Genomic DNA, 57,671 nt, shown 5'->3' with positions numbered 1-57,671 from the left:
TTCGGGAAGGGACATGCATTAAGGTGAGGCTAAAAAACAAAACCACCGACGTTGCGCCGGTGGTTTACAGATAATCAGGAGAACAGTTTACCTTTCAGCAGGCCTGTCGCCATGCTAAGCAGATCGCTGCCGCTGTCTGCTTTCACTTCGCCATTGGGGGACAGCTTGTCAACAATAGTTGGCAGATACTGCGCCAGCATGGAGCTGGCGGTGCCGGTATCCAGGCCAAGTTTGCCCGCCAGTTCGCTAATGGCCGGAGAACCCAACGCCGATACGATCTGCGCCGGGCTAATGCTCTGGTTAGCCATGCTGCTGCTAATCCAGGACGCCACAATGGCGCCGAGCCCTCCCTGCTGGAATTTTTCCAGAATAGCCTGGATGCCGCCCTGCTGGTTAACCCAGGTCAAAATAGCCTGAAATTTGCCCAGATCGCTGTTCTGCCCACCGCCCAACATGCCGGTTACCTGATCTAAAAGACCCATCATTTCCTCCTTTAAGAATGCCGTAATTCCCTTAATGTTATGTCAGGGAACGCGTTACATCACGCCTGTGACATACAGATAAATACGCCGCGCGATAAAACCACGCGGCGCCGTACAACAATGTGTTATTAAATATCGATATTTGCAGCCTTAAGGGCATTTTCCTCAATGAATGCGCGGCGCGGCTCTACCGCATCGCCCATCAGAGTGGTAAAAAGCTGATCGGCGGCGATAGCATCTTTCACCGTAACGCGCAGCATACGGCGGCTATCCGGATCCATTGTGGTTTCCCATAGCTGATCCGGGTTCATCTCACCCAGCCCTTTATAACGCTGAATGGACAAGCCGCGACGTGATTCCTTCACCAGCCATTCCAGCGCCTGCTCGAAAGTGGCAACCGGCTGGCGGCGTTCGCCGCGCTCAATAAAGGCGTCTTCTTCAATCAGGCCACGCAGCTTTTCACCAAGGGAGCACAGGCGATGGTATTCATTGCTCGCCACAAATTCATGATCCAGAAGATAATCTGTATCCACGCCGTGAGTACGCACGCGTACTACGGGTTCATGGATATTCTTCTCGCTGTTTTCACGAATATCATATTTCCACTGGCTGCCGTGCTGCTCTTTTTCGTTAAGCGTCGTTATCAGCGTGGAGATCCAGCACGTCACTTTCGCCTCATCAGACAGCTCGGCGTCGGTCAGGGTCGGATGATATACCAACTCGTTCAGCAGCGCGCGCGGGTAGCGGCGCTCCATCCGGTTAATCATCTTACGTACGCTATTGTGCTCAGACACCAGCTTTTCCAGCGCGTCGCCCGCAAGCGCCGGCGCGCTTGCGTTAGCGTGCAGGGTCGCGCCATCGAGAGCAATAGCGATTTGGTACTGATCCATCGCCTCGTCGTCTTTAATATACTGTTCCTGTTTGCCTTTTTTAACCTTGTACAGCGGCGGCTGCGCGATATACACATGGCCGCGCTCGACAATTTCCGGCATCTGACGGTAGAAGAAGGTCAGGAGCAGCGTACGGATGTGCGAACCATCGACGTCCGCATCGGTCATAATGATGATGCTGTGATAGCGCAGTTTGTCCGGATTATACTCATCGCGGCCAATGCCGCAGCCGAGCGCGGTAATAAGCGTCGCCACTTCCTGCGAAGAGAGCATTTTATCGAAACGCGCTTTCTCAACGTTAAGGATTTTACCCTTCAACGGCAAAATCGCCTGGTTCTTGCGATTGCGTCCCTGTTTTGCAGAGCCGCCCGCGGAGTCCCCTTCCACCAGGTACAGTTCAGAGAAGGCCGGGTCGCGCTCCTGGCAGTCCGCCAGTTTGCCCGGCAGGCCCGCCAGATCCAGCGCGCCTTTACGGCGCGTCATTTCACGCGCGCGGCGCGCGGCTTCGCGAGCGCGGGCGGCATCAATAATCTTGGTCACAACAATTTTGGCATCACCCGGGTTTTCCAACAGATACTCGGCCAGACGCTCGTTCATCTGTGATTCCACCGCTGATTTCACCTCAGAGGAAACCAGCTTATCTTTGGTCTGGGAGGAGAATTTCGGATCCGGCACTTTTACCGATACCACGGCAATAAGCCCTTCGCGGGCGTCATCGCCGGTGGCGCTAATTTTCGCTTTTTTGCTGTAGCCTTCCGCGTCCATATAGGTATTCAGGGTGCGGGTCATTGCCGCACGGAAGCCTGCAAGGTGCGTCCCGCCATCGCGCTGTGGAATATTGTTGGTAAAGCAGTAGATATTTTCCTGGAAACCATCGTTCCATTGCAGCGCTACTTCCACACCGATACCGTCTTTTTCGGTAGAAAAGTAAAAAACGCTGGGGTGAATCGGGTTCTTGTTTTTGTTGAGGTATTCAACAAATGCCTTAATGCCGCCTTCGTAATGAAAATGATCCTGCCTGTCATCACGCTTATCAATAAGGCGGATAGAAACGCCGGAATTCAGAAACGAAAGTTCGCGCAGGCGTTTAGCCAGGATGTCATATTCAAATTCAATAACATTGGTGAAGGTTTCGTGGCTCGGCCAGAAGCGCACCATTGTCCCGGTCTGCTCGGTTTCACCGGTCACGCTTAACGGCGCCTGCGGCACGCCGTGCTGGTACTCCTGCTGGTGCACTTTGCCATCGCGGCGAATCACCAGCTCAAGTTTTTGCGACAGGGCGTTAACCACAGAGACGCCCACGCCGTGCAGGCCGCCGGAAACTTTGTAGGAATTATCGTCAAACTTACCGCCCGCATGCAGTACGGTCATAATCACTTCAGCAGCAGACACGCCTTCTTCCGGATGAATGCCGGTCGGGATACCACGGCCATCGTCCTGCACCGAGACAGAATTATCGGCGTGAATCGTCACCACAATGTCTTTACAGTGGCCAGCGAGCGCTTCGTCGATAGCGTTATCCACAACCTCAAATACCATGTGGTGCAGACCGGTCCCGTCATCCGTGTCGCCGATATACATACCCGGGCGCTTACGCACCGCATCCAGCCCCTTAAGGACTTTGATACTGGAGGAGTCATAAGAATTCGACATCAACGTTTCTCGCTCATTTAGTCAAAATTAATCGGTTATTTTACCCTTTTCCACGGCGAACATCTTCGAATTTTTATCCGTCATATCCATCACGTGTTCGGCGCTAATCGCGCTAACAAAAACCTGTGACTGCGTTGCTTTTAGCCGGCTGGCCAACAGCCCGCGACGGGCATCGTCAAGTTCCGAGGCAAAATCATCAATAAGGTAAAGACAACGCCGCCCGCTCTGGCGGGTAAGGAATTCCCCCTGGGCCAGGCGCAGCGCGCACATCAGCAGTTTCAACTGCCCGCGCGACAGCGTATCCTCCACAGGCGCGCCGTCGGCGCGGATGCGAAAGTCGGCCTTATGCGGGCCATGTGCGGTATAAGTCAACATGCGGTCACGCTCAAAGCCGCGCGCCAGCACGTCAGCATAGTCGGTCTCTTTCTCCCAGCCACGCAGAAAGGAAAACGACAGCGCGAATTCCGGTAAAAACTGGGCGCAGGTGTCGGCCATATCAGCGGCAATGGCCTCACTGTATTGCGCGCGCCAGCGGCTGATTTGCTCGGCCAGCGGTACCAGTTCACGATCCCAGGCCAACAGTTGGGAGTAGCGCGAGACCTGGCGCAACGCCGCGTTGCGCTGTTTAATCAGGCGCTTAAGGTTGCTCCAGGCTACAAAGAAGCCGGGTTCGTTATGAAAGCAGCCCCAGTCGATAAACGCGCGGCGAAATTTCGGGCCGCCGTTAAGCAGCGTAAAGCCTTCCGGCGTAATAAGCTGCATTGGCATCAGCAGCGCCAGCCCGGCAATTTTATGCCCGTCGCTGCCATCGATACGCACTTTGCTGTCGCCGTGGCGGTCTTTGCTCAGACCAACCGCCGTTTCGCGCTCCTCGCCTTTAAGCCTGCCATGCAGCACAAACTCCGCCTGTTCATGGCGAATCACACGTCCAGTCTGCAGGCTTCGAAACGCGCGACCGTGGCCAAGCGTATAGATAGCCTCAAGCACGCTGGTTTTACCGCTGCCGTTAGCGCCGACAAGAAAGTTAAAGCCAGGAGAAAGCGTGAGATCCGCGTTTTCGATATTGCGAAAGTCTTTGATAATAAGACGCGTCAGAGACATGGTTATTTCCCGGGCCGTGGCATGAAAGGCGCGGCCAGCCTACGCATAACAAACCGATACAGCAAGCACAGTCCTTGTTTGAAGTGAAACACGCGCCAGACGCAACGGAGACGATCGGATGTAAAGCTAACCGGCCTTTCAACCAATCACTAAAACCCAGCCAGGCCGCTTATCGCCCGCAACCAGGCCGTCGGCGTCGCAGTTAGTCTGGTCACGGCCTGCGCGCAGCCACCGCAGCGTACTGAAGTACGTGAGGATGGCGAGCACAGCCCGGGGCCAGAATAACAAGTAAGCCAGGCCGCTTATCGCCCACAACCAGGCCGCTTAACCTATAACCTCATAGGCATGACAACATAGGCCGCAGCCTGGCTGGCCGCATCTTCTATCTGCACGCTCGACACGGAATCCGTCAGTAGAATACGCACGTTTTCGCACTTAAGCGTATTCAGCACATCCAGCACATAGCTGACGTTAAAGCCAATTTCCAGATCGGCGCCGCCATAATTCACGTCGAGGATTTCTTCCGCCTCTTCCTGCTCCGGGTTATTGGCCGTGATTTTTAGCTGATTCTCGCTTATATACAGGCGCACGCCACGAAACTTCTCGTTAGAGAGAATGGCCGCGCGGGCAAAAGCCTGCTTAAGCAGGTCGCAGCCCGCTTCCAGCGTTTTATCCGGGCTTTTCGGCAACACGCGGCGATAATCCGGAAAGCGACCGTCCACCAGCTTGGAGGTAAAGATAAAATCGCCAACGTGGGCGCGAATATTATTGCTGCCAATTTGTATGCGCAGCGGCGTATCGCCGCCGTCAAGCATACGCATAAGTTCAATAACGCCTTTACGCGGTACGATCACCGAATGGTCCGGCAAAGACTGTCCTACCGGCATAGCGCATACCGCAAGACGATGACCGTCTGTCGCAACAGTACGCAACTCTTCACCTGCGGTTTCAAAGAGCATGCCGTTGAGATAGTAACGCACGTCCTGATGCGCCATTGAGAATTGCGTGGCCTCAATCAGGCGCTTCATGGTGGCCTGAGGCAAAGTGAATTCAACCTCACTTTGCCAGTCGTCCAGGTTTGGAAAGTCTGTAGCAGGCAACGTGGAAAGCGAGAAACGGCTGCGCCCGGAACGCACCAGCATCCGGTCGCCTTCAAGCTGTAACGCGATTTCTGCGCCTTCAGGCAGGCCGCGACAAATATCAAAAAATTTGCGCGCCGGTACCGTAGTCGCACCGGGTTCATGCGGCTGCGTCAGCGTCACACGGGCAACCATTTCCATTTCAAGATCGGTTCCGGTCAGCAACAACGCGCCTTCACTTACCTGTAACAACAGATTGCCAAGTATCGGAAGCGTCGGGCGCCCACCGAGCGGGCCGCTTACCTGTTGCAGCGGCTTTAATAACTGTTCACGTTCAACGGTAAATTTCATAGCTTCACGAAGATAATGTTCTGATTAAATTGGAAAAATCTTCTTTAATGTCGTGACTTTCCTCACGCAATTGTTCAATTTTGCGACAGGCGTGCAGCACCGTAGTATGGTCGCGGCCGCCAAACGCATCGCCAATTTCCGGCAGGCTGTGGTTGGTGAGTTCTTTCGCCAGCGCCATCGCCATCTGGCGCGGGCGCGCCACCGAACGAGAGCGCCGCTTGGACAACAGATCGGCCACCTTAATCTTGTAATATTCGGCTACTGTTTTTTGAATATTGTCGATAGTAACCAGTTTTTCCTGTAGCGCCAGCAGGTCACGCAGCGCTTCACGCACAAAATCAATGGTGATGGCGCGACCGGTAAAATTGGCGTTAGCGATAACGCGATTGAGCGCCCCTTCCAGTTCACGCACGTTGGAACGCAGGCGTTTGGCGATAAAGAACGCCACTTCGCCCGGCAGACGAATATCGTTCTCATCTGCTTTTTTCATCAGGATCGCCACACGTGTTTCCAGCTCTGGCGGCTCAATCGCGACGGTTAGGCCCCAGCCAAAGCGGGATTTAAGCCTGTCTTCCACGCCGTTTATCTCTTTAGGATAACGATCTGAGGTCAAAATAATTTGCTGGTTGCCCTCAAGCAGGGCATTAAACGTGTGGAAAAACTCCTCCTGCGAACGCTCTTTATTGGCGAAGAACTGGATATCGTCAATAAGCAGCGCATCCACAGAACGGTAATAGCGCTTAAATTCTTCAATAGCATTGTTTTGCAGCGCCTTAACCATGTCCTGCACAAAGCGTTCTGAGTGCATGTAAACCACTTTAGCATTGGGCTTACGCGCCATAATGCCGTTGCCCACGGCGTGCAGCAGGTGAGTTTTACCCAGGCCCGTACCGCCGTAAAGAAATAGCGGATTGTAAGCGCCGCCGGGGTTGTCAGCCACCTGGCGCGCCGCCGCGCGCGCTAACTGGTTAGATTTACCTTCAACAAAGTTATCAAAGGTATGCTTCAGGTTAACATTGGAACGATAGGCCGGTTCCGCCGGGGCCGGAGAAGGTACGTTATCCCAGCTTAGCCGTGCGGGAATGGCGGCCGCGCGCATCACCGCCTGCGCAGGCGCCATGCTGATAGTCTCAGGCTGCCTTACCGCCTGGCTGGCTGGACGGCTGCCGACTTCAAAACGCAGCAGCGGCGCGTCGCTTCCGCAAAAATCGTTAAGCAGCCCGTTGATATTATTAAGGTATTTATCCCTGACCCAGTCGAGGACAAAACGGTTTGGCGCATACAGGGCCAGCGTGTTATCGCTCAATTCCGCCTGCAGAGGGCGTATCCACATGCTGAATTCAGTGGCGGGTAACTCATCCTGCAATCGGGCAAGGCACTGTTGCCATAGCGAAAGTGACACGGCGGACTCCACTCGACAAAGTCGATCAAAAAATGAAAATGGGTACATTCATCATGATTGTTGACACACGCCGACATAAACCCGGTTCGGGTAGCGTGCGAACCGCTATTTGCGATTTCCCCAAATCCTTCCAGTGATGGAGGATCGCGATCGGGACCGCGGATCATAGCCGAAAGCGCGCCTGAGATCTTCTGTTTCTCACAGATTATTGCCAATTTATCCACAGGGACTGCCAGCCGGGTTAAGTGTAATCGATCCTGGCCCGGCTGCGGCAGGATTTCAAACTGTATTCGCGTTTACAACAGCACGCCCGGATCGTAGTAACGCGATCTTACAGAAGATCCACAACGATCCTTGCGCCTGACGCGCTTCTCCGTATAATTCTTCACCCGGTGCGTTATGCCTTGTTTTTTACGTGCCTGCTGAACATGAAAGCATGCTAAAAGGCACCGTTATAAGGAAAGTGAATTGACTCCGGAGTGTACAATTATTACAATCCGGCCTCTTTTATCAGCCACGACTTCCGCGTGGGTTGCTCACTAACCAGCCGGGCATACGCAAAAGTCTGTGTAATTCAATAGTTTAGGTAGAAATCGCCATGAAACGCACTTTTCAACCGTCCGTACTGAAGCGCAACCGTTCTCACGGCTTCCGTGCTCGTATGGCTACAAAAAATGGTCGCCAGGTTCTGGCACGTCGTCGTGCTAAAGGCCGCGCTCGTCTGACCGTTTCTTCTAAGTAATAGCTAACCCTCTGTGGTTAAGCTCGCTTTTCCCAGGGAGTTACGTTTGTTAACTCCCGGTCATTTCACTTTTGTATTCCAGCAGCCACAACGGGCTGGCTCGCCGCAAATCACCATTCTCGGCCGCCTGAATTCGCTGGGGCATCCCCGTATCGGTCTCACCGTCGCTAAGAAAAACGTCAAACGCGCCCATGAACGCAACAGGATTAAACGCCTGGCGCGTGAAAGCTTCCGTTTACGACAGCATATGCTGCCGTCGATGGATTTTGTCGTGGTAGCGAAAAAAGGCGTGGCCGATCTCGATAACCGTGCGCTATCTGAAATACTGGAAAAGTTATGGCGTCGCCATTGTCGCCTGGCTCGCGAATCCTGATAGCCCTCATTCGGGTCTATCAGCGCCTGATTAGTCCGCTTCTCGGGCCGCACTGCCGTTTTCATCCCACCTGCTCGCAATACGGAGTTGAGGCATTGCGCAGGTTCGGTATGTTAAAAGGCAGTTGGTTGACGATAAAACGCGTATTAAAATGCCACCCTTTGAACCCTGGTGGTGACGATCCCGTCCCGCCTGGACCCATAGATACCAGAGAACACTAACGATGGATTCGCAACGCAATCTCCTTATCATCGCTTTGTTGTTCGTGTCTTTTCTGATCTGGCAAGCCTGGGAGCAGGATAAAGCCCCGCAACCACAGGCGCAGCAGACCACACAGACAACGAACAGCCAGGGTAGCGCCGCAAATCAGGGCGTGCCAGCCAGTGGCCAGGGAAAGCTAATTACGGTTAAAACAGACGTTCTGGAACTGACAATCAACACCCGCGGCGGTGACGTTGAGCAGGCGCTGCTGTTGACCTATCCGAAAACGCTTGGCAGCACAGAGCCGTTCCAGTTGCTGGAAACGACTCCGGAGTTTGTTTATCAGGCGCAAAGCGGCCTGACCGGCCGCGATGGCCCGGATAACCCGGCTAACGGCCCGCGTCCGCTGTATGACGTGGATAAAGACCGTTTCACCCTGGCCGATGGTCAGGATGCGCTGGTTATCCCGATGACCTACACCGACGCCGCAGGCAACACCTTCACAAAAACATTCACCCTTAAACGCGGTGAGTATTCAGTGAACGTGGGTTATAACGTGAAAAACGCTGGCCAGAAGCCGCTGGAGTTAAACGCATTTGGTCAGCTTAAGCAGACGATTAATCTGCCGAAACACCGCGACACCGGCAGCAACAACTTTGCGCTGCATACTTTCCGCGGCGCGGCGTATTCCACAACTGACGAAAAATACTCCAAGTATAAATTCGATAATATTGCCGATAACGATAATCTGAACGTTAATTCGCAAAACGGCTGGGTGGCGATGCTACAACAGTACTTCGCCACCGCGTGGATACCGAATGCCAGCGGCACTAATAACTTTTATACGGCAAATCTGGGCAACGGCATTGCGGCTGCGGGCTATAAATCAGCGCCGACGCTGGTTCAGCCAGGCCAGACCGGCGCGCTTTCCAGCACGCTGTGGGTCGGCCCGGAAATTCAGGACAAAATGGCGGCGGTAGCGCCGCATCTTGACCTGACCGTTGACTACGGCTGGCTGTGGTTCATCTCTCAGCCGCTGTTCAAACTGCTCAAGTGGATACACGGTTTTGTAGGCAACTGGGGTTTCGCTATCATTATCATCACCTTTATCGTGCGTGGCATTATGTACCCGCTAACCAAAGCGCAGTACACTTCCATGGCGAAAATGCGAATGCTGCAGCCGAAAATTCAGGCCATGCGTGAACGCCTGGGCGATGACAAACAGCGTATCAGCCAGGAAATGATGGCGTTGTACAAGTCTGAGAAGGTCAACCCGCTGGGCGGCTGCTTTCCGCTAATAATCCAGATGCCTATCTTCCTGGCGCTGTATTATATGCTGATGGGCTCCGTTGAGCTGCGCCACGCGCCATTCGCGCTGTGGATCCACGACCTGTCCGCACAGGACCCATATTATATTCTGCCGATACTGATGGGCGTGACAATGTACTTCATTCAGAAGATGTCGCCGACCACGGTAACCGACCCGATGCAGCAGAAGATAATGACTTTTATGCCGGTAATCTTCACGGTGTTCTTCCTGTGGTTCCCGTCAGGTCTGGTGCTGTATTATATCGTCAGTAACCTGGTGACCATTTTGCAGCAGCAGCTCATTTATCGCGGCCTGGAAAAACGCGGCCTGCATAGCCGTGAGAAAAAATCCTGACGGCGACGGCTGAGCAACAGGCGGCCATATGACCGCCTGCGGCTGTTGATAAAAGCCGGACCGACGATTGAGATCCGAATTAACGGAAAAATCAACGGGTTGGTTTTTCTGTTAAACACAAAGAGGGTAACCCCCGGTTTTCCCCTCCTTGTCATTAAACTGAGGCGGTCGCTTGACCGCCTTTTTTATTGCCAGGAATGCGCGCTACAGTTAGCCGATACACGCCGTTGTCAGGCTGGCATAACCGGTATGGTTAGAAGCTCTGAGCGCCTTTTTTACAAAACACAACCGAGAATAGTTATGAGCCATAGCGAGACTATCATCGCCCAGGCCACGCCCCCCGGGCGCGGCGGTGTGGGCATCCTGCGTATTTCCGGCAGCCGGGCGCGTGAGGTCGCGCAGGCGGTGCTTGGTAAACTCCCCAAACCGCGCTACGCCGAATATCTCACCTTCTGCGACGCCAGCGGCAGTACGCTTGATCGGGGCATCGCGCTCTGGTTTCCCGGCCCTAACTCTTTTACCGGCGAAGACGTGCTGGAACTCCAGGGTCACGGCGGGCCGGTTATCCTTGATATGCTGCTAAGAAGTATTCTGACTCTACCTGACGTGCGTATCGCTCGCCCTGGCGAGTTTTCTGAACGTGCTTTCCTTAACGACAAGCTGGACCTCACGCAGGCAGAAGCCGTTGCCGACCTGATTGACGCCAGTTCAGAACAGGCGGCGCGCTCGGCTATGAATTCGCTCCAGGGCGTATTTTCTGACCGCGTAAATACGCTTGTGGAAGCGCTTACTCACCTGCGCATCTTTGTGGAAGCGGCCATCGACTTCCCGGATGAAGAAATTGATTTTCTGTCTGACGGAAAAATTGAAGCCCAGCTCAACGCTGTCATTGGCGAACTTGATACTGTACGCGCCGAAGCACGCCAGGGCAGTTTGCTGCGCGAGGGGATGAAAGTGGTTATCGCCGGGCGCCCCAACGCCGGTAAATCCAGCCTGCTTAACGCGCTGGCCGGGCGCGACGCCGCTATTGTCACGGATATTGCAGGCACCACGCGCGATGTGCTGCGCGAACAGGTACATATTGACGGGATGCCGCTGCATATTATTGATACCGCAGGGCTGCGTGCAGCCAGCGATGAAGTTGAGCGCATCGGTATCGAGCGCGCCTGGCAGGAGATCGAACAGGCCGATCGCGTACTGTTTATGGTTGATGGCACCACCACAGACGCCACCGATCCGGCGCAGATTTGGCCCGATTTTATAGCGCGCCTGCCTGCGCGTCTGCCGGTCACCATTGTACGCAACAAAACCGATATTACCGGCGAAACACCGGGCCTTAGCAAAGTGAACGCTCACACACTTATTCGCCTTTCAGCACGCAGCGGGGAAGGCATTAATGCGCTGCGCGAGCATCTGAAAAGCTGTATGGGTTTTGATACCAGTATGGAAGGCGGCTTCCTCGCCCGCCGCCGCCATTTACAGGCGCTGGAGCAGGCTGCTCTGCATCTTCAGCAGGGTAAAGAACAACTGCTTGGCGCCCGCGCCGGCGAACTACTGGCCGAAGAGTTACGCCTGGCGCAACAGTACTTAAGTGAAATTACCGGCGCATTTACTTCAGACGACCTTCTGGGCCGTATTTTCTCCAGCTTCTGTATTGGAAAGTAATGCGTCTGGAAAAGCGCTGGCGTCAAAAAAAAGTAACAAAAACAATTTGTAAGTGAGATAACGTGGCTGTGTTATGCCCAGGCAGATGCTGGCGTTCCTGGCGGCTGAACTAAGAAATGCCGGCGGGCGGGTAGGTCTAATATTTATCGCGTTGTTAACCAGGGCTGCTGGCGAGCAGGATAAATGACAGCGCCTGCCCCGGCCGGGCTGGGCTGGGCGTCATACTGCCGACACGATCCCCGTTGATGATGTCTGCTGTCAATCCGCTTTCCGGATAATGGACTTCGCGCCGAAGGGGCAAAAAAAGCGATCCAGAATTTGGCCGCTGAAGCAGAACGCGAAGGCACACCGGAACAAACTGGCGGCTCTCTTTGCGCAAAGGCGTGGGTAGCCGTAGCTGAGCTTTTTCGTCAACCTCAGCAAAGTGATGTTATTTAACAAGCCGTCCAGCCGCTTCCAGATTAAATTCCGAAGTAAATGAGCGCGTAAGCCCGCTTACTATGGATATTAATTTGTTTACCTCACTATTCTGTTAAAGCGATAACAGGATAATAGGCCGCCGACATTACTGAAAAACAGCGATATATAACATACACATAAAACGCTTCATGCTGATAACTTTAATCTATTCCAGGAATTATCTCGCACCCGGCCGATTTAGAGCATCCAACTGCGGCCTGAAATTTCGAAACCAGGAATGAGGTAAACAGCCTGTCGGTTTTTTTGTAATATTTTGCTTATATATCTCATCCCGTTACCCGCCTTTCTCTCACCGCCCTATTTGCAGACAGGAACGTTAAACATACCCTGCCAGGCCCGGCCTCAAAGCAGGCATCTGGACAATAACAAACCTTTAACGGCTGTCTACTACACAATAAAAAAACGCCTTCAGAAATCTGTCTTAGCTGACTTTTAGTTTTTTGTATAAATCGGGTAAGTACATTCCGGGAAAAAAATTTTTAATTTTTCGGAATTTCCCAATTTTATAAGTTTAAAACTTATAGATTTCCTTTTTATGTAGTGACACACTAACTTGCGCCAGAAGGAGTCTGGCGCCTGTGTCGTTACTTCACTTGTAAAAGGTCAGTTCCCTGCTTGCAAAACAGGTAACAGCAACTAAACAGTATTTATCACCGTCTGGTTAGGCTGCCTCTGGGGCGTTATACAGAGGAGATGTTTACCGCGCTGACCATTATCACGGAGCGAAAAATGGCAATCCATTTTGCAAGAGGGATCGTTACCCCTCAAAACCAGTTATCCAGCAGAATTTCGGCTGAATGCCACGCATGGGCGAAGGAGCTTCCCCGCCATCATCGCGAACGGTATCTGGCGTCTCATGCTCTGCTGGCCGAAATGCTTTTTATGCTTTACGGCATTACCCGTTTGCCGCCGATTACCCTGCGCGACGGAAAGCCGGCCTTTGCGGACAGTACGCTTCCCGCCTTTTCTCAGGCCTGGGCTGGCAACATCGCCGGCATTGCGCTCACAACAGAAGGTCTGTGCGGCCTGGATATGGCGCTTCACCCTACTTCAGGCTGTTTGCGGCCCTATACGCCAAACTGCAAAGATAATTTTACCCGTAGCGAAACAACATGGATTAATAACCAAAACGATCCGCAGGAAGCCCGTATCCAGCTTGCCGTGCTGCACCAGAGCATCAAAAAGCTTTCAGACAACCATTGCAACGAGGTTCGAATATCGCCCTGCGCGGGCAGGCTGCGTGTTAACAGCAATCAGCGGGTGGAAGCATTGTGTGACGCTGAAGATATTTTAATCTGGGCGCTTTGCGCTTCTCCTGGCATCGAAACGTTGCGATTATGGGAATTCAACCACCACAGCGGCTGGCAGGCTTTGCCCGATCCCGGTAACAGGAACAGTTATACCGGTAACCGTATGATGCGCTTCGCCACCCACCCCGCAGAGCAGAGCCTGCTGTTTTGTTAGTTTTTCCGGCCTGTAGCAACGAAATATGATATCCGATCGCTTCACTGAAAAGGGTTACCCTGCCTGGCAGCTCCCCTTCATCAGTGAACGCAGGCCAGGGGGGTTAACAACGGCGGCGTTAGCAATAAAGGTAAACTTAGCCTGTATGTATCTCAACGCTAAAATGTCTAAATCTAATCCGTTGAATTTAATTTTTATATTGATGTCATTTCGGGCCGAAATCGTTCGGCCCGGCGTTTACGTGGAAAATACCTCAATCAACAAACGCAATTTTCAGGATAAACAGCAGCGCCACGATCGCCACGCACAGGCTAAGGTCGCGCCAGCGGCCGGTAAATATTTTCATAATGCAGTAAGTGATAAAACCCAGCGCAATACCTTCGGTAATGGAGAAGCTGAACGGCATCATAACCGCAGTAATAAAGGCCGGTACGGCTTCAGTCAAATCATCCCATTTCACGCGCGCAAGGCTTGAGGTCATTAATACGCCGACGTAAATCAGCGCGCCTGCGGCCGCATAGGTCGGCACCATGCTCGCCAGCGGCGACAGGAAAATAACCAACACAAACAACAGCCCGACAACCACCGCCATCATACCGGTGCGCCCGCCGACAGATACCCCGGAAGTCGATTCGATATACGCCGTAATGGAAGAAGTACCAATAAAAGAACCGGCAACGGAAGAGATACTGTCCACCAGCAGCGCCTGCTTCATACGCGGAAATTGACCTTTAGCATCGGTAAGACCGGCTTTATCGGTTACGCCAATCAGCGTGCCGGAGGAATCGAACAGGTTAACCAACATAAAGGAGAAAATGATACCCGCCAGACCCATGTTCAGCGAACCCGCCAGATCGACCTGACCGACAACCGACGTCACGCTCGGCGGCGCAGAAACAATACCGTTGTAATGCACATCGCCCAACAGCAACCCCAGCACCGTCGTTACCACAATAGAGACCAGCACGGCGGCATGAAAGTTACGCGAAGCAAGAATGACGATAATAAAGAAACCAAGTATGCCGAGCAGTACGCTGTGCGACGTCAGATCGCCGATAGAGACCAGCGTATCAGTGTTAGCAACAATCACGCCTGCGTTTTTCAGCCCCATCATGCCGATAAACAGGCCAATACCGCTGGTGATGCCGACACGCAGGCTGAGCGGAATGTTGGCTATTATCCAGTAGCGCACACGCAGCAGCGTGAGGATGAGTAAGCCAACCGCGCCCCAGAAGATGGCGCCCATACCCACCTGCCAGGAAACCCCCATCGCCCCAACCACCACAAATGCAAAAAAAGCATTAAGGCCCATCGCCGGCGCCAGCGCTACCGGCAGGTTAGCAAACAGGCCCATCAGAATACTGCCAACGGCGGCGATCAGACAGGTTGTGACGAATACGGCTTGCGTATCCATCCCCGCAGCCCCCAGTATCTGAGGGTTCACAAAGACGATATACACCATCGTCAAAAAAGTGGTGAAACCGGCGATAACTTCGGTACGCGCGTTGGTTCCATGTTCACGGAGTTTAAACACGCGTTCAAGCAGCCCCTGTTTCTCTGCAAGCGGCGTCTGTTGTTGACTCATTATCATTTAACCTGGATAAGCAAGAAAATTCGCCGCTCATCCTATACTAAAATGCCTGGATGATAACGGCGATTTACCGTTTTTTTTCGTCAAAATGGTTTTACGGCATCGTTTGCATGTTTAAAGTAAACGTTTAACTTTTCTAACAGGAAACGGTATGTCCCGGATAGAAGCGGTATTTTTTGACTGTGACGGAACGCTGGTCGACAGTGAGGTTATTTGTTCCCGCGCCTATGTACATATGTTTGCTCAACATGGAATCCAACTTGACCTGGAAACGGTTTTTAAGCGTTTTAAAGGCGTAAAGCTTTACGAGATCATCGACACTATCAGCGCTGAACACAGGGTATCGCTGGAACAAAGCGCGCTGGAGCCTGTTTATCGCGCTGAAGTCGCACGCCTCTTTGAAACCGAACTTCAACCCATCCGCGGCGCCAGGGCGCTGCTCGCCGATATCACAGCGCCAATGTGCGTGGTATCCAATGGGCCGGTCAGTAAAATGCAACATTCCCTGGGCAATACCGATATGTTGCGCTATTTTCCCGACAGGCTGTACAGCGGCTACGATATTCAGCGCTGGAAACCCGATCCCGCGCTGATGTTCCATGCCGCAAAAGCTATGCAGGTGAATGTTGAGAACTGCATTCTGGTGGATGATTCGGCGGCGGGCGCGCAATCGGGTATAGATGCCGGTATGCATGTGTTCTATTTCTGTGCCGACCCACACAATCAGCCAATCGTACATCCAAAAGTCACGACGTTTACCGATCTGGCGCAGCTACCGGCGCTGTGGCGGGAAAAAGGCTGGAGCGTGAGTCGTTAAACAGAAACGAGGCTGTCGGCAAACGCCGGTTCGCAGGGTTCGCGCCGCGAAGCAATGATGTCTTTACGGGGCCGCAGGCGTTTGCAAAGCGGGCCTGGCGGCCCGCTCACCTGAAGTTCCATTTATAATCGCGCATTAAGTGAACGGAACACCCGCTTAAACTTATCCGACTGGCAACAGGCATAACGCCAGGCTTTAATCCAGCGTTTTACGGTAGCCGCGCAGCCCAATAAAGATAACCAACAACATTAGCCCGCACAGCGCCATCACATCCGGCAGCAGTTCTGTAAGCGTATAGCCTTTTAGCATCACGCCCTTTATCAAACGGATAAAGTAAGTCAGCGGCAGGCACGAGCCAATGGCCTGCGCCCAGAATGGCATACTGATAAACGGGCTAATAAATCCCGACAACATTATTGACGGAATAAAGTAAAACGATGACATTTGCAGCGCCTGCAACTGGCTTTGCGCTGCGCCTGAAATCGCAATGCCGATAGAAAGGCACAGAAAAATATACATCATCAATACAAACAGCAGCAGAAAAAAACTGCCGTATAGCGGGATGTTAAACAGGAACACCGCACAGGCAAGTATCAAAAGCGACTGAAACAGCCCGATAATAACAAACGGCGTAATTTTCCCAAGGATAACTTCAAAGCCCGTAACGGGTGAAATAAGCAAATTCTCTATCGCCCCATTTTCTCGCTCCCGGGTAATGGCCAGCGCGGTCATCAGAATAAGCGTCGTACTGAGTATGGAGCCAATAATACCCGGCACGGTGTTGTACTGCGTGATGCCCTCTGGGTTAAACATGCGGTGAATAACCAGATCAAAGGCGCTATTTTCTTCTCCTTTATCAGGCTGCACCGCATCCGGCAGGTCACGTTGGAACATCGTTTTCGACGCCTGTACGATCGCGCTTAACGCATTGCCGGTAGCCAGCGGGTCAACGGCATCGGCCTCAATCAGTAGTTGTGGTTTTTCGCCGCGTAATAATTTCCGGGTGAATCCTTCAGGGATTGTAATGATAAAAACGGCATCGCCACGCACAAATGCTTTTTTTGCCTCCCGCTCTGAGGCAACGGGGATCATCGAAAAATAATCCGTATTTTGTGCCGCAGCAACAAAAACCTTGCTCATATATTCGGTATCGTAGTTCAACAATACCGCTGGAATGCGGTGCGGATCCATATTTACGGCATAACCGATAATGACCAGTTGCAGCAAAGGCGTGATAAAAACCATCGCAACGCTAACCTTGTCACGCCGCAACTCATGCAGCTCTTTAAGCACCACGCCAAGCCAGCGTCTCAGCGAAAAATTAACTATCTTTTTCATTGTTATTCTTCATTAACCAGGTAAAGGCGTCTTCCAGGTTAGTCTCGACCTGGTTGATTTCATAATCAGATGAAGCGAGATTTTTCAGCACATCGGATAACTGCCCGGCATCTTTTGAGGTGACATATAGCGCATTACCAAAAAAGACCGTTTGTTCAACCACGGGAAACGCCCGCAGTTGCCTTTCCAGGTCGCTCAATCTCCTGCCGCGAATCTGCATTGTTGTCAGGTTTTGCGCGCGGATGATGTCCTGGATAGTGCCATTAGCCAGTAAATTACCGTATGAGAGATAGGCAATTTTATGACAGCGTTCCGCCTCATCCATATAATGCGTACTCACCAGAATAGAAATGCCTTCATCAGAAAGCTGATGCAGCGTTTGCCAGAATTCGCGTCGCGCTTTGGGATCCACGCCTGCCGTTGGCTCGTCCAGCAATAATAACGCGGGCTGATGCAGCAGGCAGGCCGCCAGCGCCATACGTTGCTTCCAGCCCCCTGACAGCACGCCCGCTAGCTGATGCTGGCGCGACGCCAGGCCAAGGCTATCGAGCGTTTTATCTACCTGATGTTTCGCATTATCTATTTCGTAGAGGCGAGAGATAAACATCAGGTTTTCACGTATCGTCAGATTACGCCACATAGAGAAGTGCTGCGTCATATATCCGATATGCCTTTTTATCTCGTCACTCTGAGTAAAGATATTCATATCAAGGCATTTACCGCTGCCGGAATCGGGCGTCAACAGACCGCACATCATACGGATAGAGGTAGTTTTTCCGCTGCCGTTTGGGCCAAGGAAGCCATAAATATCGCCTTTAGCCACCTGCAAAGAAAAATCTTTAACCGCATGGTGAGCGCCGAAATATTTATTTAAGTTATGGACATCGATAGCCAACTCACTCATGCGCAGCAAGCCTCACGTCAACAGGCTGACCGGGCTTGAGCAAAGATATGCTGGCCTGTTCAGGCACAGCTTCAACCAAAAACAGAAGCTTTTCCCGACGCGAAGTGCTGTAAATCACCGGCGGCGCATATTCTGCCTGTGGGCTGATATAGTTGATGCTGCCGGTAATGGCGTTCTGGCAACCATCACACGTAAAGGAGACTTTCTGGCCGACAGACACCTCTCCCAGACGTTTTTCCGGTACGAAAAAACGAACCTTTATATTTTCCGGGGGAAGCAAGCTGATAATCGGGCGCCCTGCGCCAGGCCGCTCGCCGCGCCGATAGATAATGTCGTACACCAGCGCATCCTGCGGCGCCACAATCGTATTTTGCTGGGAGTCCCAGCGCGCTTTATCAAGCTGTAATTTTGCCTGCTCTACGCGTGATTGCTGGTTTTTAAGCTGCTGGCTACGTGCCGGCAATTTCTGTGCTTTTAACTGAGAAGTCAGTTCTTTTACCTGCGCCTGCTTTTGCGCATAATCCTGTTTAACATTGTCCCACTCAGCGCCTGAAATCACCTGTGTAGCGTAGAGTTTCTGGTAACGCTCCATTTGGTTTTTTGCCAAACGGGCAGCGGCCGTAGCACGTTCAAGCTGAGATCGGGTTATGGCCAGCTCTTCCGGTCTTTCCCCTGACTGAAGATTTCGCAGCGTAGCAAGTTCCGCTTCGTAGTTTTTCCTGGCGACGTCGCGGGAGTTTTCCACCGTAAAGCTTTCCATTACAACCAGTTCCTGACCTCTGGATACCCTGCTTCCCCTGGTAACCAGGATGTCTTCCACGCGCTCGGTTGCGCTATGCGATAAATAAATAAACTCACCGTTAACGTAACCGGAAAAATCAGGCGCATCAGGCCCGTAACATCCTGCTAAAACCCCACTTAACGCAACTAATGTTAACTTCTTTTTTAATAATTTCATTAACAGCATATCCAGTGTAGTACTTATAAAAAACCCAAATACTTCTCTTATTCAGGAACAAGCCATAAAGATATTCAGTAAAGAAATCATCACGCTAGTTAACAGTCTCTGCGTCGCGCCTGGTGATATATCGCGTAAAATAGACATTTTTCAGGCTGGCGATTTCGCAGAAATTTAAGCCTGCTATTGAATTAAAATGATTATCCTCAATAAAACAAAACAGCTTTGACCCGCTGGGTTGATACCATTTTGCAGCCTGCTTATAGGGCCACGGCAGCTCATAACCTAATTCGCGAAGCTTGTTGCTAAGCGTCTTTCTGTCTTCTTCAAAGTTATCTCCACAGAAACAACGCATCACGCTGGCATCGCTAATGACATATTTTTTCAGGGGATGGCAATCAACCGTATCATCCGAAAAATAACGCTGAAAGAAACCGACTATCAAATCACGCGCTTCGTGCGTAAATGACTGGGGGATAGTAAGTACGCCTAAAAGATATTTACACTCAGGGTAATCGGCAACAAAACTGAAAATACCTTTCCACAGTACATCAAGCGCATTAGTGCGCTGGTAACGATTTTGAATAAAACCGCGCCCCACTTCGATACTTTCTCTAACTTTGGGCGTAAAGCTCTGAGCATATTTAAACAGACTATGGCTGTAAAGCCCCTCAATACCCCGCTTTTCAATCTGCTGGCAGGCGGGAAGCACACGATAAGCGCCAACAATTTCCAGGTCGTGCGGCTCCCATAGAATGATATGATAATACTCTCTGTCATAAATATCGTTATCACGGCGCCCTCCCGTGCCTGCGCCAATGGCCCGGTAGGTTATTTCACGCAGCCTCCCCAGCTCATTAAGTATCGGTGACGCCCCTTCGCCCTGATATCGATAAAGATAGAGCACTTTGCCATCTTTCAGCGTCTTAAGCGCTTTGCACTGATAGAGCGCCTTAATGAGCGCCATACGGTCTTCGGGAAGCGCAACAGGCCGCAATACCGGTAATACCCCCTGGCTGGCGTTACTTTTTTTCGTTAATAAAAGGTGACGACGAATATCCTCAGATATTTTCTCATAATCCGGTTTATCGCCTTTTAGTAAGGCAGGCACATCAAGCTGATGACAAATTTTCATCCGAACACGCCGCCCCTTATGACGCAACCCTTCACGCAGCACCATCATGTTGGAAAGCGGACGCCAGATATTAGCAGCCATATAATACAGCAGGCTGTTCCTGCCTGTGATATGTACAGGTACAATAGCAGCCTGCGTTCTGGCTGCAAACTGAATAAAACCTGCCTGCCACTTTGCTTCTTTCAGCCCGCTTAAAGAGGTGCTGGCAAGCCTACCAGCAGGACACATCACCAACACACCGCCTTTTTTCAGGTGGCTATTTATTTCCTTAAAGGTTTGCCTTGAAAACTCACCCTGCATATTTTTTATACCGATAGTGATGCTTTCAATCGACGGAAAAATGACCTGAAGCAGATGATTTGCCACAATTTTTATATCTTTACGCACCCTCGCTACCGTGCTGATAAGCGAGAGGCCATCAAGCACAGTAGGGTGGTTAGCGATAACTATCGCCGGGCCGCTTGCCGGAATGTTATCGTAATCCGCATTATGCACTTCAACGCGAAAGTTCAATTTTTCTATAAGCGCGTCAATCCATTCAACGCCATGCTTATCGCTAATGCTTTGATAAAAATCAACAGTGCCTTTCTCATTGAACAACCATCTTATATAGCGTCGCTGGAAAGGCGTGATATCTCTTTCAGGGAAGAATTCTTTAATAATCTTATCGATATTATCCATACGTACCCTCCATAAATAACTACAACCACCAATGCAAAAAACAATCTAAACTTCACAGTTATTCCAGCTAGTTTTATTAATGTACATCAGCAATAAAATTTTTCTGGCGCTGGTGTACAGACCACCTCCCCAGATTTCCATTAACCGAGATGTTGATAGCATCACTTTAATCCCATCTCGGCATTAGCAATTTTTCTTATTGATTTAAACTTAAGGAACAAAACACTTGCGATGGTTTGTAGAAAATTACAGGCTACACTATACTCACTAACTTTTTTATTTTAGGTAAATTTATTATTACTATTCGGGCGCCATAGCTTCAAATATTTTCTGGTAATTCAAACCAATTTCATTAAAATTAATACTAATAATTAATCCAATAATCCTCGTAATACTATCTATTCTTTCCCTTATTAATTAAATTACATTTAGCTTTACTTCAACGCGATCCTGGCTAGTAATTCTTATAATTTAACAAGTAAAAACCAGGGAAATTTATTATTCACAACATGGCTTCAGGTTTAAATCAGAAAAGTAAACCCTGAAATTAATGTTAAAATAAAAATATCAGGGAAAAATACTAAAATCAAATAATTAGTTCAAGATCCAGATAAAATACTATTTATGGAAACAATTCCTGATATAAATTCCAAAAACACATTTTTTATTTTCAGTAAATTCACATCATAATTTGTGTTAATTTCTCAGATGATAATAATTAACTTAAGGTGCAACATATAACAAAGTTATATTAAAATAAAAAAACAGGGTTAAAAATGATTCAACCCTGTTGTATTTATATTTAATTGTTAAATATAACAAACTATTCTTTTGGATCTTTACCCGCAAGCAGTTTATCCAGCTCATCGCCTCCCACGTGGCGAAAATCCTGACCTTTGACAAAATAGAAAATAAATTCGCATATGTTCTGGCAACGGTCGCCAATACGCTCAATAGAACGGGCGCAAAACAGGGCGGTCAGTACGCTGGGAATGGTACGCGAATCCTCCATCATGTACGTCATTAACTGACGTACAATGCCCTCATACTTCTGATCGACTTTCTTGTCTTCGCGATAAATACGTACAGCCTCATCCAAATCCATACGCGCAAAAGCATCCAGTACGTCATGCAGCATCTGTACCGTATGGCGGCCAAGTGATTCCAGGCTTACCAGCAGCGGCTGGTGCTGATGGGAAAATTTTTCCAGCGCAGTGCGGCAGATTTTATCCGCGACGTCGCCAATACGCTCCAGCTCAGAAATGGTTTTAATAATCGCCATAACAAGGCGCAGGTCGCTGGCGGCTGGCTGACGTCTGGCGATAATGCGTACGCATGCTTCGTCAATCTCCACCTCCATCATATTGACCTTCCGATCGCCGTCAATCACGCGCTTTGCCAGTTCTGTGTCCTGGCTATGCATGGCGGTTATAGCATCGGAAAGCTGCTGCTCCACCAGCCCGCCCATAATCATGACCTGGGTGCGAATATGCTCCAGCTCAGCGTTAAACTGCCCGGAGATATGCTTATTAAGATTCAGGTTATCCATTTAACGCTCCATAAATCCGATAATCATCAGGTTGTCGCAAAGCCATCAGCCGTAGCGGCCGGTGATATAGTCTTCAGTCTGCTTTTTCTTTGGCCGGGTAAATAATTCATCCGTCTCGCTAAATTCCACCAACTCCCCCAAATACATAAAGGCCGTATGATCAGAACAGCGCGCCGCCTGTTGCATGTTATGGGTGACGATGACCACGGTGTAATCCTGCTTAAGTTCGGTTATTAACTCTTCAATGCGACCTGTTGAAATCGGATCCAACGCAGAACAGGGCTCGTCAAGCAATAAGACTTGCGGGCGAATAGCGATACCACGCGCAATACACAGGCGCTGCTGCTGGCCGCCAGACAGCGAATAACCGCTCTGATGCAGTTTATCTTTAGTTTCATTCCACAACGCAGCTTTAGTGAGCGCCCACTGCACACGCTCGTCCATATCGGCACGCGTTAGCTTTTCAAACAGGCGTACGCCAAAGGCGATATTATCGTAAATCGACATCGGAAATGGCGTCGGTTTCTGGAATACCATACCAACTTTGGCACGCAGCAGGGCAATATCCTGGCTATGGGTGAGGATATTTTCACCATCAAGCAAAATTTCTCCTTCGGCGCGCTGCTCTGGATAAAGCGCAAACATCTTATTAAAGGTGCGCAACAGAGTTGACTTACCGCAGCCGGACGGGCCGATAAACGCCGTCACCTGGTTTTTAGCAATATCCAGGCTGATATTTTTCAGAGCATGATATTTCCCGTAATAGAAGTTGAGATTACGGACCTGAATTTTCCCTGGGGCGATTTTTGCCATACTCATTGCTTGTGTTTCCTTATCCGGCGCAGCCTGAACCACGCCGTAAAAAATTAACCGTGTTTACGATTGGCGAACAACACGCGCGCCACAATGTTCAGTAGCAGTACGCACAGAGTGATAATCAGCACTCCGGCCCACGCCAACTGCTGCCATTGCGCAAACGGACTCATGGCGAATTTGAAAATCGTCACCGGCAGGTTTGCCAGCGGCTGCATCATGTCGGTACTCCAGAACTGGTTAGAGAGCGAGGTAAACAGCAGCGGCGCGGTTTCGCCGGCAATGCGCGCAATTGCCAGCAGCACGCCGGTAATAATCCCGGAGACAGATGCCTTAAGCGTAATGGCTGATATCATTTTCCATTTCGGTGTACCCAGCGCATAGGCGGCTTCACGCAGGCTATCGGGCACCAGTTTGAGCATGTTTTCTGTGGTACGAATCACAATAGGTACCTGCAACAGCGCCAGCGCAATTACGCCCGCCCAGCCGGAAAAATGCTGCATTTTCGTCACTACAATGGTGTAAACAAACAAACCCACCACAATTGACGGCGCAGACAGCAGAATATCGTTAATGAAGCGAATAATTTCCGCCAGCCACGACCCGCGTCCATACTCCGCCAGGTAAACACCTGCCAGAATACCAAGCGGCGTACCAAACACCGTTGCCCACAGAATCAGCAAACCGCTGCCCGCCAGCGCGTTCGCCAACCCTCCGCCATCAGTATTAGGCGGCGGCGTCATTTCGGTGAACAAGGCAACAGACATGCCATCAACGCCGCGCGTTACCGTGGCAAACAGAATCCAGATAAGCCAGAACAGACCAAACGCCATTGTTATTATTGAAAGGGCAAGCGCAATACGATTTTTTAACCGGCGTTTAGCCTGCATTTTGTGACGTGACTGTACCAACTTTTCACGACTTTGCCGCTCTGACATTATCATTAGCGTCCTCCTTCCTTTTTAGCCAGACGCGCAATCATCAGCCTGGATATCGCCAGCACAATGAAGGTAATGACAAATAAGATCAGGCCCAGCTCCATTAACGCCGCGGTATGCAGCCCGGATTCCGCTTCAGCGAATTCGTTCGCCAGCGCGGAAGTAATACTGTTTCCCGGCATATATAGCGAAACGCTGTCAAGTTGGTAGGTGTTGCCGATAATAAAGGTCACCGCCATCGTTTCTCCAAGCGCACGGCCAAGGCCCAGCATTACGCCGCCAATGACGCCATTTTTGGTGAACGGCAGCACGATACGCCAGACAACTTCCCATGTCGTACAGCCAATACCGTAAGCCGATTCTTTCATCATGACCGGCGTTTGTTCGAAAACATCCCGCATTACAGAGGCAATATAGGGAATAATCATAATGGCCAGCACAACGCCCGCAGCAAGAATGCCGATGCCAAACGCCGGGCCGGAAAACAGCGCGCCGACAACCGGCACGGAGGAAAGCACATTGCCCACCGGCTCCTGAAACCAGGTGGCAAACAGCGGAGCGAAAATAAACAACCCCCACATGCCGTAAACAATACTCGGGATAGCCGCCAGCAGCTCAATAGCAATACCCAGCGGGCGCTTAAGCCAGCCCGGCGCCAGTTCTGTCAGAAAGAGCGCGATACCAAAACTCACCGGAACGGCGATTAACAATGCAATAAACGATGTGACTAACGTGCCGTAGATGGGCACCAGCGCGCCGTAAATATCGCTGGGCGCGTCCCAGTCTTTGGTCCACAGGAACGCCAGGCCGAATTTTTCAATGCTCGGCCAGGAAGAAATAATCAGGGAGACAATTATGCCGCCCAGAAGTAACAGCACAATCAGCGCAGCCAGTTTTACCAGCGCGCTGAACAGGATGTCGCCCTTTTTCCCAGGGGGGGTAAATACAGGCCTTGTCGCCGCCATAGTACACTCTTTAATCTGTATCAGGCCGGCGCAACACCGACCCGCTATTCAATTAGTACAGCGCTTTACCGCTGCTGTCCTTGAGGTTGGTTTTCCATGCTGCGCGGACTTGCTCAATGACGGCTGCCGGCAACAAAGCATAATCCAGCGCATTTGCCTGCAGCGCGCCTTCTTTATAGGCCCAGTCAAAAAACTTCAGGACTTCCACAGCCTGCTGCGGCCTTTTCGGTGTTTTATGAAGCAAAATGAAAGTGGTGGATGTGACTGGCCATACATTATCTCCCTTCTGGTTGGTCAAATCCTGGGCAAACGTTTTACTCCAGTCCGCGCCTTTCGCCGCGTTAGAAAAACTCTCTTCCGTTGGGCTTACCGGTTTGCCATCAGCAGACACCAGACGGGTATAGGCAAGACTATTTTGTTTAGCATAGGCGTATTCCACATAACCAATGGCGCCTGGCAGGCGCTGCACAAAAGCGGCAACGCCATCATTACCTTTTCCGCCCAGCCCCGTCGGCCACTTAACCGTACTGCCCACGCCCACGTTTGTTTTCCAGTCGTTATTCACTTTCGCCAGATAACTGGTAAATACAAAAGAGGTTCCGGAACCATCGGCACGGCGCACAACGGCAATATTGCGGGACGGCAGAGCGAGGTTCGGGTTTAGCTTCGCAATCGCCGGATCGTCCCATTTTTTGATCTTCCCAAGGTAAATATCGCCCAGCGTAGCCCCATCAAGCACCAGTTCGCCAGATTTTACGCCGGGGATATTCACCGCGAGCACCACGCCGCCAATCACTGTCGGAAACTGAAACAGGCCGTCCTGAGCAAGTTTTTCATCAGAAAGCGGTGCATCAGATGCGCCAAAATCAACAGTATGGGCAATGATTTGTTTAACGCCGCCGGAAGAACCAATGCTCTGGTAATTTACCTTATTTCCCGTAGCCTTCAGGTAAGTATCCGCCCATTTGGCATACACCGGCGCCGGGAACGTTGCGCCTGCGCCTGTCAGGCTTGCTGCCGCAAAGGCAGAGAAAGCGCTCAGTGAAAAGGCCGTGGCGATAACGGTAGCAACGGTGTTACGCATAGCTTTCATAATCTCTCCTGCTGCTGTGGGCATAATAGATTGTTAAATGAATGCATTAAGAAAAATAGGACAGTTTAGTGACAGCGACATGTACGTAATATGACAGTTTTATGACAATTACGCTGAAACAGGCTGGCAGGCGCAAACATGACGAGCTTGCAGACGAGATTTAATTTCATTTACCCGGTCAAACAGCACCAGGCAAGGGTGTCGGCAGTTTATTACACAACTGCATCGTTACCGGATCAATAATAGCGAAAATAAACACTATTATCTTTTTTTACGCTTATACATATTAAGTCAACACGGAAATACATATTTTCTTATTCGTTTACACGACCGGCCATTGACGCGCTGTTCAGCATTATTCATTATCAATTCATGGACAGCAGATAAAAGGAGTTAACGTAAATAGCCAGCCTGCTTTGCTATAAAAAACATTGTAGCCACGTTACCCGTGTCATATGGAAATTAATTATAAAAACCAATCCAACTGAAAGCAGGAGGCTTACAAAGCAAATAAAACCTATAATTCAGAACTCAACTCAAACATTGCGACGCAAAGCCCCTGAGTGCTCCAGGGGCTTTTATCATTGTCCTGTTACTTACGTTACGCTTATTGCCTTATCGCTTCGATAATCCCCTGACTGCGTATGGCGAGTAACGTTATGCCGGCCCGGCTAACGAGCCCAGAAAAAGCCAGCCTGAAAAGGGCTGTCGCAGCGTACTTTTAGCTTCACAAAAATAAAGGCGTCAATTTAATAATTGCCTCCTGAAAAAGTGCGAATATAGCCTCAACAACCGGAAAATTTTTATTTCACAACAGACTATCCGTTTACAAACCCAATATTAAATTTACAGCCGATGGCGAAAAATCGTTTTACCCACTTTATTAAAAAATAAGGCCCCACATAGTGGGACCCTTCATAGAAATAAACTTATTCTACCGTAACTGATTTTGCCAGATTACGCGGCTGATCCACATCAGTACCTTTAATTAACGCAACATGATAAGACAGGAGTTGAAGCGGCACAGTATAAAAAATAGGTGCAATAAGATCTTCGACGTGCGGCATAGAAATAATATGCATAGTTTCGCTATTATTAAAACCGGCATTTTCATCAGCAAACACATAAAGGTGTCCGCCCCGCGCGCGCACTTCTTCAATATTCGACTTCAGTTTCTCCAGCAGATCATTGTTAGGCGCAACGACAATAACCGGCATATCCGCATCAATCAACGCCAGTGGGCCGTGCTTTAGCTCGCCTGCTGCGTAGGCTTCAGCATGGATGTAGGAAATTTCTTTAAGTTTAAGCGCGCCTTCCAGTGCGATGGGGTACTGATCGCCACGGCCAAGGAACAACGCATGGTGCTTATCAGAAAAATCTTCGGCAAGCATCTCGATACGCTTATCCTGCGATAACATCTGCTCAATACGGCTTGGCAATGCCTGGAGCGCATGAACGATGTCGTATTCCACTTCAGCAGGCATGCCCTTCAGTCGCCCAATTTTTGCCACCAGCATCAGCAGTACGGTCAACTGAGTGGTAAACGCTTTGGTAGACGCCACGCCAATTTCGGTGCCTGCTTTGGTCATCAGCGACAGATCGGATTCACGCACCAGTGACGAGCCAGGCACGTTACAAATCGCCAGCGAACCAGGATAACCCAGCGCTTTGGCAAGACGCAACGCAGCCAGCGTATCAGCCGTTTCACCAGACTGCGACAGCGTAATAATCAGGCTGTTGCGGCGCACCGCCGATTTGCGATAACGGAACTCAGAGGCAATTTCCACATCGCATGGCACCCCCGCCAGCGCTTCAAACCAGTAACGCGATACCATACCGGAGTTGTAAGACGTTCCGCAGGCGACAATCTGGATATGCTCTATATTCGAAAGCAGCGCATCGGCATTCGGCCCCAGTTCACTGAGATCGATAGCGCCGTGATTAATGCGGCCCATCAGCGTGTTTTTAATCGCGTTCGGCTGCTCGTAGATTTCTTTCTGCATATAGTGGCGATAAATCCCCTTATCGCCCGCATCATATTGCAGATTAGATTCAATATCCGGGCGCGTCACCCGCTCACCCGTCTGGTCGAAAATAGTGACGCAGCGGCGCGTTACTTCCGCGATATCTCCCTCTTCAAGGAAAATAAAGCGCCGTGTGACCGGCAGCAACGCTAGCTGGTCAGAGGCGATAAAGTTCTCACCCATGCCAAGGCCGATAACCAGCGGGCTGCCGGAGCGCGCAGCCAGCAGCACATCAGGCTTACGAGTATCCATAATCACCGTGCCGTAGGCGCCGCGCAATTGTGGAATAGCACGCATGACGGCATCACGCAGGCTACCGCCCCGTTCCATTTCATAATGCACAAGGTGAGCAATGACTTCAGTATCGGTTTCAGAGGCGAAGACGTAACCGCAGCCTTTCAGTTTTTCACGCAGCGGCTCGTAATTTTCGATAATGCCGTTATGCACAACGACAATATGGCCGGAAACATGCGGATGCGCGTTAGTTTCCGAAGGTTCGCCGTGCGTGGCCCAACGTGTATGCGCAATGCCGGTACCGCCGTGCAGCGGGTGTTCTTCCGCCGCTTGCGACAGCGTCTGCACTTTACCCACGCGGCGCAGGCGCGCCATATTTCCCTGCGTATCCACAACCGCCAGCCCTGCGGAGTCATAGCCCCGATATTCCAGACGACGTAAACCTTCAAGAAGAATTTCAGCAATATCACGTTGCGCTACCGCGCCAACAATTCCACACATAATGTTATGTTCCTGAATATGGCGTTTCCGCCCGCGTTGTCGCTGACCTGTTGTATCCGTATTACGGAGCCCCGAGCCTTGTAGAGAGTGGGGTTATTATTAAAATCTACGGAATATCCGCAGTGCGGGACGGCAGCGATTATTATTTTGCCGCTCACCCCAACCCTGCTGTTTTTTACAGTCAGGGGAATAGCAGGCGGGGCCGAAGCCCCGCTCAAACCGGGTGACAAACGCCGAACCAGGCAATAGCGCATCGAAATGTCGGGTAAACAAACCCGGGAAAACAACGCGTTGATTTTTGGCGGTTATCCACAAAAAGGTAAAAGCCATCTTTACCTTTTTGCCGTTAATTTATGGCAGAGCCGGCACCCCTGCCCGTTACGCCTTCTTCACTGGCCGCTGCCAGCCCTGAACATGAGTCTGCTCAATACGGCTAATGACCAGCGCGTTTTCTTCAATGTCGCGGGTTACCGTGGTGCCTGCGCCAATCGTCACGCCGCGCGCAACGGTGACCGGCGCCACCAGTTGGGTATCCGATCCAACAAACACATCATCCCCGATAATTGTTTTATGTTTGTTTGCGCCATCGTAGTTACAGGTAATGGTACCTGCGCCAATATTCACATTGTCGCCAATGTCGGCATCGCCAAGATAGCTGAGGTGGCCGGCTTTCGAACCTTTGCCCAAACGCGCTTTTTTCATTTCAACGAAATTGCCGACGTGCGCGCCTTCTTCCAGCTCAGCGCCTGGGCGCAGACGGGCGAAAGGCCCTATGGTGCAGGCAGCGTCCAGACGCGCATCTTCCAGCACGCTGTACGGGCTAATCACGCAATCATCTCCAATAACGCTGTTTTTAATGACGCAGCCCGCACCAATTTTGACGCGATTACCGAGCGTTACCAGGCCTTCAATAATGACGTTCGGGTCGATTTCCACATCGCGGCCATGTTGCAACGTACCGCGCAGGTCAAAGCGCGCCGGGTCACGCAGCATCACACCTGCCAACAGTAATCGTTCGGCTTGCTCGGCCTGGTAAACACGCTCCAGGCTTGCCAACTGCTGGCGGTTATTTACGCCTTCCACTTCGCTTAAGCGCCCAGGATGCACGGCGGCAATTTCACGCCCGTCCTGATATGCCATAGCGATTACATCGGTGATGTAAAATTCGCCCTGGGCGTTGTTGTTATCAATCTTTGACAACCAGCGTTTGAGATCCGCCCCATTCGCCAACAGGATACCGGTATTAATTTCGTTAATCCGGCGCTGCGCATCGGTTGCGTCTTTATGCTCCACAATGCCGGTCACTTTGCCATTTTCACGCGTGATGCGGCCATATCCGGTGGGATCGTCAAGCTGCACCGTCAGCAGCGCAATACCGCCCTGGGGTTTGGCCGCCCGCAGACGAGAAAGCGTCTCCACGGAAATCAGCGGTACATCGCCGTACAGCATCATAATGTCTTCATCATCGGCGAAATAGGGCGCCGCCTGCTGCATAGCGTGACCCGTTCCCAGTTGTTCAGCCTGCAATACCCAGTTCAGCGCGCTGTTTTTCAGCATTTGCTTTAGCAAATCGCCGCCGTGGCCATAAACCAGGTGAATCTGACGCGCGCCGAGTTCGCCTGCGGCATCGATGACGTGTTGCACCATTGGCTTACCAGCAAGCGAGTGCAGCACTTTAGGAAGTTCGGAATACATGCGGGTGCCTTTGCCTGCGGCAAGGATCACCACGCTCATAGCGCTGTTTGACATACGTGTCCTGACTTTGAAGAGAGTGAAAAGTAAACCGGTTTCCCCGGGAAACTTCTACATATTTTGTTCACGAAAACGCGATGCCTAAAAAAACGGCACCTTTACGGATCCCCGGTGAATTTCCTTTCCGTTACCGCCTCAATTTTAGGGCTATCTTTCGCAAAAAAGTATCGTTACCGCAGTAATCTGGCTGTTTTCTGACACTTTAGCGCTTTTTTTTACGCCTGAATAAAGCCCCTGCATCCCGCAATAATAACGCGGGCAAAAAAAATGCCAGCCGGGTCGCCCTGGCTGGCATTTTGACTTTTCAAGCCTGTTACATCGCTTTTTTAGTTAACTCGATTACGCGAAGCTTAGCGATAGCCTTCGACAGTTCGGCAGAGGCCTGCGCATAATCCACGTCGCCGTGGGAATTACGAATATGCTCTTCTGCTTTACGCTTCGACTCCTGCGCCCGCGCTTCATCGAGATCCTGACCGCGAATCGCGGTATCAGCCAGCACCGTAACGCTACTGGTCTGCACTTCCAGGATGCCGCCGGACAGGTAAATAAACTCTTCCTGGCCGTGCTGTTTCACGATGCGGATCATACCAGGCTTAATGGCGGTAAGCAGCGGCGCGTGGCCCGGGTAAATACCCAGTTCACCTTCGCTGCCCGTAACCTGGATTTTTTCGACCAGGCCGGAGAACATTTGTTCTTCTGCGCTGACGACATCCAGGTGGTAAGTCATTGCCATGTCACCCTCCTCTCAAGGCGTTACAGTTTTTTGGCTTTTTCCACTGCTTCTTCAATGGTGCCAACCATGTAGAACGCCTGCTCCGGCAGGTGATCGTATTCGCCGTCCATGATGCCTTTAAAGCCACGGATGGTGTCTTTTAGCGATACGAATTTCCCCGGAGAACCGGTGAAGACTTCTGCCACAAAGAACGGCTGGGACAGGAAGCGCTGAATTTTACGCGCGCGTGCTACCACCAGTTTGTCTTCTTCAGACAATTCGTCCATACCCAGGATGGCGATAATGTCTTTCAGTTCCTGATAACGCTGCAGGATAGACTGCACGCCACGGGCAACGTCGTAGTGCTCCTGGCCGACGACCAGCGGATCCAACTGACGGCTGGTGGAGTCCAGCGGGTCAACGGCCGGGTAAATGCCCAGAGAGGCAATCTGACGGCTCAGTACCACGGTTGCGTCAAGGTGAGCAAAGGTGGTTGCCGGAGACGGGTCAGTCAGGTCGTCCGCGGGAACATATACCGCCTGTACAGAGGTAATGGAGCCGGTCTTTGTGGAGGTAATACGCTCCTGCAACACGCCCATTTCTTCCGCCAGTGTAGGCTGGTAGCCTACCGCTGAAGGCATACGGCCCAGCAGTGCGGAAACTTCCGTACCGGCAAGGGTGTAACGGTAGATGTTGTCAACAAACAACAGAACGTCACGACCTTCGTCACGGAACTTCTCAGCCATCGTCAGGCCGGTCAGCGCGACACGCAGACGGTTGCCCGGCGGCTCATTCATCTGGCCATAAACCAGGGATACTTTGTCCAGTACGTTGGAGTCGGTCATTTCATGGTAAAAGTCGTTACCCTCACGGGTACGCTCACCCACACCGGCAAATACCGAGTAACCGGAGTGCTCAATTGCAATGTTACGAATGAGCTCCATCATGTTTACGGTTTTACCCACACCCGCACCGCCGAACAGACCCACTTTACCGCCCTTCGCAAACGGGCAAATCAGATCCATAACTTTGATGCCGGTTTCCAACAATTCCTGGGAGTTGGACAGCTCTTCATAGCTCGGCGCCGCGCGGTGAATAGCCCAACGCTCTTCTTCACCAATGTCGCCCTTCATATCGACCGGTTCACCCAGCACGTTCATGATACGGCCGAGCGTCGCTTTACCTACCGGTACTTCGATTGGGTGCTCAAGGTCTTTCACCTCCAGCCCACGACGCAGTCCGTCGGAAGACCCCATCGCGATAGTACGCACCACGCCGCCGCCCAACTGCTGCTGAACTTCCAGCACCAGACGATCGTTACCATTCATGACCTCAAGAGCATCGTACACCTTCGGTACGGCATCCTGAGGAAACTCGACGTCCACCACGGCGCCGATTACCTGGATAATCTTTCCAGTTGCCATCTTGAATCCTCTACGTAAACCCTGGTTAAACCGCGGCGGCCCCCGAGACAATCTCGGTGAGTTCCTGAGTAATGCTGGCCTGACGAGCCTTGTTGTACACCAACTGCAGCTCTTTAATCAGGTTCCCGCCGTTATCGGTCGCGGCTTTCATCGCCACCATACGCGCGGCCTGCTCGCTGGCCAGGTTTTCCACCACCCCCTGATAAACCTGAGACTCAACATAGCGACGCAGGAGCGTATCCAGCAGCACCTTCGGATCAGGTTCATACAGATAATCCCAGGTTTTACGTTTCAGTTCCTCATCTTCTGACGCGGGCAGCGGCAGCAGTTGAGTAATGGTCGGAACCTGAGACATGGTGTTGATAAATTTGTTGCTGACAATATAAAGCTTGTCCAGACGGCCTTCATCGTAGGCCTGCAGCATCACTTTTACCGGGCCAATCAGTTCAGACAGTGAAGGATTATCCCCCATGCCTGTGACCTGCGTAACCACATTGCCGCCGACCGAGCTAAAAAATGAAACCCCCTTGGAGCCAATCAGGGCCAGATCGCTCTGAACGCTTTTTTCGGACCAGGCTTTCATCTCTGTAAGCAGCTTTTTGAACAGGTTAATGTTCAGGCCGCCGCACAGTCCGCGGTCGGTCGATACTACCAGGAAGCCGACGCGCTTCACGTCGCGCTCTTCCAGATAGGGATGCTTATATTCCAGATTCCCGTTAGCAAGGTGACCAATTACCTTGCGCATGGTCTCTGCGTAAGGACGGCTGGACGCCATGCGCTCCTGCGATTTACGCATTTTGGAAGCGGCGACCATTTCCATCGCTTTAGTGATCTTCTGCGTGTTCTGGACGCTTGCGATCTTACTACGTATCTCTTTTGCGCCGGCCATGAGCTTCTCCTCAAAGCCTGACGGCCCGCGTCATGCGAGCCGCCAGGCCGTTACCAGGACTGAGTTGCTTTGAAGGAATCGAGGATGCCTTTCAGCTTGCCTTCAATTTCATCGTTGTAACCGCCAGTCTTGTTGATTTCCTGCATCAGGGCTGCGTGCTCGCGCTCGACGTAGGCCAGCAGCGCTTCTTCGAAGCTGCCGATTTTGGCAAGTTCAACGTCTTCCAGATAGCCACGTTCTGCGGCGAACAGCACCAGAGACTGCTGCGCAACGGACTGCGGCGCATACTGCTTCTGTTTAAGCAGTTCGGTCACTTTCTGGCCGTGGTTGAGCTGCTTGCGGGTTGCATCATCAAGGTCGGAAGCGAACTGAGAGAACGCAGCCAGTTCACGATACTGCGCAAGCGCAGTACGGATGCCGCCAGACAGTTTTTTCATGATCTTAGTCTGAGCCGCGCCGCCTACGCGGGATACGGAGATCCCCGGGTTAACCGCAGGACGAATACCGGCGTTGAACAGGCTGGATTCCAGGAAGATCTGACCGTCGGTAATGGAGATAACGTTGGTCGGTACAAATGCGGAAACGTCGCCAGCCTGAGTTTCGATGATCGGCAGCGCGGTCAGAGAACCAGTCTGGCTTTTCACTTCACCCTTAGTGAAGTTTTCTACATAGTTCGCGCTTACGCGAGCCGCGCGCTCCAGCAGACGAGAGTGGAGGTAGAAAACGTCGCCCGGGAATGCTTCGCGGCCAGGCGGGCGGCGCAACAACAGCGAAATTTGACGATAAGCCACGGCCTGTTTCGACAGATCGTCATAGATGATAAGCGCATCTTCGCCGCGATCGCGGAAGTATTCGCCCATTGCACAACCGGCGTATGGCGCCAGGTACTGCAAAGCGGCAGATTCCGAGGCAGTCGCGACAACCACAATGGTATTTGCCAACGCGCCGTGTTCTTCCAGCTTACGCACTACGTTAGAAATAGTGGATGCTTTCTGGCCGATAGCAACATAAATACACTTAATGCCGGAATCGCGCTGGTTGATGATAGCGTCAACGGCTAATGCGGTTTTACCGGTCTGACGGTCGCCGATGATAAGCTCACGCTGGCCGCGGCCGATAGGAATCATGGCATCGACAGACTTATAGCCAGTCTGCACCGGCTGGTCAACGGACTGACGATCGATAACGCCCGGCGCGATAGCTTCTACAGCCGAGAAGCCATCGTGCTCTACCGCGCCTTTACCGTCGATCGGCGCGCCCAGGGTGTTTACTACACGCCCCAGCAGGCCACGACCAACCGGCACTTCCAGAATACGGCCAGTACATTTTACTTTCATGCCTTCGGCAAGGTCCGCATACGGACCCATCACAACCGCACCGACGGAGTCGCGCTCCAGGTTCAGTGCGATAGCGTAGCGGTTGCCCGGCAGAGAAATCATTTCACCCTGCATCACATCGGCCAGGCCGTGTACGCGAATGATACCGTCACTGACGGATACGATAGTACCTTCGTTGTGAGCTTCGCTCACCACATTGAACTGCTCAATTCGCTGTTTGATCAGTTCGCTGATTTCGGTGGAATTCAGTTGCATGCTCCAGTCCCCTTAAGACTGCAAGACGTCTGCCAGGCGCTCAAGACGACCGCGTACGCTGCCGTCAATCACCAGATCACCCGCGCGGATGATGACACCTGCCATTACAGACTTATCAATTTTGCAATTCAGCTTTACTTTGCGTGACAGACGTTTTTCCATCGCGGCGCCGATTTTCGCAAGCTGTGCTTCACTCAATTCGCCGGCGGAGATAACGTCAACCTCAACGGTTGCCTCCTGTGCCGCACGAAGCGCAATGAATTGCTCCAGAACATCCGGCAGCGCCTTCAAACGCCCATTTTCAGCCATTACCTTGATAAGGTTCTGGCCGTGAGCGTCAAGCAAATCGCCACAAACGGCGATAAACGTCGAGGAGAGCGTTTCCGGCGCCATCGCGCCGGAAAGAAGCTCCGTCATTTGTTCGTTTTTGGTTACCTCAGCGGCGAAAGCCAGCATATTTTGCCAACGCTCAACGCTATGGTTAACGACTGCAAAGTCAAAAGCTGCTTTGGCGTAGGGGCGAGCTACCGTAACAAATTCAGACATCAGCCCCTCCCTCCTTACAGTTCAGCGACCAGTTTATCCACGATGTCGCTATTAGCAGCTTCATCCACGGAACGTTCGATGATTTTCTCTGCGCCAGCAACGGCCAGCATGGCCACCTGCTTACGCAGCTCTTCACGAGCGCGCTTACGTTCGGCATCAATTTCAGCCTGCGCCTGCGCTACGATTTTATTACGTTCCTGCTCTGCTTCGGCTTTTGCTTCATCCAGGATTTGCGCGCGGCGCTTGTTCGCCTGCTCGACAATTACCTGAGCTTCAGCTTTCGCTTTTTTCAGCTGGTCGGTCGCGTTGACCTGTGCAAGGTCCAGATCCTTTTTGGCGCGCTCTGCGGAAGCGAGACCGTCAGCAATTTCTTTCTGACGTTTTTCTATGGCAGCCATAATCGGCGGCCATACATACTTCATGCAGAACAGAACAAACAGGACAAACGCGATGGCCTGGCCGAGGATTGTTGCGTTAAGATTCACAGCACAATGCCTCTTAATTGGTTAACGTTCTGATATTGCTTATCTTTATAATTAAGTATCAGCAATGCTCGACTTACGCGACCGCGAACATCACGTACAGACCCAGACCGACAGCGATCATCGGGATAGCATCCACCAGACCCATTACGATAAAGAACTGAGTACGCAGCAGAGGAATCAGATCGGGCTGGCGCGCAGCGCCTTCCAGGAATTTCCCCCCGAGGATGCCGATACCGATCGCAGCACCGATTGCCGCCAGGCCCATCATCACAGCGGCAGCCATGTACAGCAGATCCATATTCAGGTTTTCCATGACAGTCTCCAGTTTGTTTCAGTTAAAACGCAGTAGTGTTGAGAAATTAATGCTCTTCAGACGCCATCGACAGATAGACAATCGTCAGAACCATGAAAATGAAGGCCTGCAACGTAATGATCAGGATATGGAAAATGGCCCACGGCACATTCAGAATCCACTGTGACCACCACGGCAGCAGCCCTGCAATCAGAATGAAAATCAGCTCGCCGGCGTACATATTGCCAAACAGTCGCAGACCGAGAGAAACCGGTTTAGACAGCAGGCTTACGCCTTCGAGAATCAGGTTCACCGGAATAAAGATCCAGTGATTAAACGGCTGTAGCGTCAACTCTTTAGTGAAACCGCCAACGCCTTTCATTTTGATGCTGTAAAAAAGAATCAGGATAAATACGCCCAGCGCCATCGACAGAGTGATGTTGACGTCTGCGGACGGCACCACGCGCAGCGCCGGCAGCCCGAAGACGTGCTCGCCAATGTAAGGCAGCAGGTCGATAGGCAGCAGATCCATCAGGTTCATCAAAAACACCCAGACAAAGATGGTCAGCGCCAGCGGCGCAATCACCTTACTCTTGCCGTGATACATGTCCTTGACGCTACCGTGTACGAAACCAATAACCAGCTCGACCGCAGTCTGGAATTTGCCTGGTACGCCGCTGGTAGCATGTTTTGCCACTTTGCGAAACAGAATGAGGAACAGCAGACCCAACACCACGGAGAAGAACATAGAATCGATATTGAGCGTCCAGAACGTGGCCGGGGGGTTATGCGGATCTACCAGCGAGAACGTACGCAGGTCAATCTGAAGGTTATTCAGATGATGCCCGATGTAGTCCTGCGGGGTTGAGATTTCTCCTGCAGACATGATGCCTCTTACCCTTTGTTGTTAATTACAGCTGGCGCCAGCATTTGAACGACTAACGCCGATATCCAGGTCACAATCAGCGGTAAAAACACCGCTTTTACGTAGGCCAGCGCCACTACCAGCAAGGAGAAAGTCGCAACCACCTTGGCCGCCTCACCGAGGGCAAATGACCAGGCTATGCGGCCTGCCGTAGGTGAATGCGCTTTGTGACGCCAGGCAAAAAACATAAATACAACGTTTGGCAGCCAGACAGCCAGGCCTCCGAAAACAGCAGAGGCCCCCCAAAAAGGGCCGTTAAGGCAAAACAGCAAACCTGCGACAATAATTGTTAAAAGCTGAATAATCAGAAGTTTTCGCGCTACGTTGCCATTTAAGCGTGACGCTGACATAACGTCCTCCACTTCTGCTTATTTCCGAAATGTCGCGTGTCGTATCAAACTGCCTTTAGCGCTTCGAGTCAAGCCTCAAAAAGAGGACAAATTATACGGGCCAAAGGCGTGAATTCAAACCTTAAGTAGCAAAAAGGTGAATAAATATTTAAATATTTTTCAGCCGTCTCACTTCTGCAAATTGAAGAAAACCGGGCTGTTTTGTAAAGCGCGACGAAAGGCAAATAAAAAAAGGTCAAAAAGCGTGCAAGCGATCACATAACATACTTTTAATTGACCATTTTTAGCGCGCAGTGCTTACAAAGTAAAAATCCATCCCCATGATTAAAAAAGCAAATTTTAGTTAAACTTTATCAAACCCGTTCAAACAGAGGAAAAAACCCAGTATTGACATTTTTCACAAAATTTTAACGCGCACCTGAAAAACTACAGTCTGTATTTTTAGCAGGCTTATAATCTCAAGGTTGATAATAAATAGCAGTAATAAAAAGCAGGGGGGGACAGGAAAAGAAACCATCGTTACTAAATGGTTAAATGTAACCGAGAGTGTCCATTAATTACGCTGCCTGTTTCCCCGCTTATCCGATCATATTAACTCTACTTTTTTTGATAAATATTAACTTTTGTGGGGTTTGACAATAACCAGGTGACGCTCGCCTTCCAGTTCCGGTACGTTCAGGCGAACAATTTTTTCCAGCTCAGCGTTTGCCGGCATCAATGCCAGTTCGTCATCCGGACGCAGGCCCTTAAGCGCATAAAAACGCCCGCTAAGACCCGGCAAATGCTGACACCAGTTGATCATATCGCTTAAAGAGGCGAACGCGCGGCTAATAACGCCGTCAAAAGGCGGCTCGGCGGGAAAATCTTCAACGCGGCTTTGTACCGGCGTAACGTTATCGAGTTTTAGCTCATGCTGCACCTGGCGTAAAAAACGTACGCGTTTGCCGAGGCTGTCCAGTAAGGTAAAGTGAGCATCCGGGCGCACTATAGCCAGCGGGATGCCCGGCAGCCCCGGACCGGTCCCAACATCAATAAAGCGTGTCCCTTTCAGGTAAGGTTCCACCACAATACTGTCGAGAATATGGCGCACTAACATCTCTTGCGGGTTGCGTACCGAAGTGAGGTTATAAGCTTTGTTCCACTTATTTAGCAGCCCGACATAGTCCACTAACTGCTGTTTTTGACGATCGGGTAACGAAATACCCGCTTTTGCCAGAAGGCGCTCAAGTTTATTCAGCACGTTTATCTACCCATCAAAAAAATGGGCCGGAGAAACCCGGCCCGTCATTTAACACCGCAATCAGGCGCTACGGCGTAAAAGCCCCTGTTTTTTCAACCAGACGAGCAGGATTGAGATCGCCGCAGGCGTAATACCCGAGATGCGCGAAGCCTGCCCAATGGACGCCGGTTTATGATCGTTGAGCTTGGCGATAGCCTCATTGGACAACCCGGATACCTGCTGATAATCCAGCGTTTCCGGCAACAGCGTATTCTCGTTACGCAGTTGCTTTTCAATTTCATCCTGCTGGCGTGCAATGTAACCTTCGTATTTAACCTGTATTTCGACCTGTTCAGCGGCGCGCTCATCATCAAGCGCGGGCGAAAATGGCGTCAGCGCCGTCAGCTTTGCATAGGTCATTTCCGGGCGCTTTAGCAAATCCTCACCGCTGGCCTCGCGCGACAGCGGCGAGGTAAGCAGAGCGTTAATCTCGTCAGCGCTTGCAGAATTCGGATGCACCCAGACGTCCTTCAGGCGCTGACGTTCACGCTCAATACGTTCAACCTTCTCACTGAAACTAGCCCAGCGAGCGTCATCGACCAACCCCAACATACGGCCGGTTTCCGTCAGGCGTAAATCGGCGTTATCTTCACGCAGCATCAGGCGATATTCCGCACGTGAAGTAAACATGCGATACGGCTCTTTGGTGCCAAGCGTACACAGGTCATCCACCAGCACGCCCAGGTAGGCCTGATCGCGACGCGGCGCCCAGCCTTCCAGATCGGCGGAATAACGCGCGGCGTTCAGGCCTGCCAATAACCCTTGCGCGGCGGCTTCTTCATACCCTGTTGTACCGTTAATCTGGCCTGCGAAGAACAAACCGTGAATATGCTTACTCTCCAGCGTTAATTTAAGATCCCGTGGGTCGAAGAAATCATATTCAATAGCGTATCCGGGACGCACAATCTTTGCATTTTCCATGCCCTGCATGGAACGTACTATTTGCATCTGCACATCGAACGGCAGGCTGGTAGAGATGCCGTTAGGATAAATTTCGTTGCTGGTAAGCCCTTTCGGCTCCAGAAAAATCTGGTGTGCGTTACGATCGGCAAAACGCATTACTTTATCTTCAATTGATGGGCAGTAGCGCGGGCCGATGCCCTCAATCACCCCCGCATACATTGGGCTGCGATCCAGATTATTGCGAATCACCTCATGCGTTTTTTCGTTGGTATGGGTGATGTAGCACGGAATTTGTCGCGGATGTTGGGCAGCATTGCCGGAAAAAGAGAAGACCGGTATCGGGTCATCGCCGTGCTGAGGGGTTAATACGCTAAAATCAATGGTGCGCGCATCAATACGCGGCGGCGTGCCTGTTTTCAGGCGGCTGACGCGAAGCGGTAACTCACGCAGGCGGCGAGCCAGCGCAATGGAAGGCGGATCGCCTGCGCGACCGCCGCTGTAATTATCCAGCCCAATATGAATTTTACCATCAAGGAAAGTTCCGACGGTAAGAACAACAGCGCCCGCCCTGAATTTAAGGCCCATCTGCGTAATAACGCCCGTCACCCGGCCATTTTCAACGATAAGATCCTCAACCGCCTGCTGAAAGATCATCAGGCCAGGTTGGTTTTCAAGGCTGGTGCGTACAGCCTGGCGATACAGGACGCGATCGGCCTGCGCTCGGGTGGCGCGAACAGCCGGGCCTTTGCTGGCGTTTAGCGTCCGGAACTGAATCCCCGCTCGATCGATAGCCTGCGCCATCAAACCGCCAAGGGCGTCCACTTCTTTAACCAGATGTCCTTTTCCGATACCGCCGATCGCCGGGTTACAGGACATCTGTCCCAGTGTATCGATGTTATGGGTAAGCAGCAGGGTTTGCTGACCTGTGCGCGCCGCAGCCATTGCGGCTTCGGTACCAGCATGACCCCCGCCGATAATGATGACGTCAAAAGGATCCGGATAAAACATGGTTAACTGCCTCGCGGTTGTGCGAATTTGGGTTGCAAGCGCCCGGGGCCGGAATTCTACTTAACTTTTGGCTATCGAGAAAGCCCGGGGATCGTTAGCTATTAAAAAGAAGATCTTTCTTTATGAGATCTGTTTTATTGTGATCTCTTATTAGGATCGCAGGATGCTGTGGATAACGACTATTATGCGCTATGGATCAATAGATTACTAAGGATCGTTTGTTGTGTATTCCCGGTGATCCCGCACCGTATAAGCTGGGATCAGAATGGAGAGTTATACACAGCACAAAAACCGTACAACGCTTGTACATTGGATAACTACCGGTTGATCCAAGCTTTTAACCAGAGTTATCCACATAAAAAAGTGCGATCTTTACATTCAGTTGAGCAATTTCTGCCAGTGACTCAGCCAAATTTCTGCCGGATCCTCCGGGATTTCATGATCGAGTACATTAATCCTGAGCGTTTCCCCGATGCGGCGAGCGCCAAGTTCAGTCAATAACGCTTCTATTTTATCGATCGCGCCGCAGAAGGTGTCATATTCACGGCTGCCAATGCCAATAGCGCCGTAGCGCACGGCGCTCAGGTCGGGACGTTGCGCAGACAGAGCGTTAAAAAACGGTTGCAGATTGTCCGGCAGCTCCCCTGCGCCGTGGGTTGAACTCACCACCAGCCAGATGCCGCTGTCTGAAAGATCCGCCAGCGCGGGGCCGTGCAGGGTTGCGGTAGCGTAACCGGCTTCTTCCAGCTTTTCGGCCAGATGTTCCGCCACATATTCAGCACTGCCCAACGTACTGCCGCTGATAAGAGTAATGTCGGCCATGTAGGGTTCCGTCGTGAGTAAAACGATGCGTATTGTACGCTGTGAATCAGTTGGGATCTACCTGTGGAAATGTTGGGAATAAAAAACCCCTTTCAGGGCTTGATCGTACGCATAATGGGGTTTTGTAGTGAGATCAGCGTCTCGGTGGACTGGATCTCATCAATGGTCTGGATCTTGTTGATAAGTACTTCCTGCAGGGCATCGATAGAGCGGCACATAACCTTGATAAAAATACTGTAGTGACCGGTGGTGTACCAGGCTTCGGTAACCTCGGGAAGCTGTTCAAGCTTTGCCAGCGCCGTTGGGTAGTCCCTGGCGCTTTTGAGAATAATGCCAATAAAGCAGCATACGTCGTAGCCCAGCTTTTTCGGGCTTATATCAATCCGGGCGCCGGTAATAATGCCTGCCTGCTTCATCTTCTCCACTCGCACATGAATGGTGCCCGGGCTTACGGCAAACTGTTTGGCAAGTTCAGCGTAAGGCGTGCGTGCATTTGCCATTAGCGCTTCCAGTATGCCGCGGTCCAGATTATCGATCTGATAATTTTCCATCGTTTTTCCTCAGGTTTAATGATTAATATTCATTTTTATGGGCAATATTTTAGTGAAATAAAATGCGATATGCCTTTTTTGTTATTGAATATTGAATTGTCCCTCCGTTCTGTTGCTTAATCAATGCCATTGGACGACAGGAGTAAAAAAACAATGAAGACCGCTTATATCGCAAGACAACGACAGATCAGCGCCGTGAAATCCTGGTTTTCCCGCGAGCTGGAAGACCGCCTGGGGTTGGTTGAAGTACAGGCGCCCATTCTCAGCCGGTTAGGTGACGGGACGCAGGATAATCTGTCCGGCAGCGAGAAAGCGGTGCAGGTGCGCGTAAAGGCTATCCCTGAGGCACAATTCGAAGTTGTGCACTCGCTGGCTAAATGGAAACGTAGGACCCTTGGCCAGCATGATTTTAGCGCCGGGGAAGGGCTGTATACGCATATGAAAGCGCTACGCCCGGATGAAGATCGTCTGTCGCCGATCCACTCGGTGTACGTCGATCAGTGGGACTGGGAGCGAGTCATGGGGGAGGGTGAACGCCACCTGGCTACGCTGAAGAAAATGGTTGAAACCCTCTGGCAAGCGATTAAAGCGACCGAAGCGCGGGTAAGTCGCGAGTTCGGTTTGGCGCCGTTCCTGCCGCAGCAGATTCATTTTGTACACAGTGAAACGCTGCAAAGCCGTTTTCCGGAGCTTGACGGCAAAGGGCGTGAACGCGCGATCGCTAAAGAACTGGGCGCGGTATTTCTGATTGGCATCGGCGGGAAGCTTGCCGACGGCAGGCGCCACGACGTACGCGCGCCAGACTATGACGACTGGAGTACGCCAACCGAAGACGGTTTTGCCGGGCTTAATGGTGATATTCTGGTCTGGAACCCGGTGCTGGAAGATGCGTTTGAGATTTCTTCAATGGGCATCCGTGTTGACCCGCAAACGCTTAAGCGTCAGTTGGCTATCACGGGTGATGAAGAACGTAGCCAGCTTGCGTGGCACCAGAGCCTGATGAAAGGTGAAATGCCGCAAACGATCGGGGGCGGTATTGGCCAGTCGCGCCTTACCATGCTACTGCTACAGCTTTCACACATAGGCCAGGTGCAAAGCGGCGTATGGCCGGCAGATATTGCAGGCAGCGTGGATGATTTGCTGTAGTTCTACTGGTAATGCCAGGAATTCGCCTGCGCAATGGTATTGCTCGGTTAAGGATAAACGCTAGCTTCGCTCACTTGATGATGAACTAAATAAAGCGACGTTATCGTCAGGTACGGGTTAAGGGGCGCCTGCATGCGCCCCTTATCAATTCCGGCGGCCCCTCAAAGAGATCGCCGCCTCGCGGTACGCTCGCCTCCCAGCCATCAGCCTGCGGCAGGCCCGATGCGTGAATACCCGGACGATTTCAAAGCCTCGCCCCTTCGGGCCTGCAATATTACCTGTCAATGTTGTCCATGCTGCGTGAAGCCTCAGACCGCCATTCCTGGCGGGCTGGCCGTTTCTTGCGGCCTGCGGTTCAGCGATGTTAGCGGTGCTACAAACCTTTGTTTTTTGAAGCAGGGATTAGCGCTTCCAGCGGCGCAGCAGGCGGCTGCGCATGCCAGTATCAAAGCGCCAGATATGATCGAAGATGCGTAGAATGCCAGGTTTACCGTGTGCCGACATGGCCACTGCGTGAAAACGGTTATTGTACTGACGCCGTAGGGTTTTAACCTGACCAATAACCTCTTCAGGTAGCCGCTGGGCGATAAAATCGGAAATGATGACTGCGTCGGCATCGTGCCAGTCGCCCCCCTGCATTTTTTCGGCCACTGCGCGCAGACAACGGGCGATATCCGTGCCGCCGCGAAAGCGCTGGCTGAGAAAGCGAATTGCCTGCTCAATGCCGTCATGTCCGCTGAGTTCATAGCGCACCACTTCACTGGAAAACAGCATAATGTAGCAACGGCGGTTATCCGCCAGGGCTATACGCATCAGCGCCAGACAGAATGCTTTGGCGCATTGCTCATTAAAGCCGCCCATTGATCCTGATGTATCAACGCAGACGATAAACGGCCCGCGGGGGTGTTCGTCAAAATCCTCATGCGCCAGCGGGCGCTCAACCACTTTTTCACGCCAGGCATCTCCATGAAGGCGATAGGTCAGTAGCTGTTTTTCCGCCAGCCGCCGGTAAAATTCTAACTCCAGCTCGCTGATGCCAAGCGTTGCCAGTTCTGGCGGCAGCAGGCGCAGAATATCGTCGCTGTGCTGCAATCCGTCAACCTGTTCCGGGGTGGTTGCCGGCTCACGCACCCTCCGGCGCCAGGTTTGCGTGGGAGCATCTTTTTTTGGTACGGCTTTGGCTTTGCGCGAACGACCCAGTTGCTCCGCCAGTTTTTGCAACTCAGGCTGATGTTGCAAAAAATCGCCGTATTTGACGATGAGCTGGTAGTCGCCGCGTTGTAACCGCCCGGCACTGAGATCCCATAGCCGCCCGGCGGCGTTAACGTTTTCAACCAGAACCGGTTCAAGCTGGCCGCTCATCGCCAGCCGCTGTTGTACTTCCGCCAGCAGTTTTTCACGTTCGTTTTCCAGTAGCTGTTGGTTGAGTGCGGACACCTGCACAATCAGGCTCAGCCGCCAGCGTTGTAAAAACAGCGTCTGTAGCGCCGGGGTAAAATAAGTATTATTGTCTATCAGTTGTTGAGCCTGAACGCTAAACGGCGAGTCTACCTCCTGCAATAGCCTGAGCGTTGCGGGCAAACGAGCGTTGAACGGCGAGCCGGAGAGTTGTTGGCTGTTTTGGTATTCCTGTATTTCTTTCGCCAGGCCTGGCGGGGCGGGGGTGTGCTGCAACCGGGCGCGCAGCCGTTCACGCCAGCGCGGCATATCACGTAGTAGCGCATTTTTCAGGCGCGGAAACTTTTCAAAAAATATCGCTAACTGCGGAGCTGCCAGCAAAGCGAGAAGAATATCTTCAATGAGCTGTCCTTCACTGATGCCGATAATGGCGTCCAGCGTGGCCAGGCTTAGCACTGACGCGCCTGCTTAATTTGCGTTGCCACTTCCTGAAGGCTGGCTTCAATACGCCCAAGCCAGTCGGCGGGAATGAACAGGCATTTTTGCTGTTCGCTAAAACGCCGATGCTGGTGATGATAATCTTCTTCCAGTTCGTCAAGCTGTATGACGGTTTCCTGTGGAAGACCGCTTTGCTGCGTCCCTGGCCGCGCCAGCGCCGTGCCTTTGAGACTAACGTCGCGGATAATCAGGTGTTGTGCATCGTTCACTTCCAGCGCCAGCGGCTGGGCAAAGCCAATGCCGTTAAGCTTGCCGCGGATTTCACCGCCTTTTTGCAGCCACTGGGTTAGCGCTGTGCGAACGATCTCCACGTGAATAACTTCCATATCGTGCAGGCGGAGCGGCTGTTGTAAAAACAGGGTCAGGTTTTCGCCGGTAAGCGATTCCGGCAGCGTATAGTGCGGCTTGCGGCTGAATATCCCGCCCAGGCGTTCCACTTTAAGCGCGCTGCGGTCGCTGTGCTGCTGTTGAAGCTGTAAGCGTTGCTGCGCAATCGCCCCCAGGCGGGTCAACATCTCCTGCTGCTGCCAGGCGCTGCCGGTCATTAGCAACTCCACCTGCTGTTGCAGCAGGTCCCTGGCATTCATATCGTGCCACAGGCAATCTTTTAGCAAAATAAGGTCAATGGGGGCTACTTCGCTACGTCCGCTGAAAAAAGCGCAGGCCTGAAGCAGGCGTAACGCCTTTTTCCAGCGCCTGTCGGAAACGTAAGGCGCCTGCGTTAGCGCTTCCAGGCGTTGTCGCAGCTGGTAAATCAGCTCAAATACTTCGCCAGGTAGCGTAACTTTGCTTATTTCTTCCTGCCAGCGATGGTATTCGTCATCGCTTACCTGAAGCGCGGGCGCCACCGGATTTTCATTTTCATGATGTTGGCTGGTAAGCATTGCCTGAAAATTGCTTTTATCCTGCACTCTGTCGAGCAGCAGACGTATCAGCATACGATCGTAGAGCGCCTCAAGGCTGCTGTCATCTTCCGGTAGTTCATTAGAGGCGGCTACCAGAAGGCGCATCGGGATTTTTACTTCCTGCGCGCCGTTGCGAAAGCGGCGTTCGTTAATGGCTGTCAATAGCGTATTGAGGATGGCCGGACCCGCTTTCCAGATTTCATCCAGAAATACGATTTCCGCTTCTGGCAGGTATCCGCCAGTGAGGCGTTCATAACGCCCCTCGTCTTTCAGAGCCTGGATAGAAAGCGGGCCAAAAACTTCTTCTGGTGTGGAGAAGCGGGTCATCAGATATTCAAAAGCGCGAGCATTACGAAAGGCGTATTTCAGGCGGCGGGCAATCAGGCTTTTGGCAATACCAGGCGGGCCCAGCAAAAAGACGCTTTCGCCGCTCAGCGCTGCAAGCAGGCACAGACGCACGGCATGGCTGCGTTCAAATAGCCCGGTTTCCAGCGCCTGGCTTAACCGCGTGATGCGTTCTGCTAATAAATTTACGTAAGCCATCGTTATCTGTGCGTCCTTACCCGTCAATTGGCTCGGGATGGCATTATAATCGTTTCCGATATTAACCGTTAACCCGCTGAATCAAACAATAAAAGGGTTTTACTCTGGTTAATTTACCTGTAACGCAGGGTACTATTTTCACGTTAATCGTGCATACTGGGCGCCTTTCGCGGCCCGTTCGGGACGTTAAATCATCAATATCTGAATAAAGTTTAGTCTATGAGCACTGATAAAAAAGAAGCCCTGCCAGCGATTACGCTGGCGGCTATCGGGGTTGTTTATGGCGATATTGGTACCAGTCCTCTTTATACACTACGTGAATGTCTGTCCGGTCAGTTTGGGTTTGGCGTGGAACGTGACGCCATTTTAGGCTTTCTGTCATTGATTTTCTGGCTACTGGTTATTGTCGTTTCTGTTAAGTATCTGTCATTTGTTATGCGTGCCGATAATGCCGGCGAGGGCGGTATACTGACGTTAATGTCCCTTGCCGGGCGCAACACATCGGCGAAAATGACCTCTGTTCTGGTTATTATGGGGCTTATCGGCGGCAGTTTTTTCTATGGTGAGGTCGTTATCACCCCGGCGATATCGGTAATGTCGGCCATTGAAGGGTTGGAAATTGCCGCGCCATCGCTCGATGCATACATTGTCCCGCTGTCGATTGCGGTGCTGACGCTGCTGTTTGTTATTCAAAAGCACGGCACGGGGTTGGTGGGTAAACTGTTTGCGCCAATTATGCTGACGTGGTTTCTGGTACTGGCGATGCTTGGCCTGCGTAGTATTACCGGCAACCCGGAGGTACTGCTGGCGCTAAACCCAATGTGGGCTGCGCATTTCTTCATTGAATATAAAGCGGTGTCGTTTGTGGCGCTGGGGGCGGTTGTGCTGGCGATTACCGGCGTGGAAGCGCTCTATGCGGATATGGGGCATTTCGGTAAGCTGCCTATTCGCATTGCCTGGTTCACCGTAGTGTTGCCGTCTCTGGTACTTAACTATTTTGGCCAGGGCGCGCTGCTTCTGAAGTCGCCGGAGGCTATTAAGAATCCGTTTTTTTTGCAGGCGCCGGACTGGGCGCTCATCCCGTTACTGATACTGGCAACACTGGCAACGGTTATTGCTTCTCAGGCGGTTATTTCCGGCGTATTTTCGCTTACCCGCCAGGCGGTGCGCCTGGGGTACCTTTCTCCAATGCGCATTATTCACACATCGGAAATGGAGTCCGGGCAGATTTACATCCCGGTAATAAACTGGTTGCTCTATTTTGCCGTCGTGCTGGTGATTGTGAGTTTTGAGCGCTCCAGCAACCTTGCGGCAGCTTATGGGATTGCGGTAACGGGCACGATGGTGCTGACTTCCATTCTCTCCTGCACAGTGGCGCGTAAAAACTGGCACTGGAATAAGTTTCTGGTACTGCTGATTGGCCTGGTGTTTCTGTGTGTGGACGTACCGCTCTTTCTGGCCAATGTGCAGAAGATTTTCTCCGGCGGCTGGCTGCCTCTTTGCCTGGGCCTGGCGATGTTTACCATCATGACCACCTGGAAAAGTGAGCGCTTTCGCCTGTTGCGCCGTATGCATGAACATGGCAATTCGCTGGAGGCGCTGATTGCCTCGCTGGAAAAGTCACCGCCGGTGCGCGTGCAGGGAACGGCGGTCTATATGTCGCGAGCGTTGAATGTGATTCCGTTTGCTCTGCTGCATAACCTCAAGCATAACAAGGTACTGCACGAGCGTGTAATTTTGCTGACGTTGCGTACTGAAGATGCGCCGTATGTACATAACGTAAAGCGCGTCTCCATTGAACCGCTTTCTCCCACATTCTGGCGCGTGGTGGCCAGCTACGGGTGGCGGGAAACGCCAAATGTGGAAGAAGTGTTCCACCGCTGCGGGCTGGAAGGGCTGAGTTGCCGGATGATGGAAACTTCTTTTTTTATGTCACATGAATCTTTGATCATCGGTAAGCGCCCCTGGTATTTACGCCTGCGCGGAAAACTGTTTTTGCTGCTTCAGCGTAATGCGTTGCGCGCGCCGGACCAGTTTGAAATTCCGCCGAACCGGGTTATCGAGCTGGGGACGCAGGTTGAGATTTAACGCTGAAACTGGCTTGCCGTTAAAACGGAAAATATGAGGCGGTGACATTCACCGAAGTTGATAGCTTAATTTGAGTGAACGAAATAAAGGGGGGAGTCGTTGCGGCTTCCCCCTTATTGTTTTGCATTCTATTTGTCGTCTATCGCTCAAAACGCCGGCGTGAGCGTTTTATTCAGGTAGCGAATGTTAATACAACGGGCATGTTACCCATTATTTTTCTTATGGTATTAGCTGAAACGATAAGTCTTACAAAGACAGATAAAGCGTATCGATAACGATCACATTTCTATTAAGTTGTGATTGTTTTATTAACAATGTCATTACTAAACTTGACGCCAGCGAAACGTTTCGCTGCTGGAGTTGAAAAATGAAAAAAGGCACGCTACTTAACGCGGACATTTCTTCGGTCGTTTCCCGCCTGGGTCATACGGATATGCTAACTATCAGCGATGCCGGTTTGCCTGTTCCGCGTGGTCCATCGCGTATCGATATGGCTTTGTCGCACGGTATCCCTTCCTTTATGCAGGTGCTGAAAGCGGTAACGGCGGAAATGCAGGTTGAGAAAGCCGTGCTGGCTGAGGAGATTAAACAGTACAACTCAGCGCTCCATGAAACGTTGCTTGAGCAAATCAGGCTGCTGCAACACCACCAGGGAAATATCATTGCTCTGCATTACGTGACACACGAGCAATTCAAACAAGAAACGGCTAATAGTCGTGCGGTTATTCGCAGCGGGGAATGTTCCCCGTATGCGAACATCATTCTTTACGCTGGCGTAACGTTCTGAGGCCGGTATGCAAGCACTTCTGGAACTTAAAGGGATTGATAAATCGTTCCCTGGCGTTAAGGCGCTTTGCGGCGCTGCGCTGAACGTTTATCCCGGCCGCGTGATGGCGCTGGTGGGAGAAAACGGCGCAGGTAAATCCACGATGATGAAAATACTGACCGGCATCTACACCAAAGATGCCGGTTCGCTGCGATGGTTGGGAAAAGACACGGCCTTCAGCGGGCCAAAAGCTTCTCAGGACGCGGGGATTGGCATTATTCACCAGGAACTGAACCTGATCCCCGCGCTCACTATTGCGGAGAATATCTTCCTTGGCCGCGAGTTTGTGGGGCGCTTCGGTCGCATTGACTGGAAAAAGATGTACGATGAAGCTGATAAGTGGTTGAAAAAACTTAATCTGCGTTTTACCAGCCGCCGGTTAGTCGGCGAGCTTTCCATTGGCGATCAGCAAATGGTTGAGATTGCCAGGGCACTGAGTTTTGAATCAAAGGTTATCATCATGGATGAACCGACGGATGCGCTTACCGACACTGAAACCGAGTCGCTATTTCGTACCATCCGTGAATTAAAGGCGCAGGGCTGTGGCATTGTGTACATTTCGCACCGCATGAAAGAGATTTTTGACATTTGCGATGATGTAACGGTTTTTCGCGACGGGCAGTTTATTGCCGAACGTGAGGTGGATACGCTGACAGAGGACAAACTCATTGAAATGATGGTAGGCCGCAAACTTGAAGATCAATATCCACGACTTGATAACGAACCAGGCGATGTCCGTCTGCAGGTTGACAGACTCTGCGGCCCCGGCATACACAATGTGAGTTTTACGCTGCGCAGAGGAGAGATACTCGGCGTCTGCGGTCTGATGGGGGCCGGGCGTACAGAATTGATGAAAGTGCTGTACGGGGCGCTGCCGCGTAGCGGCGGTAGCGTAGCGCTGGACGGGCGTGAAGTTGTAACGCATATGCCACAGGATGGGCTGTTAAACGGTATCGTTTATATTTCTGAAGACCGTAAACGCGATGGCCTGGTGCTGGGGATGTCGGTAAAAGAGAATATGTCCCTTACTGCGCTGCGCTATTTCAGCAGCGGGGGGGGACGCCTCAGGCATAAGGAGGAAGCGCAGGCCGTGCTGGATTTTATCCGCCTGTTTAATATTAAAACGCCGTCAATAAATCAAACTATCGGTCTGTTGTCCGGCGGCAATCAGCAGAAAGTGGCGATTGCCCGCGGTCTGATGACGCGCCCAAAAGTACTTATTCTCGATGAGCCAACCCGTGGCGTGGATGTGGGCGCCAAAAAAGAGATCTACCAGCTTATTAACCAGTTTAAAGCTAAAGGGCTGAGCATCATTCTGGTGTCCAGCGAAATGCCTGAGGTGCTTGGCATGAGCGACCGCATTATGGTGATGCACGAAGGCCATAACGGCGGTGAATTTACGCGCGCGCAGGCTACTCAGGAAACGCTGATGGCCGCCGCTGTCGGCAAGCTACACAGCGCGTATCAGGAGCAGCAAGCATGAGCGGCACAACCCAGTCTGTTGCAAACCGTCGCTGGTTTAGCAAAACGTGGCTGATGGAGCAAAAATCCCTGATAGCCCTGCTGGTGCTGATTGCGATTGTCTCTACCCTCAGCCCTAACTTTTTTACTCTCAATAATCTGTTTAATATCCTGCAACAAACCTCTGTCAACGCCATTATGGCTGTAGGGATGACGCTGGTTATCCTTACTTCAGGTATCGACCTGTCGGTGGGTTCGCTGCTGGCGCTCACCGGCGCGGTAGCCGCGTCGATAGTAGGGGCTGAGGTCAACGCGCTGGTGGCGGTAGCCGCAGCGCTGGCGCTTGGCGCTGCCGTAGGCGGTGTGACCGGCGTCATTGTTGCTAAAGGCAAAGTACAGGCGTTTATTGCTACGTTAGTAATGATGCTGCTGCTGCGCGGCGTGACAATGGTGTATACCAATGGCAGCCCGGTTAATACCGGTTTTACCGATAACGCCGATTTATTTGGCTGGTTCGGCATTGGCCGCCCGCTTGGCATCCCCACGCCGGTATGGATTATGGCGGTTGTTTTCCTGGCGGCGTGGTACATGCTGCATCACACCCGGTTAGGCCGTTACATCTATGCGCTGGGCGGTAACGAGGCGGCCACTCGCTTATCCGGGATTAACGTCAACAAAATCAAAGTAGTCGTCTACTCGCTATGCGGCATGCTGGCCGCGCTGGCTGGCGTGATTGAAGTCGCGCGTTTGTCTTCAGCGCAGCCTACGGCAGGCACTGGCTATGAACTGGATGCAATTGCCGCAGTGGTGCTGGGCGGCACCAGCCTGGCAGGCGGTAAAGGCCGCATCGTTGGAACGTTAATCGGCGCGCTGATCCTCGGTTTCCTCAATAATGGCCTGAATCTGTTAGGCGTTTCTTCTTATTACCAGACGATCGTGAAAGCGGTGGTTATTCTACTGGCGGTGCTGGTGGACAATAAAAAACAGTAATAAAGGACATCTACGATTATGAACATGAAAAAACTCGCGACATTAGCATCCGCCATTGCGCTCAGCGCTACCGTCAGCGCTAACGCTGTGGCGAAAGACACTATTGCGCTGGTTATCTCAACGCTGAATAACCCGTTCTTTGTAACCCTTAAAGACGGAGCGCAGAAAGAGGCCGACAAACTGGGCTATAACCTGGTCGTACTCGATTCTCAGAATAATCCGGCAAAAGAACTGGCTAACGTACAGGATCTGACAGTACGCGGCGCGAAGCTGCTGATGATTAACCCTACCGACTCTGACGCCGTTGGCAATGCGGTGAAAATGGCAAACCAGGCAAAAATCCCGGTGATTACGCTCGATCGCCAGGCTTCAAATGGCGATGTGGTAAGCCATATCGCATCCGACAACGTGGCGGGCGGTAAGATGGCCGGAGATTTCATTGCACAGAAACTGGGCGAAGGCGCAAAAGTTATTGAATTACAGGGCATTGCGGGAACATCTGTCGCGCGTGAGCGTGGAGAAGGGTTTAAACAGGCCGCAGCGGCGCATAAATTTACTGTACTTGGCAGCCAGCCGGCTGATTTTGACCGCACCCGTGGGCTGAACGTAATGCAAAACCTGTTGACCGCGCATCCTGGCGTCCAGGCTGTGTTTGCCCAGAATGATGAAATGGCGCTGGGAGCGCTGCGTGCATTGCAAACTGCGGGTAAAAGCGACGTGCTGGTTGTTGGGTTTGATGGCACAGCAGATGGTATAAAAGCGGTTGATGGTGGCAAAATGGGGGCTACCGTCGCTCAGCAGCCTGAGCAGATCGGTGCTATTGGCGTTCAAACCGCAGATAACGTACTGAAAGGCAATAAAGTGGACGCTAAAATCCCGGTTGATTTAAAACTGATTACTCAATAACACTATCAAAGAAAGCAGGGCAATGCGCCGCCTTCGGGCGGCGCAACTTTACGGATGCATCACCATGAAAACCACAGGTCAACTCGTTGTTCTGGGCAGTATCAACGCCGACCATATCCTTAATCTCGACCGTTTTCCTGCATCGGGCGAAACGTTAACCGGGCGTCATTATCAGGTGGCATTTGGGGGAAAAGGCGCCAATCAGGCGGTGGCCGCCGGGCGCAGCGGCGCGGATATCGCATTTATCGCCTGCGTGGGCGATGACGAGGTCGGTGCGCGCGTGCGCCATCAGCTACAGCAGGATCGTGTGGATGTCGCATCGGTTAGCGTAGCGGCTGGCGAAGCCACCGGCGTGGCGCTGATATTCGTAAATGATGCAGGCGAAAACGTTATTGGCATTCACGCTGGCGCTAACGGCAGGCTATCGCCGCAGAGAGTAGAGGCTGAGCGCGAACGCATCAGTATGGCGCGGGCGTTATTAATGCAACTGGAATCGCCGCCTGAAAGCGTACTGGCTGCGGCGCGTATCGCCAGGCGCTATGGGGTTTTGACCGTTCTCAATCCCGCGCCGGCCAGCGCGCTGCCAGATGAGCTACTTGCATTGGTTGATATTATCACACCCAATGAAACGGAAGCCGAAACGCTGACCGGCGTGGCGGTCAAAGATGACGCCAGCGCGGCGCAGGCGGCGGCAATACTGCATAAAAAAGGGATTCCGACCGTATTAATTACGCTTGGCAGACGTGGCGTCTGGATGAGTGAAAATGGCAAGGGGCAACGTATTGCGGGGTTCGCCGTTAAGGCTGTGGATACCATTGCTGCTGGCGATACCTTTAACGGCGCATTGCTCACCGCTATTCTTGAAAACAAGTCACTGCCCGACGCCATTCGTTTTGCCCATGCGGCGGCGGCAATCGCCGTAACCCGGCAGGGAGCGCAGCCTTCCGTACCCTGGAGAGAGGAAATCGATGCGTTTTTAGCAAAACAGAGGTGATCTTTTGGCCACAATGAAAGATGTAGCCCGCCTTGCGGGCGTTTCCACATCTACCGTCTCTCACGTTATTAATAACGATCGTTTCGTTAGCGACGCCATTCGGATGCGGGTTGAAGATGCTGTAAAAACGCTCAACTATGCGCCTTCGGCGCTGGCGCGCAGCCTTAAAATAAGTCAAACCCATACCATCGGCATGTTGATTACCGCCAGTTCAAACCCGTTTTACTCTGAAGTCGTGCACAATGTGGAACGAAGCTGCTTTGAGCGTGGTTATAGCCTGGTTCTGTGCAATACAGAAGGTGACGAGCAACGCATGAATCGTAACCTTGAGACACTGCTGCAAAAGCGCGTTGACGGGCTGCTATTACTGTGTACGGAAACCTATCTGCCTTCGCTGGATATTATGCGACGTTATCCCACTATCCCCACAGTGATGATGGACTGGTCGCCGTTCGAAGGCAGTAGCGATCTGATACAGGATAACTCGCTGCTTGGCGGCAATATCGCCACGCAACATTTGATTGATAAAGGTTATCAGCGCATTGCATGTATTACCGGCTCGCTTGATAAAACGCCTGCGCGGCTGCGGCTTGAAGGCTATCGTTCGGCTATGGCCCGCGCCGGTTTACCTGTGCTGCCAGGATATGTATTTGTCGGGAATTTTGAATTTTCCGGCGGGTTTAGCGCTATGCAAAGCCTGCTGGCGCTGGAAACCCCGCCGCAGGCCGTTTTTTGTGGTAATGACGCTATGGCTTTCGGCGCCTGTCAGGCGCTGTGGCAAGCCGGGCTGGCTGTACCCAAAGATATGGCGCTGGTGGGTTATGACAATATTGAACTGGCGCGCTACATGACGCCGCCGCTTACCACGGTTCACCAGCCGAAGCATGAATTAGCCGAGCTGGCCGTTAATGTGCTTATCCAGCGTATAACAAAACCTGATATGCAGCAGCAGCTTTTGCAGACAACGCCGACGCTGGTGGTACGTGGTTCCTGCTAATGTTTCTGACGTTCTGAAAACATATTTCGGCCATCGTTCGGGCGCAGTAGCATAAACACCAGCGCTGATATGACAGTTACGGCGCCCATAGTGATAAACGTAGCGTGAAACTGATCGAGAGTGCTTACTCCCTGGCTCCCATAAAAACGTAATACCGCAGCGCTGACCGCCACGCCAAGACTTATTGATAGTTGTTGTGTTACCGCAAGCATACTGTTGCCGCTGCTGGCGTTTTCGTCGGTTAAATTGGCAAGCGTAATCGTATTCATGGCGGTAAACTGGGTGGACATCGCCATCCCCAGGATAAACAGCGGGATCAGCAACATCCAGATGGGCAACATTGCCGTTTGTAGCGAGAACTGCGCGATTATCAGGCCGATAAAAATTGTGATGAACACCAGCGTGCGACGATAGCCGATGCGGCGTAGTACGCGAGTGACGACCGATTTAGCCACAATGGAGCCAATAGCTGTAGGCGCCATCATGCAACCGGCAATAAGCGCGCTATAACCAAAACCTACCTGTAACATTAACGGCATCAGAAAGGGGACGCAGCCGGTGCCCAGACGCGAAGCGATATTTCCGGCGATCCCTACCGAGAAAGTGCGGATTTTAAATATGGGCAGCGCAATCAACGGCGAAGCGGCACGACGCGCGTGCAGAATATAGCTTATCAACAACAGCGCTCCACCGGTTAGGACAACCAACGCTATCCAACTTGCCACAATATGTTCGCCAAAAAGTTCCATACCGCTGGAAATGAGCACCAGGCCCAACCCAAACAGGAAAAAACCCTTTATATCAAATCGATGGCCTGGCGCGGTAAAGTTGGGCATATAGTGGCGCGCATAAAGCAGCCCAAGTGCGCCAATCGGGATATTTATCAGGAAAATCCAGTGCCAACTGGCCCATGTAACCAGTACGCCGCCCAGCATCGGACCGATAACAGGGCCAATCAGGCCAGGCATAGTAACGAAGTTAAGTACCGGCAATAGCTCGCTGCGCGGATAAGCGCGCAGCAGCGCCAGCCTTGCCACCGGCATCATCATCGCACCGCCGACGCCCTGAATAATACGAAAGATAACCAGTTCAATAAGGGAGTTCGATAAAGCGCAGGCCAGCGAACCCAGCGTAAACAGCGTAACGGCCAGCATAAAGACCCGCCGCGTGCCGTAACGGTTCGCCAGCCAGCCGCTGACGGGAATTAGCATTGCTACCGTTAACGCATAGCTAATCACCGCTGACTGCATTGCCAGCGGTGAGCGCGACAGCGTGTGGGCGATGGCGGGAAGGGCCGTATTAAGTATGGTGGCATCCAGCGCCTGCATAAAAAAAGCCATTGCCGCAATCCAGGGCAGACCAGCCATACTGCGTGCTTTCGACATAGATACGTTCTTAGCGTTCCGGGACAGGCGCATTTAATAACGTAATACAGGCGCTGTAGGCGGCGTTGCCATTGACGTTGACAATGGCATCGACTATCGCCTGATGTAGATCGAGCTTCACTACATCATTGTTCACAACTGACTTGAAATAATTGTAATAGACTGAGCGGAACAGGTTGGAGAAAGAGCGAAGAAACGGGTTATGACTCATTTCATAAATATGTTCATGGAAAGCCATATCGACATCTACCCACTGTTGGCGATCGAAAACATGTTTTAACGCATGCATTTGGGACATGATAGTGAGGAGTTTTGTTTTTTGCTCATGGGTGGCCTGAGTCGCGGCAAGCGAACAGGCCTGTGGTTCAAGTGACCGACGCATAACTAAAAATTCATCAACAACCTGTGAAAATTGATTAACTTCTATCCACCAGGTTAGTAATTCCTTATCAAAGAAATTCCATTGGTTTTGCGGCAGGACGCGGGTACCGATGCGTGGACGCGGTAGTAGCATGCCTTTTGCGGCCAGTGTTTTTATCGCTTCTCTTACCGCCGTACGACTAACGCCAAATAGCTCACCAAGCTCAATTTCACCCGGTAAGATGCGGCCGGGCGCATATTCACCACGTAAAATTCGCTGTGCCAGTTTGCCAGCCAGTACCCAGGAGAGGTTTTTTTGCGCTGCTTGCTGTTGAGCGAAGAAAGACATAGATACATTCCTGAACTAAAAATTATCTATCAGTATGCCACTGGCCCGGCGGTATACGGTGGGAAAAACCACAAAAAAAGTTGGAAAAGCTGCTTTTTGCGGTCTGGCGCTGAAAAATTATTCGTTTAAACGTTTTTTTTAAATAACCACTTGTCAGTTACGTTTCAGCCCCTATAATGCGCCACCACTGACACGGCGCGACGGCGTA

At 51.7% G+C, this 57,671-nt stretch carries 50 protein-coding genes; 15 read left to right on the top strand and 35 right to left on the bottom strand.

Annotated elements, in window-relative coordinates; translation table 11 throughout:
- Positions 1 to 74 precede the first annotated feature (74 nt).
- The 6 genes from JJB97_RS03080 to dnaA all read right to left on the bottom strand — a co-directional run bounded on the left by JJB97_RS03080 (position 75) and on the right by dnaA (position 6,958).
- Positions 75 to 482, bottom strand: a complete 408-nt coding sequence (locus JJB97_RS03080; protein ID WP_238712382.1) for a YidB family protein — start codon at positions 480 to 482, stop codon at positions 75 to 77.
- A 128-nt stretch (positions 483 to 610) separates the two neighbouring features.
- Entirely contained in the window at positions 611 to 3,025 is a 2,415-nt protein-coding gene (gene gyrB / locus JJB97_RS03075; protein ID WP_238712338.1) for a DNA topoisomerase (ATP-hydrolyzing) subunit B, read from the bottom strand.
- Between the two features lie 27 nt (positions 3,026 to 3,052).
- Positions 3,053 to 4,126: a DNA replication/repair protein RecF gene (gene recF, locus JJB97_RS03070; protein WP_238712337.1), complete on the bottom strand. Its 1,074-nt coding sequence runs from the start codon at positions 4,124 to 4,126 to the stop codon at positions 3,053 to 3,055.
- 138 nt (positions 4,127 to 4,264) lie between these two features.
- Positions 4,265 to 4,393, bottom strand: coding sequence for a hypothetical protein (locus JJB97_RS18515; protein WP_263457844.1), 129 nt, complete (start codon positions 4,391 to 4,393; stop codon positions 4,265 to 4,267).
- A gap of 62 nt (positions 4,394 to 4,455) precedes the next feature.
- Positions 4,456 to 5,556, bottom strand: coding sequence for a DNA polymerase III subunit beta (gene dnaN / locus JJB97_RS03065; protein WP_238712336.1), 1,101 nt, complete (start codon positions 5,554 to 5,556; stop codon positions 4,456 to 4,458).
- 4 nt (positions 5,557 to 5,560) lie between these two features.
- Positions 5,561 to 6,958 (bottom strand): chromosomal replication initiator protein DnaA, encoded by a 1,398-nt coding sequence (gene dnaA, locus JJB97_RS03060; protein ID WP_238712335.1) that lies wholly within the window; start codon positions 6,956 to 6,958, stop codon positions 5,561 to 5,563.
- Between the two features lie 598 nt (positions 6,959 to 7,556).
- On the opposite strand from dnaA, the gene rpmH reads away from it, so the two are divergent.
- The 6 genes from rpmH (at position 7,557) to JJB97_RS03030 (ending at position 13,546) form a co-directional block, all read left to right on the top strand.
- Entirely contained in the window at positions 7,557 to 7,700 is a 144-nt protein-coding gene (rpmH, locus tag JJB97_RS03055) for a 50S ribosomal protein L34 (RefSeq protein ID WP_004906236.1), read from the top strand.
- 13 nt (positions 7,701 to 7,713) lie between these two features.
- Entirely contained in the window at positions 7,714 to 8,073 is a 360-nt protein-coding gene (gene rnpA, locus JJB97_RS03050) for a ribonuclease P protein component (RefSeq protein ID WP_238712334.1), read from the top strand.
- Complete coding sequence (gene yidD / locus JJB97_RS03045; protein WP_238712333.1) at positions 8,037 to 8,294, top strand: membrane protein insertion efficiency factor YidD; 258 nt, start codon at positions 8,037 to 8,039, stop codon at positions 8,292 to 8,294. The genes rnpA and yidD overlap by 37 nt, the downstream gene beginning before the upstream one ends.
- Positions 8,295 to 8,296: 2 nt before the next feature.
- Positions 8,297 to 9,937 carry a membrane protein insertase YidC gene (yidC, locus tag JJB97_RS03040; protein WP_238712332.1) on the top strand — a complete coding sequence of 547 codons (1,641 nt, stop codon included), beginning with the start codon at positions 8,297 to 8,299 and terminating at the stop codon, positions 9,935 to 9,937.
- A 300-nt stretch (positions 9,938 to 10,237) separates the two neighbouring features.
- Positions 10,238 to 11,602, top strand: a complete 1,365-nt coding sequence (gene mnmE / locus JJB97_RS03035) for a tRNA uridine-5-carboxymethylaminomethyl(34) synthesis GTPase MnmE (RefSeq protein ID WP_238712331.1) — start codon at positions 10,238 to 10,240, stop codon at positions 11,600 to 11,602.
- 1,209 nt (positions 11,603 to 12,811) lie between these two features.
- Positions 12,812 to 13,546 carry a holo-ACP synthase gene (locus JJB97_RS03030; RefSeq protein ID WP_238712330.1) on the top strand — a complete coding sequence of 245 codons (735 nt, stop codon included), beginning with the start codon at positions 12,812 to 12,814 and terminating at the stop codon, positions 13,544 to 13,546.
- A 253-nt stretch (positions 13,547 to 13,799) separates the two neighbouring features.
- Here the strand turns inward: JJB97_RS03030 and JJB97_RS03025 are convergent, their stop codons facing one another.
- Positions 13,800 to 15,131 (bottom strand): NCS2 family permease, encoded by a 1,332-nt coding sequence (locus JJB97_RS03025; RefSeq protein ID WP_238712329.1) that lies wholly within the window; start codon positions 15,129 to 15,131, stop codon positions 13,800 to 13,802.
- A gap of 157 nt (positions 15,132 to 15,288) precedes the next feature.
- Between JJB97_RS03025 and yieH the strand changes: the two genes are divergently transcribed.
- On the top strand, positions 15,289 to 15,954 hold the full coding sequence (gene yieH, locus JJB97_RS03020) for a 6-phosphogluconate phosphatase (RefSeq protein ID WP_238712328.1): 666 nt from the start codon (positions 15,289 to 15,291) through the stop codon (positions 15,952 to 15,954).
- A gap of 195 nt (positions 15,955 to 16,149) precedes the next feature.
- On the opposite strand, the gene JJB97_RS03015 is transcribed toward yieH, so the two are convergent.
- The 24 genes from JJB97_RS03015 to asnC all read right to left on the bottom strand — a co-directional run bounded on the left by JJB97_RS03015 (position 16,150) and on the right by asnC (position 42,617).
- Entirely contained in the window at positions 16,150 to 17,292 is a 1,143-nt protein-coding gene (locus JJB97_RS03015; RefSeq protein ID WP_238712327.1) for an ABC transporter permease, read from the bottom strand.
- On the bottom strand, positions 17,276 to 18,196 hold the full coding sequence (locus JJB97_RS03010) for an ABC transporter ATP-binding protein (RefSeq protein ID WP_238712326.1): 921 nt from the start codon (positions 18,194 to 18,196) through the stop codon (positions 17,276 to 17,278). Before JJB97_RS03010 ends, JJB97_RS03015 begins: the two co-directional genes overlap by 17 nt.
- Entirely contained in the window at positions 18,189 to 18,956 is a 768-nt protein-coding gene (locus JJB97_RS03005) for an HlyD family secretion protein (protein WP_238712325.1), read from the bottom strand. Before JJB97_RS03005 ends, JJB97_RS03010 begins: the two co-directional genes overlap by 8 nt.
- A 292-nt stretch (positions 18,957 to 19,248) precedes the next feature.
- Positions 19,249 to 20,970, bottom strand: coding sequence for a lysophospholipid acyltransferase family protein (locus JJB97_RS03000; RefSeq protein WP_238712324.1), 1,722 nt, complete (start codon positions 20,968 to 20,970; stop codon positions 19,249 to 19,251).
- Between the two features lie 823 nt (positions 20,971 to 21,793).
- Positions 21,794 to 22,519, bottom strand: coding sequence for a phosphate signaling complex protein PhoU (gene phoU / locus JJB97_RS02995; protein WP_238712323.1), 726 nt, complete (start codon positions 22,517 to 22,519; stop codon positions 21,794 to 21,796).
- 45 nt (positions 22,520 to 22,564) lie between these two features.
- On the bottom strand, positions 22,565 to 23,338 hold the full coding sequence (gene pstB / locus JJB97_RS02990) for a phosphate ABC transporter ATP-binding protein PstB (RefSeq protein WP_238712322.1): 774 nt from the start codon (positions 23,336 to 23,338) through the stop codon (positions 22,565 to 22,567).
- Between the two features lie 47 nt (positions 23,339 to 23,385).
- Positions 23,386 to 24,276, bottom strand: coding sequence for a phosphate ABC transporter permease PstA (pstA, locus tag JJB97_RS02985; RefSeq protein ID WP_238712321.1), 891 nt, complete (start codon positions 24,274 to 24,276; stop codon positions 23,386 to 23,388).
- Positions 24,276 to 25,235, bottom strand: coding sequence for a phosphate ABC transporter permease PstC (gene pstC / locus JJB97_RS02980; RefSeq protein ID WP_238712320.1), 960 nt, complete (start codon positions 25,233 to 25,235; stop codon positions 24,276 to 24,278). Before pstC ends, pstA begins: the two co-directional genes overlap by 1 nt.
- Positions 25,236 to 25,287: 52 nt before the next feature.
- The gene (gene pstS / locus JJB97_RS02975; RefSeq protein WP_238712319.1) at positions 25,288 to 26,328 is read right to left on the bottom strand and encodes a phosphate ABC transporter substrate-binding protein PstS; all 1,041 of its coding nucleotides are present in this window, start codon (positions 26,326 to 26,328) and stop codon (positions 25,288 to 25,290) included.
- A 929-nt stretch (positions 26,329 to 27,257) separates the two neighbouring features.
- Entirely contained in the window at positions 27,258 to 29,087 is a 1,830-nt protein-coding gene (gene glmS / locus JJB97_RS02970) for a glutamine--fructose-6-phosphate transaminase (isomerizing) (protein WP_238712318.1), read from the bottom strand.
- A gap of 378 nt (positions 29,088 to 29,465) precedes the next feature.
- Positions 29,466 to 30,836 carry a bifunctional UDP-N-acetylglucosamine diphosphorylase/glucosamine-1-phosphate N-acetyltransferase GlmU gene (gene glmU / locus JJB97_RS02965; RefSeq protein ID WP_238712317.1) on the bottom strand — a complete coding sequence of 457 codons (1,371 nt, stop codon included), beginning with the start codon at positions 30,834 to 30,836 and terminating at the stop codon, positions 29,466 to 29,468.
- Between the two features lie 316 nt (positions 30,837 to 31,152).
- Positions 31,153 to 31,572: a F0F1 ATP synthase subunit epsilon gene (locus JJB97_RS02960; protein WP_238712316.1), complete on the bottom strand. Its 420-nt coding sequence runs from the start codon at positions 31,570 to 31,572 to the stop codon at positions 31,153 to 31,155.
- A 20-nt stretch (positions 31,573 to 31,592) separates the two neighbouring features.
- On the bottom strand, positions 31,593 to 32,975 hold the full coding sequence (gene atpD / locus JJB97_RS02955; RefSeq protein ID WP_238712315.1) for a F0F1 ATP synthase subunit beta: 1,383 nt from the start codon (positions 32,973 to 32,975) through the stop codon (positions 31,593 to 31,595).
- A 25-nt stretch (positions 32,976 to 33,000) separates the two neighbouring features.
- Positions 33,001 to 33,864, bottom strand: a complete 864-nt coding sequence (atpG, locus tag JJB97_RS02950) for a F0F1 ATP synthase subunit gamma (protein ID WP_238712314.1) — start codon at positions 33,862 to 33,864, stop codon at positions 33,001 to 33,003.
- 50 nt (positions 33,865 to 33,914) lie between these two features.
- On the bottom strand, positions 33,915 to 35,456 hold the full coding sequence (gene atpA / locus JJB97_RS02945) for a F0F1 ATP synthase subunit alpha (RefSeq protein WP_238712313.1): 1,542 nt from the start codon (positions 35,454 to 35,456) through the stop codon (positions 33,915 to 33,917).
- Positions 35,457 to 35,468: 12 nt separating this feature from the next.
- The gene (gene atpH, locus JJB97_RS02940; RefSeq protein WP_238712312.1) at positions 35,469 to 36,002 is read right to left on the bottom strand and encodes a F0F1 ATP synthase subunit delta; all 534 of its coding nucleotides are present in this window, start codon (positions 36,000 to 36,002) and stop codon (positions 35,469 to 35,471) included.
- A gap of 14 nt (positions 36,003 to 36,016) precedes the next feature.
- Positions 36,017 to 36,487, bottom strand: a complete 471-nt coding sequence (atpF, locus tag JJB97_RS02935; RefSeq protein ID WP_238712311.1) for a F0F1 ATP synthase subunit B — start codon at positions 36,485 to 36,487, stop codon at positions 36,017 to 36,019.
- Between the two features lie 73 nt (positions 36,488 to 36,560).
- Positions 36,561 to 36,800 (bottom strand): F0F1 ATP synthase subunit C, encoded by a 240-nt coding sequence (gene atpE / locus JJB97_RS02930; RefSeq protein ID WP_000429386.1) that lies wholly within the window; start codon positions 36,798 to 36,800, stop codon positions 36,561 to 36,563.
- A gap of 46 nt (positions 36,801 to 36,846) precedes the next feature.
- Positions 36,847 to 37,665: a F0F1 ATP synthase subunit A gene (gene atpB, locus JJB97_RS02925; protein WP_238712310.1), complete on the bottom strand. Its 819-nt coding sequence runs from the start codon at positions 37,663 to 37,665 to the stop codon at positions 36,847 to 36,849.
- 8 nt (positions 37,666 to 37,673) lie between these two features.
- On the bottom strand, positions 37,674 to 38,054 hold the full coding sequence (atpI, locus tag JJB97_RS02920) for a F0F1 ATP synthase subunit I (RefSeq protein WP_238712309.1): 381 nt from the start codon (positions 38,052 to 38,054) through the stop codon (positions 37,674 to 37,676).
- 616 nt (positions 38,055 to 38,670) lie between these two features.
- The gene (rsmG, locus tag JJB97_RS02915; RefSeq protein ID WP_238712308.1) at positions 38,671 to 39,294 is read right to left on the bottom strand and encodes a 16S rRNA (guanine(527)-N(7))-methyltransferase RsmG; all 624 of its coding nucleotides are present in this window, start codon (positions 39,292 to 39,294) and stop codon (positions 38,671 to 38,673) included.
- Positions 39,295 to 39,354: 60 nt separating this feature from the next.
- On the bottom strand, positions 39,355 to 41,244 hold the full coding sequence (gene mnmG, locus JJB97_RS02910; RefSeq protein WP_238712307.1) for a tRNA uridine-5-carboxymethylaminomethyl(34) synthesis enzyme MnmG: 1,890 nt from the start codon (positions 41,242 to 41,244) through the stop codon (positions 39,355 to 39,357).
- 378 nt (positions 41,245 to 41,622) lie between these two features.
- On the bottom strand, positions 41,623 to 42,066 hold the full coding sequence (gene mioC / locus JJB97_RS02905) for an FMN-binding protein MioC (protein ID WP_238712306.1): 444 nt from the start codon (positions 42,064 to 42,066) through the stop codon (positions 41,623 to 41,625).
- A gap of 92 nt (positions 42,067 to 42,158) precedes the next feature.
- Positions 42,159 to 42,617, bottom strand: a complete 459-nt coding sequence (gene asnC / locus JJB97_RS02900; protein WP_238712305.1) for a transcriptional regulator AsnC — start codon at positions 42,615 to 42,617, stop codon at positions 42,159 to 42,161.
- Positions 42,618 to 42,770: 153 nt separating this feature from the next.
- On the opposite strand from asnC, the gene asnA reads away from it, so the two are divergent.
- Positions 42,771 to 43,763: an aspartate--ammonia ligase gene (gene asnA, locus JJB97_RS02895; protein WP_238712304.1), complete on the top strand. Its 993-nt coding sequence runs from the start codon at positions 42,771 to 42,773 to the stop codon at positions 43,761 to 43,763.
- Between the two features lie 402 nt (positions 43,764 to 44,165).
- Here the strand turns inward: asnA and viaA are convergent, their stop codons facing one another.
- Entirely contained in the window at positions 44,166 to 45,617 is a 1,452-nt protein-coding gene (gene viaA / locus JJB97_RS02890; protein WP_238712303.1) for an ATPase RavA stimulator ViaA, read from the bottom strand.
- Complete coding sequence (gene ravA / locus JJB97_RS02885) at positions 45,611 to 47,107, bottom strand: ATPase RavA (RefSeq protein WP_238712302.1); 1,497 nt, start codon at positions 47,105 to 47,107, stop codon at positions 45,611 to 45,613. The genes viaA and ravA overlap by 7 nt, the downstream gene beginning before the upstream one ends.
- Positions 47,108 to 47,326: 219 nt before the next feature.
- Between ravA and kup the strand changes: the two genes are divergently transcribed.
- The 7 genes from kup to rbsR all read left to right on the top strand — a co-directional run bounded on the left by kup (position 47,327) and on the right by rbsR (position 55,369).
- Positions 47,327 to 49,195 carry a low affinity potassium transporter Kup gene (gene kup, locus JJB97_RS02880; RefSeq protein ID WP_238712301.1) on the top strand — a complete coding sequence of 623 codons (1,869 nt, stop codon included), beginning with the start codon at positions 47,327 to 47,329 and terminating at the stop codon, positions 49,193 to 49,195.
- Between the two features lie 367 nt (positions 49,196 to 49,562).
- Positions 49,563 to 49,982, top strand: coding sequence for a D-ribose pyranase (gene rbsD, locus JJB97_RS02875; RefSeq protein WP_238712300.1), 420 nt, complete (start codon positions 49,563 to 49,565; stop codon positions 49,980 to 49,982).
- 7 nt (positions 49,983 to 49,989) lie between these two features.
- A complete protein-coding gene (gene rbsA / locus JJB97_RS02870; protein ID WP_238712299.1) occupies positions 49,990 to 51,504 on the top strand; it encodes a ribose ABC transporter ATP-binding protein RbsA in 1,515 nt (504 codons plus the stop codon).
- Positions 51,501 to 52,472, top strand: a complete 972-nt coding sequence (gene rbsC / locus JJB97_RS02865) for a ribose ABC transporter permease (RefSeq protein WP_238712298.1) — start codon at positions 51,501 to 51,503, stop codon at positions 52,470 to 52,472. Before rbsA ends, rbsC begins: the two co-directional genes overlap by 4 nt.
- A gap of 18 nt (positions 52,473 to 52,490) precedes the next feature.
- A complete protein-coding gene (gene rbsB / locus JJB97_RS02860) occupies positions 52,491 to 53,378 on the top strand; it encodes a ribose ABC transporter substrate-binding protein RbsB (protein ID WP_238712297.1) in 888 nt (295 codons plus the stop codon).
- 64 nt (positions 53,379 to 53,442) lie between these two features.
- On the top strand, positions 53,443 to 54,372 hold the full coding sequence (gene rbsK / locus JJB97_RS02855; RefSeq protein ID WP_238712296.1) for a ribokinase: 930 nt from the start codon (positions 53,443 to 53,445) through the stop codon (positions 54,370 to 54,372).
- 4 nt (positions 54,373 to 54,376) lie between these two features.
- A complete protein-coding gene (rbsR, locus tag JJB97_RS02850; protein ID WP_238712295.1) occupies positions 54,377 to 55,369 on the top strand; it encodes a ribose operon transcriptional repressor RbsR in 993 nt (330 codons plus the stop codon).
- Here rbsR and mdtD read toward each other — a convergent pair.
- Together mdtD and JJB97_RS02840 are read right to left on the bottom strand one after the other, a co-directional pair.
- A complete protein-coding gene (mdtD, locus tag JJB97_RS02845) occupies positions 55,366 to 56,787 on the bottom strand; it encodes a multidrug transporter subunit MdtD (protein WP_238712294.1) in 1,422 nt (473 codons plus the stop codon). The genes rbsR and mdtD overlap by 4 nt on opposite strands.
- Positions 56,765 to 57,463, bottom strand: coding sequence for a FadR/GntR family transcriptional regulator (locus JJB97_RS02840; protein WP_238712293.1), 699 nt, complete (start codon positions 57,461 to 57,463; stop codon positions 56,765 to 56,767). Before JJB97_RS02840 ends, mdtD begins: the two co-directional genes overlap by 23 nt.
- Positions 57,464 to 57,671: the final 208 nt, after the last annotated feature.

The sequence above is a fragment of the Tenebrionibacter intestinalis genome (assembly GCF_016632365.1).
GTDB classification, from domain to species: Bacteria; Pseudomonadota; Gammaproteobacteria; order Enterobacterales; family Enterobacteriaceae; genus Tenebrionibacter; species Tenebrionibacter intestinalis.
The sequence above is the reverse complement of the archived record's forward strand: the minus strand, read 5'-3'. Positions and strand labels throughout refer to the sequence as shown.

Bases quoted from the DNA above. Each gene is read 5' to 3' on its own strand.
- JJB97_RS03080 (WP_238712382.1), bottom strand. From the start codon at position 482: ATGGGTCTTTTAGATCAGGTAACCGGCATGTTGGGCGGTGGGCAGAAC.
- gyrB (WP_238712338.1), bottom strand. From the start codon at position 3,025: ATGTCGAATTCTTATGACTCCTCCAGTATCAAAGTCCTTAAGGGGCTG.
- recF (WP_238712337.1), bottom strand. From the start codon at position 4,126: ATGTCTCTGACGCGTCTTATTATCAAAGACTTTCGCAATATCGAAAAC.
- dnaN (WP_238712336.1), bottom strand. From the start codon at position 5,556: ATGAAATTTACCGTTGAACGTGAACAGTTATTAAAGCCGCTGCAACAG.
- rpmH (WP_004906236.1), top strand. From the start codon at position 7,557: ATGAAACGCACTTTTCAACCGTCCGTACTGAAGCGCAACCGTTCTCAC.
- yidD (WP_238712333.1), top strand. From the start codon at position 8,037: ATGGCGTCGCCATTGTCGCCTGGCTCGCGAATCCTGATAGCCCTCATT.
- yidC (WP_238712332.1), top strand. From the start codon at position 8,297: ATGGATTCGCAACGCAATCTCCTTATCATCGCTTTGTTGTTCGTGTCT.
- mnmE (WP_238712331.1), top strand. From the start codon at position 10,238: ATGAGCCATAGCGAGACTATCATCGCCCAGGCCACGCCCCCCGGGCGC.
- JJB97_RS03030 (WP_238712330.1), top strand. From the start codon at position 12,812: ATGGCAATCCATTTTGCAAGAGGGATCGTTACCCCTCAAAACCAGTTA.
- JJB97_RS03025 (WP_238712329.1), bottom strand. From the start codon at position 15,131: ATGAGTCAACAACAGACGCCGCTTGCAGAGAAACAGGGGCTGCTTGAA.
- yieH (WP_238712328.1), top strand. From the start codon at position 15,289: ATGTCCCGGATAGAAGCGGTATTTTTTGACTGTGACGGAACGCTGGTC.
- JJB97_RS03015 (WP_238712327.1), bottom strand. From the start codon at position 17,292: ATGAAAAAGATAGTTAATTTTTCGCTGAGACGCTGGCTTGGCGTGGTG.
- JJB97_RS03010 (WP_238712326.1), bottom strand. From the start codon at position 18,196: ATGAGTGAGTTGGCTATCGATGTCCATAACTTAAATAAATATTTCGGC.
- JJB97_RS03005 (WP_238712325.1), bottom strand. From the start codon at position 18,956: ATGGAAAGCTTTACGGTGGAAAACTCCCGCGACGTCGCCAGGAAAAAC.
- JJB97_RS03000 (WP_238712324.1), bottom strand. From the start codon at position 20,970: ATGGATAATATCGATAAGATTATTAAAGAATTCTTCCCTGAAAGAGAT.
- phoU (WP_238712323.1), bottom strand. From the start codon at position 22,519: ATGGATAACCTGAATCTTAATAAGCATATCTCCGGGCAGTTTAACGCT.
- pstB (WP_238712322.1), bottom strand. From the start codon at position 23,338: ATGAGTATGGCAAAAATCGCCCCAGGGAAAATTCAGGTCCGTAATCTC.
- pstA (WP_238712321.1), bottom strand. From the start codon at position 24,276: ATGATAATGTCAGAGCGGCAAAGTCGTGAAAAGTTGGTACAGTCACGT.
- pstC (WP_238712320.1), bottom strand. From the start codon at position 25,235: ATGGCGGCGACAAGGCCTGTATTTACCCCCCCTGGGAAAAAGGGCGAC.
- pstS (WP_238712319.1), bottom strand. From the start codon at position 26,328: ATGAAAGCTATGCGTAACACCGTTGCTACCGTTATCGCCACGGCCTTT.
- glmS (WP_238712318.1), bottom strand. From the start codon at position 29,087: ATGTGTGGAATTGTTGGCGCGGTAGCGCAACGTGATATTGCTGAAATT.
- glmU (WP_238712317.1), bottom strand. From the start codon at position 30,836: ATGTCAAACAGCGCTATGAGCGTGGTGATCCTTGCCGCAGGCAAAGGC.
- JJB97_RS02960 (WP_238712316.1), bottom strand. From the start codon at position 31,572: ATGGCAATGACTTACCACCTGGATGTCGTCAGCGCAGAAGAACAAATG.
- atpD (WP_238712315.1), bottom strand. From the start codon at position 32,975: ATGGCAACTGGAAAGATTATCCAGGTAATCGGCGCCGTGGTGGACGTC.
- atpG (WP_238712314.1), bottom strand. From the start codon at position 33,864: ATGGCCGGCGCAAAAGAGATACGTAGTAAGATCGCAAGCGTCCAGAAC.
- atpA (WP_238712313.1), bottom strand. From the start codon at position 35,456: ATGCAACTGAATTCCACCGAAATCAGCGAACTGATCAAACAGCGAATT.
- atpH (WP_238712312.1), bottom strand. From the start codon at position 36,002: ATGTCTGAATTTGTTACGGTAGCTCGCCCCTACGCCAAAGCAGCTTTT.
- atpE (WP_000429386.1), bottom strand. From the start codon at position 36,800: ATGGAAAACCTGAATATGGATCTGCTGTACATGGCTGCCGCTGTGATG.
- atpB (WP_238712310.1), bottom strand. From the start codon at position 37,665: ATGTCTGCAGGAGAAATCTCAACCCCGCAGGACTACATCGGGCATCAT.
- atpI (WP_238712309.1), bottom strand. From the start codon at position 38,054: ATGTCAGCGTCACGCTTAAATGGCAACGTAGCGCGAAAACTTCTGATT.
- mnmG (WP_238712307.1), bottom strand. From the start codon at position 41,244: ATGTTTTATCCGGATCCTTTTGACGTCATCATTATCGGCGGGGGTCAT.
- mioC (WP_238712306.1), bottom strand. From the start codon at position 42,066: ATGGCCGACATTACTCTTATCAGCGGCAGTACGTTGGGCAGTGCTGAA.
- asnC (WP_238712305.1), bottom strand. From the start codon at position 42,617: ATGGAAAATTATCAGATCGATAATCTGGACCGCGGCATACTGGAAGCG.
- asnA (WP_238712304.1), top strand. From the start codon at position 42,771: ATGAAGACCGCTTATATCGCAAGACAACGACAGATCAGCGCCGTGAAA.
- ravA (WP_238712302.1), bottom strand. From the start codon at position 47,107: ATGGCTTACGTAAATTTATTAGCAGAACGCATCACGCGGTTAAGCCAG.
- kup (WP_238712301.1), top strand. From the start codon at position 47,327: ATGAGCACTGATAAAAAAGAAGCCCTGCCAGCGATTACGCTGGCGGCT.
- rbsD (WP_238712300.1), top strand. From the start codon at position 49,563: ATGAAAAAAGGCACGCTACTTAACGCGGACATTTCTTCGGTCGTTTCC.
- rbsA (WP_238712299.1), top strand. From the start codon at position 49,990: ATGCAAGCACTTCTGGAACTTAAAGGGATTGATAAATCGTTCCCTGGC.
- rbsC (WP_238712298.1), top strand. From the start codon at position 51,501: ATGAGCGGCACAACCCAGTCTGTTGCAAACCGTCGCTGGTTTAGCAAA.
- rbsB (WP_238712297.1), top strand. From the start codon at position 52,491: ATGAACATGAAAAAACTCGCGACATTAGCATCCGCCATTGCGCTCAGC.
- rbsK (WP_238712296.1), top strand. From the start codon at position 53,443: ATGAAAACCACAGGTCAACTCGTTGTTCTGGGCAGTATCAACGCCGAC.
- mdtD (WP_238712294.1), bottom strand. From the start codon at position 56,787: ATGCGCCTGTCCCGGAACGCTAAGAACGTATCTATGTCGAAAGCACGC.
- JJB97_RS02840 (WP_238712293.1), bottom strand. From the start codon at position 57,463: ATGTCTTTCTTCGCTCAACAGCAAGCAGCGCAAAAAAACCTCTCCTGG.